The sequence below is a fragment of the Polaribacter sp. PL03 genome (genome assembly GCF_033875165.1).
Taxonomy (GTDB): domain Bacteria; phylum Bacteroidota; class Bacteroidia; order Flavobacteriales; family Flavobacteriaceae; genus Polaribacter.
In genome coordinates this window covers 346,030-403,700 of the sequence record NZ_JAWZSV010000002.1, presented here as the reverse complement: position 1 = coordinate 403,700, position 57,671 = coordinate 346,030, and the positions used below count along the sequence as shown (strand labels likewise).

Sequence of the window (57,671 nt, the reverse complement as noted above, 5' to 3'; positions counted from 1 at the left end):
ATTCAACAGCTTTTACATCATGGTTTGTAATACTTTCGATGTCTTTAATTTTTTGAGCATCTTCAGCTGTAAAATCTATATAAATTTTACGCAAAGCATCAAATAAATTATTATCAAAATCTACTAATTGTGGTAAAGGAATTTCGCAAAGAGCAATAAAATACTCTATTTCTACTCTAACTCTGTATTTAATTAAAGCTTCTTCAGAAAAGTAATCTGCTAGTTTTTCAATCTTCCCTCTGTATCGTCCATCAATAGGAGAGATGGCATTTAGTTTTGTTAAGTTCATTTTTTGTTGTGTTGTAAGCAACAAAAATAAGGATTAAAAGACATTAATTAATGTGATTTTACATGTTTTTCTATCAAATTTATAATCTGTTTTCCACGTGCTTTTGTGCCTTTACTTTCATGAATAATTTTGGTTTCTATTAGGTGTTTTAATTCTGGGTGAATCCAATCTTTTTCTAAACCAAATAAATACAAAGTAGTCATTGTATAAGCTCTAACCGCTATTTTTTGAGGTGTTATTAACCAATCGAAACCAGTAGTTATAATGGTATTTATTTGTTGATTTGTTAAGTTTTTTTGAATATCATTTTCTTTTTTAGCATAATATGCAGTTGCTAAGTGTTCACAAATTTTTGCACAAGGTCTAATTGCGCTGTCGAATTTTACAGTAGAAATCTTTTCAGAAAACTCATCTAAATGAGGAATCATCCAATTTAAATGATGGTGTGTACAAATCCATTCTAAAACCCACGCAGCTTTTATTGATACTTTATTTTCAACATTAAAAGTAATAGAAATTAAATATTTAAATAATTTTTCGTTTTCTAAGACAATATTCGCAACCCTTTGGCGGTTTTCTCTTTTAGGATTCGCCATATTATCGAGTTGTTCTGTTAAGTAAAGCAGCTTTGTTTTTGGCACTATTAATGTATATTTGTTTAAAATTTTATTTAAATGTTAAAGATAAAAAGACTTGTTTTTATTTTTGCCTTTTTTGCTTGTTATTTTGCAAGTGAAAATACCAATGCGCAAAGAATTAATAAATTCGATAGTAATAAGCAACGAACGGGTGTTTGGAAAAAATATTATCCGAATAAAAGAATACGTTATGTTGGGCAATTTGAAGAAGGTAAAGAAGTAGGTGTTTTTAAATTCTATGATATTACAACTTCAGAAAAACCTGTTATTATTAAAACTTTTTTTCAAGATTCAGATTCTTTATTCGTTCAGTTTTTTACTTTAAAAGGTAAAATTAAAACAGAAGGTATTTTAAACAAAAGAAAAAGGGTTGGTCTTTGGAAATATTTTTATGCTAATGGAAAATTAATGTCAGAAGAAAATTATAGTAATGGTAAACTTCACGGACAGCAGTTGGTGTATTATCCAGACGGGCAAGTTACCGAGTTTGCCGAATATAAAAACGGATTATTAGATGGTATTTCTAACAAGTTTTCTAGTAAAGGTATTTTAATAGAAGAAATTTCTTACAAAAATGGCAAACCTAATGGTTTGGCAAAATATTTTGAATTGAATGGTGATCTTAAAGAAACGGGTATTTATAAAGACGGTAGAAGAGATGGGCGATGGGAATATTATTTAGACGGCGAAATAACTACCAATAAAGAGAAAGAAAAGAAAAGTACTTATACTCGTAAAAAAGAGAATTAAACTTAGTTTTTAACTTTAATAATAGCATAAGACAAATCAATCTATCTATCAATTTTTTCAATCTACAAAACCATTTGTAATTTGTATCTTTACATCCTTAAAATTAGATAATGAAAAGAGTTGTTGTTGGTCTTTCTGGTGGTGTAGATTCTAGTGTTACTGCACATTTATTAAAAGAACAAGGGTATGAAGTTATTGGGCTTTTTATGAAAAATTGGCACGATGATTCTGTAACTATTTCTAATGAATGTCCTTGGTTAGAAGATAGTAACGATGCAATGATTGTTGCAGAAAAATTAGGAATTCCTTTTCAAGTTGTAGATTTAAGCGAGCAATATAAAGAACGCATTGTAGATTATATGTTTGATGAATATTCTAAAGGAAGAACGCCAAACCCAGATGTACTTTGTAACAGAGAAATTAAGTTTGATGTTTTTATGGACATTGCACTAAAATTAGGTGCAGATTATGTTGCTACAGGGCATTATTGTAGAAAAGGCGAAGAAATTATTGATGGAAAACCTGTTTATAAACTTTTAGCAGGAAAAGATAATAATAAAGATCAGTCGTATTTTTTATGTCAACTTTCTCAAGAACAATTAACAAAAGCATTGTTTCCTATTGGCGAATTAACAAAGCCAGAAGTTAGAGCAATTGCAAAAGAAGCAGATTTAATTACTGCAGAGAAAAAAGATTCGCAAGGCTTATGTTTTATAGGTAAAGTAAGATTGCCAGAGTTTTTACAACAAAAATTACAACCTAAAAAAGGTAATATTGTTACTATTGCTTCAGATTTTTCTCAATATACAAAATCGGCTCCAAAGTTTAAAAACAAAGAAGCAGAACTAAAATATTATGCAACAAAGTTTTCTTATAACGAAGAAGATGGTAAAATAGTAGGAAAACATCAAGGAGCTCATTATTTTACAAAAGGGCAACGAAAAGGTTTAAATGTAGGTGGTACAAAAGAAGCTTTATATGTTATAGAAACAGATGTAAACACAAATACTATTTATACAGGTGAAGGTAAAAATCACCAAGGTTTATATAGAAATGTGTTGTTTGTTTCAAATGAAGAAGTTCATTGGATTCGCAAAGACTTAACTTTAAAAGTAGGTGAAACATTGCAAGTTGAAGCTAGAATTAGATATAGACAAGGTTTAGAAATAGCAACTTTACATAAAGTAGAAACTGGTTTGTTTGTAGAGTTTGTAAATAAACAGTCTGCTATACAAGAAGGGCAATTTGTAGCTTGGTATATAAACGAAGAACTTTTAGGTTCTGGGGTAATTTCTTAAATAATAAATTAATGAATAAATTTTTTTTAATAGTTTTCTGTTTATTCATATACATATCTGGCTTTTCACAGAAAGATTCTATTATAAATTATTTAGACAGAAATTATAAAAAGGTAGAAAGAGAACAAGCAACCTATATACAAACTGTAGTTAAAAAAGACTCTTTATGGTTGGCTACATTATTTCATGGAAATGGAAAAATGAAATTTCGTGGCTTTTTTAATGATGAAAAGCTAAAAACAAGAGTTGGTGTTTTTAAGAGATTTAATGAGAAAGGAAAATTAATTTCTGTTCAAAAATACAATTTCGAAGGGCAAAAAGACGGAGTTTATCTTTACTTTAATGATGAAGGTAATAATGTAACTTCTGGCCTTTATTTAAAAGGAGAAAGAGAAGGCGTTTGGAAATACACTGATGCTGAAAAGAATAAAAGAGCGAGAATTGTATTTAAAAAAGGTAAGGTTGTAGATTATAAATTGTGGAATAAAGCAGGAGATATTCTTAATGAAGAGCTAATTTTACATAGAAAACCACAGTTTAAAAATGGCGTAAAAAGATTTAATGCAAAGCTTAAAAGAGATTTGGTTAAGGGTTTAATAAAAAGCGGTCTTAAAACTAATTTTTTATTAAAATTTAATATTGATGAAAATGGTAAAGTTCAAGATATTGTTTTAAGTCATAAATTAAATCCAGTTTTTGAAGAAAAAATAATAAATTATTTTAAAAACTTAGATGGTTTAGAACCTGCAATTGTTGCAAACACTAAGGTTAAATACCCTATGGAAATTCCTTTTATTTTTAACTAACTATAATTACTTAAAAAACTTTTTTTAAGTATTATTAATTGGTATTTTTATGGTTCAAGATAAAACCATGAAAAAAATATTCCTAATTTTTTCTTTTTTACTTTCACTTTCTCTGTTTTCTCAGCAACAAGAAGATGCTTGGTTCTTTTTAAAAGACAAACCAGATACAGCTTCATATATTTCTAATCCTATTTTAATGCTTTCTCAAAGAGCTATTAATAGAAGAAATAATTTACAAATTACAATAAACGCAACAGATGTTCCTATTCATAAATCTTATTTAGATGCCATAAAGAATAGCACAGGAGTTACTGTTTTAGGAAAATCTAAATGGTTAAATGCAATTCATATTCAGGCAACAAAAACGATAATAGATGCCACTTTTACAAATTTTTCTTTTATAGAAAGAGTAGAGTTTGCTAATAAAAGCTTTAATAGTTCATCACAAAAAAGTATTAAAAAGATGGTTTCTAATCATCAAAATAAATTCAATAATTCTCAAACCGAATTTAATTATGGTAGTACAAGTGATCAAATAAAAATGCTGAAAGGAGATTATTTGCACGCACAAGACCTAACCGGTAAAGGACAGGTAATTGCAGTAATAGACGCAGGTTTTCCTAATGTAAATACTTTAGAAGCATTTAAAAGATTAAGAGATAATAATCAGATTCTTGGAGGTTATGATTTTGTAGAAAGAAGTAATAGTTTTTATACAGGAAATAATCATGGTACCAATGTTTTGTCTACAATTGGTGGATATTTAGAAAACGAATTTGTTGGTGCTGCGCCAGATGCTTCTTTTTATTTATTTAGAACAGAAAATGCCGCAGTAGAAGTTCCGTTAGAAGAAACTTTATGGGTAGAAGCAGCAGAAAGAGCAGATAGTTTGGGTGTAGATGTAATTAATACGTCTTTAGGCTATTCTACTTTCGATAATGCTAATTACAATTATTCTTATGCAGATATGAATGGAAAAACAACATTTATTTCTAGAGGAGCAGAAATTGCAGCTAATAAAGGAATTTTAGTAGTTAATTCTGCTGGGAATTCTGGAAACGATGCATGGAAATACATAACAGCTCCTGCAGATGCATCCTCTGTAATTACAGTTGGCGCAGTTGATAAAGATAGTAACATCGCTTCATTTAGTTCTTTCGGACCAAGTTTTGATGGACGTGTAAAACCAGAAATTTTAGCACAAGGTGTAAGTGCAAGTGTAATTAATCATACTACAGGAGCAATATCTAGTTCTAACGGAACGTCTTTTTCTTCGCCAATTATGGCAGGTTTAATTGCTTGTTTAAATGGTAATGAAGGTTTCTTGTTAAAATCTTTTAAAAGAGGCAAAACAGAAAAAGCAAAGAACTTTAATGACTTTTTAAAGGAAGCAGTATATAAGTCTGCAGATAGATATACAAACCCTACAGAACAACATGGTTTTGGTATTCCTAATTTTAAAGTAGCTTTAAATAGTTACATTGGTTCTACGGCTTCTTTAGAAGAAGAATATTTTGCAACTTTAAAAGTTTCTCCAAATCCTATTGTTACTAACTTTAGAATTGAAGGCTTAGAAGGAGAAGTAAAAGAATATAAAGTTAAAGTTTTTGATGTTTTAGGAAAAGAAGTTTTTAAACAAAAAGGAACAATTTTTAATAATTTCGATATTTCTTCTTTAGAGAAAGGAGTTTACTTTATTAGAATTTCTAAAAACAATCAATACAAAACAATTAAGATTATAAAAAATTAATGAAAAATAGAATTACAGAATTATTCAATATAAAATACCCAATTATACAAGGAGGAATGATTTGGGTTTCTGGTTATAAATTAGCTTCTGCAGTTTCAAATGCAGGTGGTTTAGGTTTAATAGGAGCAGGTTCTATGTATCCAGAAGTTTTAAGAGAACATATTCAGAAATGTAAAAAAGCAACAAATAAACCATTCGGTGTAAATGTACCAATGTTATATCCTGATATTGAGAAAATTATGGATATTATAATTGATGAAGGAGTGAAAATTGTTTTTACTTCTGCAGGAAACCCCAAAACTTGGACTACCTTTTTAAAAGAAAAAGGAATTACAGTGGTGCATGTTGTTAGCTCTGTTAAGTTTGCTTTAAAAGCAGAATTAGCAGGTGTAGACGCAGTAGTTTGCGAAGGTTTTGAAGCAGGAGGACATAATGGAAGGGAAGAAACTACTACTTTTACTTTAATACCAATGGTAAAAGAACAAGTTAAAATACCAGTTATTGCTGCAGGTGGTATTGGTTCTGGACGAGGAATGTTGGCTGCAATAGTTTTAGGAGCAGATGCAGTTCAAATAGGAAGTAGGTTTGCAGCTACAGAAGAATCTTCTGCACATCAGAATTTTAAAAATACAATTATAGGTGTTAAAGATGGCGACACACAAGTTACTTTAAAAGAGTTAGCACCTGTTCGTTTAGTAAAGAATAAGTTTTATAATGAAGTACAAGAGTTATATAAAACAAAACCTACAATAGAAGAATTAAAAGAATTATTAGGAAGAGCGAGAGCTAAAAAGGGAATGTTTGAAGGTGATTTAGAAGAAGGTGAGTTAGAAATTGGTCAAATTGCTGGTTTAATTCATAAAATAAAACCTGCAAAAGAAGTTTTAGAAGAAATAATTAAGGATTTTGAAAGTGTTAAATCCTCTATACATAGTCTTTAACAAAGGTTTTAAGTGATTTTAGGTGTTATTTTTGGATTTTATTTTTTTTGGCATTATCTTTGCAATTCAATAAACGTTGCTAGTAATTAAACAAGCAACACATTAATATTATTACAATGAATAAAGGTACCGTAAAATTTTTCAATGAATCTAAAGGATTCGGATTTATCACTGAAGAAGGAAACAACAAAGAACATTTTGTACATGTGTCAGGTTTAGTTGACGAGATTCGTGAGAACGATGAAGTTGAGTTTGACTTACAAGATGGAAGAAAAGGATTAAACGCAGTAAACGTAAGAGTTATATAATTATATATTATTACTAGTTAATTTTTTATCTAAAAGCCTATCAATTATTGATAGGCTTTTTTTATTGAAAAAAATAAAGTATTGTTATTATTGATGAAAGAGAAAAAATATTCATTATTTTATTACATACCTCAATTAATGGCATTATATTTGCAATTCAATAAACGTTGTTAGTAATTAAACAAGCAACATATTTAATATTATTATAATGAATAAAGGTACCGTAAAATTTTTCAATGAATCTAAAGGATTCGGATTTATTACTGAAGAAGGAAACAACAAAGAACATTTTGTACATGTGTCAGGATTAGTTGACGAGATTCGTGAGAACGATGAAGTTGAGTTTGACTTACAAGATGGTAAAAAAGGATTAAACGCAGTAAACGTAAGAGTTATATAATTATATATTATTACTAGTTAATTTTTTATCTAAAAGCCTATCAATAATTGATAGGCTTTTTTTATTTTTGTTTTTTAAATTTTTTTATGATAGACGCAAGACAAAGAAAGAATATAGAAATAGGTTTGTTTGTAGAAATAGTGCAAAAGAACCACCAAAGAACAGGTGAGTTAACACAAGGGCAAGTAAGTAAGATTCTAACTAAGTCTTCAAATCATCCATACGGAATTAAAGTTCAGTTAGAATCTGGTTTGGTGGGTAGAGTAAAAAATGTTATTGAGTAAACTAGTTTACAGGAACTTTAATTTTGTATAATTTTCTACTTTTATTGTTTAGGTTATTTTCTCTTAACCAAGGGTTATGAATTTTAAGTTCTTTATAATTCATACCATATTTCTTAGCAAATAGAGTTAGATTAGAAATAGCAGAATCTACTTTTATTGTTCTTGTAGCTTCTACAGTATATAAATCTTCTTGATCAAATACAAAACCATATTTTTTAGGATTCGAAATAATTTCTTTTAAAGCCAATATTCTAAAGACATATCTTTCTGTTTCGTCTGGTAACAAAGCATCGTAATAGTTATTAACTCCTTGTGCCTCTAATCTCTTAGAAACGCCATAATTACCCGCATTATAAGCAGCAGCAGCAAGCGTCCAAGAACCTAAGCGAGCTTTCGATTTTTTTAAATACTCTGCAGCAACTTTCGTTGCTTTTTCAATATTATAACGCTCATCTACGTTTTTATTAATTTCTAAACCATATTCTTTACCTGTTGTTCTCATAAAATGCCACATTCCTGCTGCACCAACAGAAGACGTTTCATCTGTAAAACCACTTTCTGCTAGGGCTAAAAATTTAAAATCGTCTGGTAAATTGTGTTTTTTTAATAAAGGTTCTAGAATAGGAAAATATTTATTTGCTCTTTTAATAAGTAATATTCCGTTAGATTGCCAGTATGTATTAACTAACAATTCTCTTTCCATTCTTTCTTTTACATCGTTAATTTCTAGAGGAACTCTTTCTCCAGCTAAATTAAGTCCGTTAGGAAGTTTTAATGCTTTTATTTTATAGGTTTTGTGTGTAAGTGTTTCTGGGTCTGTGTCAGACTTATGAATACCATTATAAAAAAGTAAGGTTACAATAGTTACACTTAATAAAGATAGAATACGTTGAGAAGATTTCATGTTTAGCAATTTTATAGTATAAATGTATGAAAAGAGGCTTGTATTAACAAGTTAAAACATCATCAATAATTTGAGATATTTTTTTAGCTTTTGTTAAAATCATTATATGTGTACCACCTTTTATTTCAATAGAGTTTTTAATATTCTTAATAGGAAAAACATTGTCTTTTGTACCATGAATATGAACAATATTTTCAACAGGTTTTAATTGTTTCCATTTTAAGACGTTATAGATAGACCATTTTAAATATTTTTTACTTCTAACAGAAAGATATTTTTTATAAAGGGCTGCTTTTTTCTTTAGAGATTTTCCTAAAAAGTATCTTGCATAATCTTCAAAATTTTCTACAACTTTGGTTGGAAAAAATTTATAAACCTTTGTGAATTTAGCAAATTTGAATTTCTTTGGCAGTTCATCTTGATTTTTAACGCTAGAAATAATAATAACTTTTCTAGGCTTTACAAATTTAGCGAGCTCTTGTACCATAATTCCGCCAAATGAAACCCCAACCAAAACAGGATTTTTTTCTTTTATTTCATCACTTAATCTACAAGCGTAATTATCGATATCCTCTTCTAAAGCAAGAGGTTTTATCCATTTTAAATAATGAAAAGTATATTTTTCTGAATCTAACTCTAAGTTTTCGAAAATTTTAGGACCAGCAGCTAAACCAGGCATAAAATAAATAGGAATTTTTGTCATTTCTTATAATATATTTAAGACAATGATAACATCAAAAGAGATGCCATTATTGTTTTACACAAGTTCTTTAACAAAATTTAAACGCACTACGCCATCTTCATCTATTTCTGTTAATTTTATTGTGTGTAAAGTATTTACTAATTCAGGATTCCAAGGGGTTTTTACTTTTACATAATTTTCTGTAAAACCATTAATATATCCTTCTTTATTCTCGCTTTCAAATAGAACTGTTAAAGTATTTCCTAATTGAGATTCATAAAAAGCACGTCTTTTTTTAGCAGACAAACCACGTAACATTTTGCTGCGTTTTGCTCTTACTTTTTTCGGAATAACGCCGTCCATTTCTACAGCTTCGGTATTTGGTCTTTCAGAATATGTAAAAACATGTAGATAAGAAATATCTAAGTCGTTTAAATAATTATAGGTTTCTAAAAAAAGTTCATCAGTTTCACCAGGAAAACCAACTATAACATCTACACCAATACAAGCGTTTGGCATTACTTCTTTAATTCTAGAAACTCTATTTGTATAGGTGTTTTTTAAATACCTACGTTTCATTTTCTTAAGCAATTCATCTGAACCAGATTGTAATGGAATATGAAAATGAGGTACAAAAGAGGTAGATTTCGACACAAAATCTATTGTTTCATCCTTTAATAAATTAGGTTCTATAGATGAAATTCGTAAACGATGAATGCCATCTACTTTATCTAATTTTTTTACAAGGTCTAAAAAAGTATGTTCATGTTTTTTATTACCAAATTCACCTTTACCATAATCTCCAATATTTACACCAGTTAAGACAATTTCTTTAATTCCTTTTGAAGAAATTTCTATAGCATTATCAATAACGTTTTGTAAAGTATCTGATCTAGAGATTCCTCTTGCCAAAGGAATTGTACAATATGTACATTTATAATCGCAACCGTCTTGCACTTTTAAAAAGGCACGAGTTCTGTCTCCAATGGAATAAGAACCCACGTAAAAATCTGCATCAGAAATTTCACAAGAATGTACTTCTCCAATATCATTTTTAGTTAAATCATTAATATAAGAGGTTACATTAAATTTTTCTGTTGCACCTAAAACCAAATCTACACCATCTACAGCAGCTAATTCTTCTGGTTTTAATTGTGCATAACAACCTACAGCAATTAAGTATGCTTCGTCATTTTGCTTTAAAGCATTTTTAACAATAGATTTAAAACGTTTATCTGCATTATCTGTAACAGAACAAGTGTTTATTACATAGACGTCTGCTTTTTCTTCAAACTCTACACGTTCAAAACCTTCACTAACAAAGTTTCTAGCAATGGTAGATGTTTCAGAGAAGTTTAGTTTACACCCTAAAGTATAAAAAGCAACCTTTTTTTCTGCATTCATTTTGGTATATTTAGCATTGGCGAAAGTACGATATTATTCATGATTTTTAAACAGAATAACTACTTATTAGAATTAAGATTTCACAAAATTTATAACAGTTTCATACTCTTATAAATATCTTTAAAGATTTAGAAAATGTTTCTTTTAATTAAAAAATACATAGTAAGAAATTTAACTATTTACCAATTAATTTTTGCTTGAATAGGGAAGTGGTCTGAATGCTTTTCAGAAAGGGTTAAAAACTGATTTATAATTGCATTTTCATCTGTTAAAATAAAGTCTATTCTTAACGGAAACCAATAATTAAAAGACCTACCAAAACCTTTACCAGCTTCTATAAAAGCATCTTTTTTCTGTTTAGATATTTCATGATACATCCAAGAATATGCGGTATTATTAAAATCTCCGCAAACAATTTTTTTTCCTTTCCATTTTTTTTCATGTTCTAAAAATAAAGCAGTTTGTTCTGCTTGCTTTTTAAAAGATGTAGAGACTCTATTTATTAGTTTTTCTGAATTTTCTTGTCCGAAATTTTCTTCGTTAGGTTTTATTCTTAAAGACTCGAAATGTGCATTGTAAATTCTAATTGTATCTTTTCCTTTAAGTATATCTGCAAAAATAATGTTATTACCAGTGCTGTTTAAATCTAAAGAACCAGAGTTTATAATTTTAAATCTCGAATAAATAGCCATTCCGTACTTTCCTCTTTTAGACTTAAACTTCACATATTTATAAGGAAAAGAAATTTTCACTTTTTTTGATTGATAGTATTCTTGAATTACGAGAACATCTAGATTTTTAGACGCTATAAAATCGAATCCATTTTTAGCGTCTGTACTGTCTTTTTTTGTAAAGAGATCAAATGCCTTAACATTATAACTCATTACTTTTAAATCTGAGTTTAAAGATGAATTATTACTAGACATTTTATAAAATGGAGTAGTAAAAAGCCAACCAACAATTAAGATAACAAAAGATAATAAAAACTGTTTTTTTAATTTGATTAACCAATATATAGCAAAGGCAAGATTTATAATTAATAAAATAGGAACAAAAAGACTAAGTATTGCAAATGCAGGAATCGTTTTTGGAGAAACAAAAGGCAACAGAAAAGACAACAATAGTACTGTTGCCATTAATGAATTTACTAAATAAAGTATTTTGTCTAAAAACGATAGGTTCTTCATTTACCTTTTTCCTTGTTTAAATAAAAATTCTTTTTCTGTTTTGGTTAATGTGTCATAACCAGATTTACTAATTTTATCTAATATAGCATCTATTTGTGCCTGATTAGGAGCTGTGTTTTTTACTGTACTCTGTTTTTTATTAGTAGTTCTGTGAACTGTTTTTAAAGGCTTTTCCTTTTTCTTAAAGAATGAAGAGAAAGAACCAAAAATATCGATGTTTTTATTACTTGCTTGTGATACATATAAAAAACCAAATAAACTTCCACCTAAATGAGAAAAACTTCCACCAGCATTTGTTCCTATAAGTCCAATAATATCAAAAGCTAACCAAACAACAGCCAAGTGCCAAAACTTAATAAAACCAATAAAACGAATCTTAATTTGATAATTAGGCATGTAGGTAGCAATACCAATAAATATTGCAGAAATTCCTGCAGACGCACCAACTAATGTTGTATTCATTCCTTCAAACAAAGGAAAATAATTTTGACTAACTACATATAATATTCCGCCAAATAAAGTGCCTAAAATATAAAATGTTAAGGCTTGTTTTTGTGTGAAATATTGAATAAAAAGATTTCCAATAAAATACAAAGTAATCATATTAAATAATAAGTGAATAAAATCTGCGTGTAAAAAACCGTAAGAAATTATAGACCAAGGTTTAGATAGTAAAGCGTTTAAATTATTATCTAAAGAAAACCACTCTATTAAAAAGTTCTGTTGGCCTTTGTATAAACCTTGAAATACTGTTACTAAAAGTGTACAAAGAAAAACACCAACATTTAAATAAATTAATTTATCTATTATAGTACCTGTTTTATATTTGTGTTTAAGTGTGTCTATTAAACTCATTATTTGGTTTTAAATTGATTTCTTTTCCAATAATAAGCAATAATAAATCCTATTAAGGCACCACCAATATGGGCAAAATGTGCAATACTACCCACAGAGTACTTAGTCATTCCAAAGAAAAGATCTCCTAAAATCATAATAGGAATAAAGTACTTTGCTGCGATTGGAATAGGTAAAAAGATCAAAGCTAATTTTGCATCTTTAAAATACAATCCAAATGCCACCAAAACGCCATAAACAGCACCAGAAGCTCCTAAAGCAGGAGTGTTATACAAACCATAAATTTTATCAAACTGAGTTTGTGTAATTGCATCTTTTAAATTAAAACCAGCAGTAGTTCCTTTTTCTAGAATAGAAATTACATCAGCATTATTTAAGCCTGCACCTATAAAAAGATCATAAATACCATTAAATTGATAATAGTTTACAAGCGTATAAATTAAACCAGCTCCAATTCCTGAAGAAAAATAAAAGAATAAGAATTTTTTTCTTCCCCACATTTGCTCTAAAGGTGTACCAAATGCCCATAAACCATACATGTTAAATAAGATGTGAGGTAAACTACCATGCATAAACATGTGCGTTACATATTGCCAAATTCCAAAATGTTCATTTTTAGGAAAATGCAATGCTAATATATTTGTAAAATCTAATTGTAACAACTGTGGTGCTACAAATAAAATTACATTTATTATAATTAGGTGTTTTATACCGTCTGTAAGTTTCCCCATAATTAACTATTAAATAGGTTGTCTATTTGGTTTAGTGTTAATGTTTTAAATGTTGCTTTTCCAAAAGGAGAAACTGTTGGTTCTTTACAAGAAAATAAATTGTTTACTAAGCTTTCTTGTTCTCTTTCAGATAATAATGTACCTGTTTTTATAGACAATGTTTTTGCAAATGACTTTGCCATAACATCAAAATGACTAAAACTTGCATCTGGTACTTCTAAATCTATGTCATTAAGTAATTCCTCTAAAATGATAGTTATTTTGCTTTCTGTAACAGAAACCGGAATTCCTTTTATAGTAACACTGTCTTTTGTAAATTCATCAAAAGAAAAACCTGCATTTTCTAATTCTGTCTTTATGGTATAGATCATTTCTATTTCTGCGGAAGAAAAAGAAATCTTTACAGGAAATAATAATTGCTGACTGTTTGCTTCTTTAACGGTAATACTTTCTAAAAATTGCTCGTAAAGTACTCTTTGATGTGCTAAAGATTGGTTTATTAAAACAACACCAGACTTAATCAAACTCATTACGTATTTACGTTGAATTTGAAATGTTTTTTGTGTTTTCTCTTCTTCTTGATGCTCAAATAAACTAGCATTTATCTGTTCGTTAGAACTTTCTACAGAAGTATATAATGATTCCCAACTTTCTGTTGGTTTTTCTCTTTTAAAGGTAAAATTACTTTCTTTTTGATATTGTTCTTCTTTAAAAGGATTAAAATCTGGGTCTACAGATATTTTAGGAACCGAAGCTGGTTTTGCATCTGCTTTAAAAGCATAAGGAGTATCTAAACCTGCATCTCTATTAAAATCTAAAACAGGTGCAACATTATATTGCCCTAAACTATGCTTTACTGTTGCACGCAACATTGCATACAAAGCCTTTTCATTATCGAACTTAATTTCTGTTTTTGTTGGATGAATGTTAATATCTATTGTATTTGCAGGAACTCTTAAATATAAGAAGTAAGAAGGATGTGCTCCTTGTTCTAACAAACCATCAAAAGCACTTACAACGGCATGGTTTAAATAAGAACTTTTTATAAATCGATCATTCACAAAAAAGAATTGTTCACCACGTTTTCTTTTAGAAAACTCTGGTTTTGCAACAAAACCTTCTATTGCAACAATATCTGTTTTTTCGTCAATAGGAACTAATTTTTCATTCATTTTAGTTCCAAAAACTGCTACAATACGCTGGCGAAGGTTACCACTTTTAAGATGGTAAACTTCGTTATTATTGTGATGTAGTAAAAATGAAATATCTGAATGTGCCAATGCAACACGTTGAAATTCATCTATTATATGGCGTGTTTCTACAGTGTCTGACTTTAAAAAGTTTCTTCTTGCAGGTATGTTGTAGAATAAGTTTTTTACAGCCAAACTAGTTCCTTTACCAGTAGAAATAAATTCTTGAGAGAAAATTTTACTTCCTTCAATTTTTATACAAGTACCAAGCTCTTCATCTGTTGGTTTTGTTTTTAATTCTACATGCGCAATTGCGGCAATAGAAGCCAAAGCTTCACCACGAAAACCCTTTGTATTTAAATTAAATAAATCTTCTGCTTTCTGTATTTTAGATGTTGCATGACGCTCGAAACTCATTCTTGCGTCTGTTGGGCTCATTCCTTTACCGTCATCAATTACTTGAATAAGCGTTTTACCAGCATCTTTTATTAATAATTTTATATTGGTAGCACCAGCATCAATTGCATTCTCTAATAACTCTTTAACTACAGAGGCAGGACGTTGTACTACCTCTCCTGCAGCAATTTGGTTTGCAACATGATCTGGTAAAAGTTGAATAATATCAGACATTAATTATTTTATGAATATAGATAGGTCAAAATCTATGATGTAAAGAAAAATAAAAACTAAAGCACCAATTATTATTAAAAGTGTTTTGTTGGTTTTTATATCAGGATTTTTTAAATCATCAATAGCATCGCCAAATTTACCTTTAATTCCTTTGTTTTTTCCTGCTGTAGTTCTAAATTGATCTAATTTGTGCTCAATTTTAAAAGGGTTTCCTTCTCCTTTATAATAACGAGGTTGATAGTCAAATTTTTTGTTTGTTCGTTTTAAAAATCCCATAATTTTAGAAATAATTGGTGAATAGATTTTAGAATAAATCAATTTTCATACCAATTGTATAAGCATTTCAAATTTAAAGAATTTAAAGGAAACCTACTAAAATTGATGTTAAAAGTATTCTTAAAAAAAAAATGAATGTTTAAACTTTAAAAACCGATGTTATCGTTTTTTCTGTCTATGTTTTTTAAAGCAGCCATTTTTACAGCAGCAACAGCACATTCTATTCCTTTATTACCCAAACTACCACCAGATCTATCTAAAGATTGTTGTTTAGTATTATCTGTTAAGACACAGAAAATTACAGGTACATCATATTTAATATTTAAATCTACAATACCTTGTGTAACACCTTCGCAAACAAAATCGAAATGTTTTGTTTCTCCTTGTATTACGTTTCCTATTGCAATAATAGCATCTACTTGCTGAGATTCTATCATTTTTTTACATCCATAAACCAATTCGAAACTACCAGGAACATCCCAAGAAATAATGTTTTCTTTAGATGTACCACAATCTATTAAAGTTTCAATTGCTCCTTTTTGAAGGTTTTTTGTAATTTCTGGATTCCATTCAGAAACAACAATCCCAAATCGAAAAGACTTCGCATTTGGGATAGTTGCTTTATCGTAATAAGATAAATTTGTTGTTGCCATGTTTTAGTTTTTAGTCATTAGTTTCTAGTAGTTAGGTTTTACTAATTCCTAAAACCTAATTTCTAAATACTAGTTTGCGTATTTAGCAGCATTTATAAATTTCTCAACATCTCTACCTTGGTCAGACGTTGGGTAGTTTTCTTTAATTTCAGTAAATAAAGAAGCTGCTTTATCAAATTTCTTCAACTCCATAGCCGTCATTCCTGCTTTGTACAAAAATAAAGGAGATGTATAGTCGTTTTGTTTTTTACTAGCTGCTTTTTGGTAGTATTCTAAAGCTTGTTCTGGTTGGTTAATATCTGCAAAAGCATCACCAACAGCACCTAAAGTAATAGGACCTAACATTTCATCATCAGAATTAAATTTTTCTAAATGATCTATTGCTTTGTCATATTGTTTCATTTCTAAGTAAGAAACACCAGCATAATAGTTTGCTAAATTTCCTGCATTAGTACCGCTGTAAGATTTTGCGATGTCTAAGAAACCGTATTTACCATCTGCGCCTTCTAAACCTAAAGTTAACAAAGAATCGATACCAGAACCAGCTGTAGAAGCTTGGTCGTAATATTTTCTTGGGAATGCTAATTCATTAGAAGCTTCAATTTCATTTGGTTCAGATATGTATTTATTATATCCAAAATAGACTAAAAAGATTACAACTATACCTACTAAAGCATAGAATAAAGGTTTACTGTTTTTTTCAATCCATTGTTCAGATCTAGAAGCAGTCTCGTCTAAAGTGTTTAAAACACCAGCTGTTTCGAATTCAGATTCGTCAAACTGTTGTTGTTCTTTTTTACCTTCTGCTTTATATTTCTTCTTGTAAGTTGCCATATTTCCTTAAAAATTAGTGGCGACAAAAATAGTTTTTTTAATTGGATTTTAAAAGGAGATAATTCGCAAAATTTTCAATAATTTGCAATTCCTTATAAAGACCCTTTTTAATTCATGTATTTACAGAAGCTTAATTTACTTAATTTTAAGAATTTAGAATCGCAAACGTTTGATTTTCAGCAGAAAATAAATTGTTTTGTAGGTAATAACGGTGTTGGTAAAACCAATGTTTTAGATGCGATCTATTATTTGTCTTTTGCAAAAAGTTATTTTAATTCTGTCGCAATTCAGAATATAAAACACGGTGAAGCTTTTTTTATGATAGAAGGAGACTATGTTATAAATGATAGAAATGAGAAAATTGTTTGCAGTTTAAAGAAAGGGCAAAAGAAAGTTTTAAAACGAAATGGCAAGAGTTATGAGAAATTTTCTGACCATATTGGGCAATTGCCATTGGTTATTATTTCTCCTGCAGATAGAGATTTAGTTACAGAAGGAAGTGATACCAGAAGAAAATTTATTGATGGTGTTATTTCTCAACAAAATAAAGGTTATTTAAAAGATTTATTAGCTTATAATAAAATTCTAAGCCAGAGAAATGCGTTGTTAAAATACTTTGCTGCAAATAGAACTTTCGATGCTTTAAATTTAAGTGTGTATGATGAACAATTATCAGATTATGGTACTAGAATTTATGAGGTTAGAAAGGCATTTTTAGAAGGATTTATTCCTATATTTAACGAAAAATATCAAATAATTTCTGATGATAATGAAAGTGTTAATCTATTGTATAAAAGTCAATTACATGATTTTTCTATAAAAGAATTATTGCAAAAATCTTTAGAAAAGGATAAGATGTTACAGTACACATCTTCAGGTATTCATAAAGATGATTTAAGTTTTGAAATAGGAGCGTATCCCATTAAAAAGTTTGGTTCTCAAGGACAGCAAAAATCATATTTAATTGCATTAAAATTTGCTCAGTTCGAGTTCATTAAACAACAAGCGGCTGTGGTTCCTATTTTATTATTAGATGATATTTTTGATAAACTTGATGAAAGTAGAGTTTCACAAATTATTAATTTGGTGAATAATGATGAATTTGGACAGATATTTATTACAGATACACATTCTGAAAGAACAGAAAACATAGTAAAACAAAGTAACAAACCATATCAAATTTTTAAACTTTAATTTAACCTATGTCTAAAAGAGAAAACGATTCTTTATCTATAGAAGATTTAATGCAGTTTTTTATCAAAGAAAATAATTTGACAAAAGGAATGCAGAAATTAAAGATTGAAGAAACTTGGAATAAGATGATGGGACCTGGTGTTGCTACACATACTACTTCTGTTAAATTACAAAACAAAACCTTAGTTATACAATTAACTTCTTCTGTTTTACGTGAAGAATTAAGTTACGGAAAAGAGAAAATTGTTAAAATGATGAATGAAGAAATTGGAGAGGAAGTAATTTCTAAATTAATGTTGGTTTAATTTTTTCTTTTTAGAAGCAAATTTAATTATTTCACTCCTTGTAATTTTAAATAAAAAAAACTCGTAACAATTAAGTTACGAGTTTTTATAAATATTTTTAGATTAAGAATTTCTAAAATCCTTAAAACTGCTCTCTTCCAGAAAAGTGAAAGTTTCCTTCGATTTGTGCATTTTCATCAGAATCAGAACCATGTACAGCATTTTCTCCCATAGAAGTTGCATATAATTTTCTAATAGTTCCTTCTGCAGCATCAGCAGGATTTGTAGCACCTATTAAAGTCCTAAAATCGTCTACAGCGTTATCTTTTTCTAATATTGCAGCTACAACTGGTCCACGTGTCATGAACTCAACTAATTCCCCAAAAAACGGACGCTCATTATGCACAGCATAAAAAGTTTCAGCATCTGCCTTTGTCATTTGTGTTTTCTTTAAAGCTACTATTCTAAATCCTGCAGCATTAATTTTGTCTAAAATTGCACCAGTATGTCCGTTTTCGACAGCATCTGGTTTAAGCATTGTAAATGTTCTATTTGTTGCCATTGTGTTTTTTAATTTTTTGCAAAAGTACACTTTTTTATATTAAAACCAATTTATGGGTATGTTTGTTGTAATTCTTGTAATAATATATTGTTTTTACCTCGCATTTCCATCTTAATCTTATGTGTGTCGAAATTAAATTTTAAAATACCAAAACTAATTTTAGACACTACATTCTGTACTCTGTGTTTATTTTTTTCTGAAGTAAAGCCATTGTAAGAATGTGTAAGTCCGCTAGAAGTAAAATCTATAAGTGGGTAAGAAAGGTTTGGTACTTGTGTTTTAGAAAATTCTGATATATGTCTATCTCCAGAAAGTAATAAAACTCCTTTTGCATTACTTTTTATAATGGTGTTTTTTAGTTTATCTACTTCGTGAGGAAAATTTCCCCAAGTTTCAAAACCATGTTCTGCAGATAAAACTTGAATACTACTTACTATAATATTAAAATCTGCTTTAGATGAATTTAACTCATTGGTTAACCATTTCCATTGTGTTTCGCCTAAAACAGTTCCTTTACCGTAAGTATTTGGTGTAAATCTTCTTTTATTTTTTGTAGATTTTGTTAAAGCAGTTCTAAAGTATCTAGTGTCTAAAACAATTACTTTAACACTTCCTTTTTGTGTTGTAAAAATTTCTGAATGATAAACTCCTTCTTGTTTTCTTCGAGGGCTATTTTTATCAACATTAAAAAAATCTAAAAACTCTTTTTGTGCTTCTACTTTTTTAGGAGATTCAACTCCACTATCATTTTTACCATAATCATGATCGTCCCAGGTAGCCAAAACAGGTATATTGTTTATTAGATCTGAATATCCTTTTTGATTTTTTAACGTCTTGTAATCATTTCTTAATTTATTCATGTCATGAGTATCAGAATAAATATTATCGCCACCCCAAACCCATAAATTTGGTTGGTTCTTTTTAATTTCTTTCCACAAAATATTTTTAACATTTTGCTTATTGCATGATCCAAAAGCAATTGTAAAATCATTACTATTACTTTCATCAATATTTTTAGGTGTTGCACATGAAACTAGCACAATAGATGCCATTAAGCAGGTGTTTTTTATTAAATTTTTCAAGACTAAATAGTTTAAGTTTTAGCAAATGTAAAGGAAAATTTATTTTGAACAATGTTATTAAATTGTATCTTCGCTGCTTATGATTTTAAAAGGATTTGAAGAATTAAAGAGCTATCTCGATACACCGAGAAACATTGTACTAATAGGGCATAGAAACCCTGATGGTGATGCAATGGGATCTACTTTAGGGTTGCGACATTACTTGTCTAAAAAAGGTCATAAAGCTACTGTTGTTGTGCCAAATGAGTATCCAGATTTTTTACACTGGTTACCTGGTTCAGACGCTACGTATCGTTTCGATTGGCAAAATAGTCAGGCTCAAAAGGCTATAAAAGCCTCAGAAATTATTTTTCTATTAGACTTTAATGCATTACATAGAGTTGGTTATGACATGCAAAAAACGTTAGAAAAATACCAAAACGATTTTGCTATGATAGATCATCATCAACAACCAGATGATGTAAAATATATGTATTCTGATGTAGAAATTTGTTCTACTTGCCAAATGGTGTATCAGTTTATAGAAATGAATAATGATTTAGATTTAATTGATGCTGACATTGCAACTTGTCTATACACAGGTATTATGACAGATACGGGGTCTTTTAGGTTTAGATCTACAACAAGCACAACGCATAGAATTATTGCTAATTTAATTGATAAAGGAGCAGAGAATAATAAGATTCATAACAATGTGTATGATTCAAATTCTTATGGAAGATTATTGTTGTTAGGACAAGCACTTAGTAACTTACAGATATTACCAGAATATAAAACAGCTTTTATAACATTAACAGAGGTAGAGAAAAAGAAGTTCGATTTTCAGAAAGGAGATACAGAAGGAGTTGTAAATTATGCACTTTCTTTAAAAGGAATTATTTTTGCAGCTATATTTATTGAAGATGTAGAACAAAAAATAATTAAAATATCTTTTAGATCTAAAGGCGAATTTTCTGTAAACCAATTCTCTAGAAATCATTTTAATGGTGGTGGTCATGACAATGCAGCAGGAGGTAAGTTTAATGGTTCTTTAGAAGATGCTGTGCATTCTTTTAATGAGCTTTTACCTAAGTATAAAAACGAATTAAATGTGTCTAATGAAGAATAATTTATTTTATATTATTGGATTTTTATTTTTAGTGAGTTGTACTACTTCTAAACCAAGAAGACCAATAAACCCAAAGCCATCAACAACTATCTTTCAAGATAATATTGAAACAGCAAAAAAAATATTTCAACTAGAAGAAGAAGAAATTCTTAATTTTATTAAAAAAGATTCTCTTAATGTATACAAAACATCTTCTAGTGGTTTTTGGTACACATATAATACTAAAATAGAAAAAGATCTAGCAATGCCTAAAGCAGGTGATATTGTTGAATTAACATATGATATTAGAGATTTAAATGATTCTATCATATATAATAAAGCAGATTTAGGTACAAAAACTTACAAAGTAGATAAAGAAGATTTTATTTCTGGAATTCAAAAAGGAATAAAGTTGATGAAAATAGGAGAAACTATTACATTTGTGATTCCGTCTTACAATGCATTTGGTATTTCTGGTGACGGTAATAAAATAGGAATTAGTAAAACAATAAAGAGTACAGTAACATTATTAAATATAAAATAAATTAAACAAAAATGAGAATTGTAAAAAATTTAGCAGCAGTAGCAATAACAGTAACTATGTTTTCATGTGGAAACCAAGTTAAAGAAGTAACATCTTTAAAAACAGAATTAGACTCTGTAAGTTATGCAGTTGGTATAAGTATGTCTGGGCAATTAAAGTCTACCTTTAGTGAGGTAGATAAAGCTCTTTTAAACCAAGGTATTAGAAATGGATTAGATTCTACGAACTTATTAATAGAAACTAAAGATATTCAGAAAGTATTAAGTGCATATTTTCAAAAGAAACAACAAGCTCAAATGAAAGAGCAACAAGAAAAAGCAGCTAAATTGGCAGAAGCTAAATTTGCAGAAAATAAAAAAGCAGGTGAAGATTTTTTAGCAGTAAACAAAACTAAAGCAGGTGTAAAAACTACAGAAAGTGGTATACAATATATCGTATTAAAAGAAGGTTCTGGAGACAAGCCAGCAGGACCAAGTACTAGAGTAAAAGTACACTACCATGGTACAAATTTAGAAGGTAAAGTTTTTGATAGCTCTGTAGATAGAGGAACACCAGCAGAATTTGGTTTAAATGAAGTAATTAAAGGTTGGACAGAAGGTGTACAATTAATGAATGAAGGTGGGAAATACAAGTTTTTTATTCCTCAAGAATTAGCTTATGGAGCACAACAAAGAGGAGAAAACATTAAACCTTTTTCTACTTTGGTATTTGAAATTGAATTGTTAGAAGTTTTAAAATAAAATTATGAAGAAATTTTTCTTTATTTCTATAGTATTTGCACTATTTATTTCTTGTACACCAAAAAAGTATAAAGATTTAGATGAAGGTTTATATGCAGAAATTGAAACTAATAAAGGAAATATCTTATTAGAATTATATGCTGATGATGTACCTAAAACTGTTGCAAATTTTGTTGCTTTAGTTGAAGGTACAAACAGTAGGTTATTAGATTCTTTAAAAGGTAAAAACTTTTATGAAGGTGTTATCTTTCATAGAGTAGTTCCTAATTTTGTAATTCAAGGTGGTGGTTTTACACCAGAAGGTAGAAAAAGTACAGGTTATCTTTTTGGTGATGAGTTTCCAAGAAATGAAAATGGAGATTTTATCTATAAACACGATGATGAAGGTGTGCTTTCTATGGCAAACGGAGGACCAACAACCAATAACAGTCAGTTTTTTATTACACACAGAGCAATTCCACATTTAAACGGAAAGCATAGTGTTTTTGGTAAAACAGTTGTAAACCCTTTTGAGTTAAAAAAGTTACAACAAAAGTATTCCGATTCTTTACAATTAAGAAAAGCAATTGATTCTACTAGAATGGCAGTTGTATTTAAAATATCACAAAATGATACAATTAATACAGTAAACATAATTAGAATAGGATCTAAAGCAGAAGATTTTAATGCTGCAGAAGTTTTCGATGCTGAAGTTACAAACTTTAATAAATCTCAAGAAGACAAGATTAAAGAAGAAAACAAAGTTGAAGAAAAAAGATATTCTAAATATTTAGAAGATAAACGTGCTTTCTTAATAGAAAAAAACGAAGCTAAAGCAATAAAAACAGGTACAGGTTTACGTATTTTAAAGTTAAAAGAAACAAATGGTAAAAAAGTAGTACCTACAAAAACGGTTACTGCAAATTATACCTTGTACATTGCAGATGGTAAAAGAATGCAATCTTCAGATGATGTTGGTAAGCCAATTGTTTTCGATTTAAACGATGAAGCTAGACCAATGATTACTGGTTTAAAAGAAGGTGTTCTAACTATGAAAGTAGGTGAGAAGTCAAGATTTTTTATACCTTATACAATTGGGTTTGGAGATGTTAAATTTGGCCCTTTTCCTGCAAAATCAGATTTAGTTTTTGAAGTAGAAATATTAAAAATTGGCAAATAATTTGTTAGACATTATTCAGAAAGACAAAGAATTACTTATTTTTTTAAATAACTTAGGAAGTGAACAGTGGGATTCTTTTTGGTTGGCAATTACGCATCAACTAAATTGGGCACCTTTGTTTCTTCTTATTATTTTTTTAGTTGTAAGATCCTTCGGCTGGAAGCGCGGTGGTGTTATGATTCTTTCTATGATTATATTGGTTGCTTTCTCAGATCAATTTACCAATTTAATTAAGAATTCAGTAGAAAGAATAAGACCAAATAACGATATTGAAATTAAGCATTTATTAAGAACATTAATAAGTCCACAAAGTTTTAGTTTTATGTCTGGTCATGCAACAACATCAACATTTTTCTCTGTTTTTGTTGTACTTTTATTAAAAGACACCTATAAATATATTTATCTAATTTTATTTTTCCCTTTAATATTTGCTTATAGTAGATTGTATTTAGGGGTTCATTTTCCAATAGATATTTCTGTAGGAATTATTATAGGAATAACTTTTGCAAACTTGTATTATTACCTATTTAAAAAAATTGACAAAAAGTTATTTAGTTGATTTTTTATTGTTGAAGTATAAATACTTTGTAGCATGATAATATCCTTCAAGTAAGCTATCCATTTCTTTCGCTTTTGAAGGATATTTTTGTTTTAAATCAATCACTCCTTCTTCTTTTAAATTAAATAAGCCAATTGTATGTGTAACATTAGTCTTATAGTAATATAAACTATCTTTTAAAAGCCCTACAGCAGGTTCTCCTTTAATACCTAAATAAACAAAAGAAGTTGCATCTACATAGTTAGCATCTAGTAGGTTGTTACCTAATGTATAGTTCGTGTGATTTATCTTTGCTAAATTTATTACAGTAGGAAAAAGGTCAATTAATTTTCCGTTTTTTTCAATTGTTTGTGGTTTTACAAACTTAGGAGCATGAATTAAAAAAGGAACATGTTGAGATTGAATATTTAAATCTGATTCTTTTGTATACAAATTAGTTCTAGTCATAGCTGTATTATGATCTCCAAAAAAGGCAAATATGGTATTTTCATAATAACCAGCTACTTTTGCTCTTTCTAAAAAACGACCAATATTAAAATCTAAATAACGTAAAGCATTTAATTGTGCAACAGATTTAAATCCACTTTTCTTAAGTAAGTCATTAGAAATAACACTATCAGCTAATGGTTTAAAACCCTCTTTTTCATCTGGTACGGTAAAAGGCATGTGATTCGATGCTGTTTGAATGTAGGCTATAAAAGGTTTCTTCTTTTTGGCTAATTTTTCTAATTCTTTATTAGATTCTTTAAAAAGCTCGTAATCATCAATTCCCCAAACATCAGCTCTTTTCTCTGTTTCATAACTTCCTTCTTCAAATATTTTTAATCCTTTTATATTCGATTGAAAAATGCTTCTTATGTTAGCCCAATTTGCACTTCCGCCTAAAAAGTATAATTTTTCATAATCTGTAAACTGATCAAACAAGATACGTTGGTCTTGTAATAGTGGGTTTCTAGATGCTGTTCTAACGTTTTCTATATCTGGTAAACCTGTAACACTCGCAAAAACACTTGCTGCAGTACCAGATTTATGAACATAAAAGTTAGGGAAACTAACACTTTTATTAATTAATGAATCTAAAATTGGTGTGCTATTTATAGGGTTTCCGTAAAAACTCATAGGTTTAACGCCTACAGATTCCATCATAACAATTACAACATTTGGTTTCTTTGTATAAGTAGAATCGAATGTTACTTTTCTTTCAAAAGAGATGTTATCTTTTGGTAAATTTAAATGATCTGCAATTACAGGATAGTATTTATTAAACTCATCTATATTAACACCTTCACTTCTGTAAGCAAAACTATCGAAAAAGTATAAAACAGGGTTTAATGTAAATTGATTTACTGCATTATTTTTAGAAAAGAAAGCTTCACTCCAACGCAAAGGATAATGAGTAAAACTATTATAGATTCCAAAAGAAAGTAATAAAAAAGTACCAATAAAATAAAACGCCTTTATTTTATTCGATATTAATGTTTTCTGATTTTTATAAAAAGTATATACAAACTTAGATAATTTATAAATGAAAAAGCACAAAAGAAGTAAACCTAAAATTCCTTTATAGATTGGGTAACTTTCAACTAAAACCTGGCTAGATATTTTTAAATTACTTAAGAAACGAAGAGATGAAGCATCTAAACGAATGCTTAAATAATCGTAATAACCAAAATCAAATAAGAAGAAAAGTGTAAGAATTAAGTAGGCTAGAATTATATAAATACGTGAAATATTTTGATATATTTTTCGATTTAAAAACTTATAATTTGTAACTAAAATTAATATAGCCAAAGGAAAAAAGCTAATAACAGCTAATTTCAAATCAAAACGTGCACCTAATAAAAATCCTTTTTGTATTTCTAATGCAGAAACATTTTCTAGTTGTGCAAATAAGTAATAGAAAAGTACTCTAAAAGAGAATATATAGATAAAGAGTAACGCTACATTTGTAAAAATGTATTTAATATATTTAGGAATCTTTTGAAACATTATTTGTATTTATCTTGCAAAGATATTTATTTTTCATTGATTAAAAGATTGATGTACTCATCGAATTCTTTTTTAAATGTTAAATATTTTTCACCTGTTGCAGGTCCATTAAAGCCTGTGTGTATTTTTCTTACTGTTCCTTTCTTATCTATAAAAACAGTTGTAGGGTAAGAGAGAATATGGTTTAACATTGGTAATTTTTCTTGTGCCATTTTCTTATTAGCAATATTACCAAAGTCTGCTAGTAAAACAGGATATTTAATTCCTATTCTATTTTTTAATCTTTCTATTCTTAGAAATGCAGCTTCTTTTGTTTTTGCAACTTCAAAAGCCAAACCAATAACTTTAATATCTTTTTTAGAATTTTCTTTTAAATAGTTAACATAAAACTTACTTTCATCTAAACAATTAGGGCACCAAGTTCCCATAATTTGAACCAAAACTATTTTATTTTGAAACTGTTTATCTGTTAAGGAAACAATTTTACCTGTTTCATCTGAAAAAGAAAAAGCCAAGGTCTTATAACCTTCTTTTAAGTATGTTAATTCCTCTTCGTTTGGTAATTGATAAGTGTTGTTAAGTTTTGCTGTAAAAGGTTCTTTCCAGTGGTTTCCAGAATAGAAAAATCCGTTTATTATAGAATCAGACACTTTAGCAGTAAAAAGAAATGCATGCGCACCATCGAAAGTAGACATTTTTAAAGAATCTCCATCAATACGTCCTTCTAAATATCTATAATCTCCAGTTGTAGTTCTAAAAGTACCGGTAACCTTATCCTCTTTTTGTTTAAATATTCCTTTGGCAATATAACTATCTTCTTTCGTCTCTTTACTAAAAACGGTTTCCCAATTCCCTGTAATATTAATACTTGTTTGTTTACTGTTTATAGGAAATCTATTGGTACCTTTTTTAGTATAAAAAGGGACAACTCTATCTAAACTTTCTTTTATAAAAGAGCCTTCTAAATTGCCGTCTTTTTTTATTTTTGCAACAATATAACCTTCGTAAACAGGTGTTTGAATATAAATAGAGTCATTTTTATAACTAATTTCATCAACAATAATTCTTTCATCAGCATTAAAGATAGTTAGTAAGGTCTTGTTTTTAACTTCAAAAATAAAAGGCAATTCTTGGTTGTCTTGTACTTTTAATATCGCTCTGTAAGTTCCTTTTTTAAGTGTGCTTATTTTTTCTTTATTGCATGAAATACAGCTAATTACAAAAAATGAAAAGAGTAGAAATGTTTTCTTCATATTTATAGGAATAGTTTTCTTATAATTTTGTGAATAAACTTACGTCTTTTAAGTTAAAAAGGGACTTAAAAAACCATAAAAATCAGTAAATTTGTCACTGAAAACATCAAAAAAAGTATATGAAAATTTCATACAATTGGTTAAAGCAGTTTTTACAAACAGATTGGGACGCAGTAAAAACAGGTGAATTGTTAACTGATTTAGGTTTAGAAGTAGAAGGTATCGAAACCAAAGAATCTATTAAAGGTAGCTTAAAAGGTATTGTAGTTGGTAAAGTTTTAACTTGCATACAACACCCAAATGCAGATAGATTAAAGGTTACAACTGTAGATTTAGGATCTGGTGAACCTGTACAAATTGTTTGTGGAGCGCCAAACGTAGCTGCAGGACAGAAAGTACCTGTTGCAACTATTGGTACAACTTTATATGATGATAAAGGTGAAGGCTTTAAAATTAAGAAAGGGAAAATTAGAGGAGAAGAAAGCCATGGAATGATTTGTGCTGAAGACGAACTTGGTTTAGGTTCTGGTCATGACGGTATTATGGTTCTAGATGATGAACTAATAATAGGTACATCAGCTGCAGAAGTTTTTAATATAGAAATAGATGAAATCTTTGAAATAGGATTAACACCTAACAGATCTGATGCAATGAGCCACTTTGGTGTTGCTAGAGATTTACGTGCAGGTTTAATGCAGCAAGAAATTAATTTAGAATTAATTTCTCCTTCTGTAAGCGATTTTCATGTAGATGAAAGAACATTACGCTTTGATGTTGAAGTTGAAAATAAAGAACAAGCTCCAAGATATTGTGGTATTACTATTACAGATGTAACTGTAAAAGACTCGCCAGAATGGATTCAAAATAGATTAAAAGCAATTGGTTTAACTCCCAAAAATAACATTGTAGACATTACAAATTATGTTTTACATGAACTTGGGCAGCCTTTACATGCTTTTGATGCTCAAAAAATTAAAGGAAATAAAGTTCTAGTAAAAACATTAGAAGAAGGTACTAAGTTTACAACTTTAGATGATGTTGAACGAAAACTATCTTCTGAAGATATTATGATTTGTGATGCAGAATCAAATCCACTTTGTATTGCAGGTGTTTTTGGAGGAAGTAAATCTGGAGTTACAGAACACACAACATCAATATTTTTAGAAAGTGCCTATTTTAACCCTGTTTCTGTTAGAAAAACAGCTAAGAGACATGCATTAAATACAGATGCTTCTTTTCGTTTTGAACGTGGTATAGATATTAATATGACAGAATACGCTTTAAAACGTGCTGCTCTATTAATTGAAGAATATGCTGGTGGAAAAATGGGATCTGATGTTTCTGATTTCTATCCTGAAAAAATTGAAGATTTTCAAGTTTTTCTATCTTATGAAAATTCATATAGATTAATTGGTCAAGAAATACCAAAAGAAACAATAAAGAAAATTTTAGCTTCTTTAGAAATTAAAATTAATAGTGAAACAGAAGGAGGTTTAGGTTTAACGATTCCTTCTTATAGAACAGATGTACAAAGAGAAGCAGATATTATAGAAGAGATTTTAAGAGTTTATGGATATAATAATATCGAGTTTTCTCATAAATTAAACACATCAATTTCTTTTGATTCTAATAAAGATACTAAGGTAGAAAACGTTGTTGCAAATCAATTAACGGCATTAGGTTTTAACGAAACGATGGCAAATTCTTTAACAAAGCCAGAATATGTAACTTTATCTGAGAATATTAATGAAGAGGCTAATGTAGAGATGCTAAATCCGTTAAGTAACGATTTAAAAGTGATGCGTCAATCTTTATTATTTAGTGGTTTAGAGTCTGTTTCTTACAATATTAATAGAAAAAATAATTCATTAAAATTTTATGAGTTTGGTAAAACATATCATAAATACAATGAAAAATACCAAGAAGATAAGCACCTTACTTTATTTGTTACTGGTAATAGAACAAGTGATAGCTGGAAAAATGAAAACAAAACTTCAGATTTCTTTTATTTAAAAGGAATTATAACGAATGTTTTAAGTAGGTTAGGAATTGATAAATTAAAAACGACACCAACAAAACAAGATGTTTTTTCTGAAGGAATTACATTAAGTTTAGGAAAAATGAAATTGGTAGAGTTTGGAGTAGTTAAAAGAAGTTTATTAAAAGAGTTTGGTATAAAACAAGAAGTATTATTTGCAGATTTTAATTGGGATACTATTTTAAAATTAACGGGTAATAAAAATGTTAAAGTAACAGATTTACCTAAATTTCCTGCTGTAAAAAGAGATTTAGCTTTATTGTTAGATACAAAAGTAGCGTTTAAAGAGATTTATAATTTGGCTTTTCAATCTGAGAAAAACTTGTTAAAAGAAGTAGATTTATTTGATGTTTATGAAGGAGACAAATTACCAGAAGGTAAAAAGTCTTATGCAGTTAGTTTTTTAATTCAAGATGAAACTAAAACATTAGCAGACAAACAAATCGATAAAATAATGCAAAAATTACAGCAAACATTCGAGAAGAATTTAGAAGCTGTTTTAAGATAATTTAAAAGCCCCATTTAATTGGGGCTTTTTTTATATTCAATACCTATGTACAAAGTTATAGTTCGTCCTATTTTATTTTTATTCGATCCAGAAAAGGTTCATTACTTTACATTTTCTTTAATTAGAATATTATGTAAAATTCCATTTGTAGCCTCTATATTTAGAAGCTTATATCAAGTGAATGATAAGAAATTAGAGCGTAATTTATTCGGATTAACTTTTGCAAATCCTGTAGGTTTAGCAGCCGGTTTTGATAAAAACGCAGTTTTGTATAACGAGTTAGCTAATTTTGGTTTTGGTTTTATAGAGATAGGAACTGTTACACCAAAAGGACAAGTTGGTAATCCTAAGAAAAGATTATTCCGTTTAAAAGATGATAAGGGTATTATAAACCGAATGGGTTTTAATAACGATGGAGTAGAAGAGGCAATTAAAAATTTAAAGAAGAATAGACATAAAGTAATTATTGGTGGTAATATTGGTAAAAATACAGATACTCAACCAGCAGATTATACACAAGATTATTTAGAGGTTTTTAAAGAATTACACCCGTTTGTAGATTATTTTGTTTTAAATGTTAGTTGTCCTAATGTTGGTAGTCATGCAAAATTAAACGATAAAGATTATTTAATAGAACTTATTACAGAGTGCCAAAAACAAAATGATCTTTTTAAAATAAAGAAACCAATTCTATTAAAAATAGCACCAGATTTAAATAATGTTCAATTAGATGAGATTATAGAATTGGTTGCAGAAACTAAAATAGATGGTGTTATTGCTTCCAATACTTCTACTAAAAGAGATAATTTAAGCGCTTCAAAAGAACGATTAGAAGAAATAGGTAATGGTGGTGTTAGTGGACAACCAATTTTAGAACAAAGTACACAAGTAATAAAATATTTAGCAGATGTATCTAATAAATCTTTTCCAATTATTGGAGTAGGTGGTATTCATTCTGCAGAAGATGCTTTAGCTAAAATTAATGCAGGCGCAGATTTAGTACAAATTTATACAGGTTTTATATACGAAGGACCAAGCTTAGTTAAAAAGATAAATAAGGCAATACTTAATAAATAATTTTAGCCGTCTTAAATAAGTTCTTGTTTTCACAAGAAAAGTAAAAAGTGTATTTTTACTTTAATGATAGAAACACTTTTGTCCTTTGCAATAGCAACAGTAATTTTAGCATTGTCTCCAGGGCCAGATAATATTTTTGTTTTAACACAGAGTATAGTTAATGGTAGAAAATATGGTTTAGCTACTGTTTTAGGCCTTATTTCTGGTTGTTTAGTGCATACAACATTATTAGCTTTTGGTGTTTCTGCTATTATAAAAGAATCTGAAACTTTATTTACAGCAATTAAATTTTTTGGTGCTATTTATCTTTTGTATTTAGCTTTTAAGGTGTATAAATCTGATGCGACTATTTCTTTATCTGAAGAAAGTATACCAAAAAAAACTACAAAGCAACTCTTTAAACAAGGGTTTATAATGAATGTCTTAAATCCGAAAGTTTCTATATTTTTTCTAGCATTTTTTCCAGGGTTTTTGTTTAGTAAAACCTTAAATACTGTAATTCAATTTTATGTTTTAGGCCTTTTATTTATGTTTATATCTGGTATTATTTTTTCAATGATAGCAATGCTTGCTGGTTCAATATCCGAGAATATAAAAAGTAACAATAAAATTGGTTATTATTTAAAATGGACACAAGTTATTGTGTTTATTTTAATAGCTATATTCATTTTAATATAAAATAGGCTTTTATTATTTTCTATTTAAACATAAAAAAAAACCTCATAAACTATATTAGCTTATGAGGTTTTTTATATTTTATAGAATTTAAATTCTAACTATCTCTACGTTTTCTTCCAAAACCGCCAGAAGATTTTCTTTCTCCTCCACCAGAACTTCTATCAGGTCTGTCAGATGAACGTCTATCAGATGAACCACCTCTGCTTCCAGAATCACTTCTTCTTGCCGAAGATGAACCACCACCTTCTCTACGTCTTCCAAAGCCACCACCTTCTTTTTTACCAAAAGGTTTCTTACCGCCTCTTCTTCCACCACCAGAACGTTCTTTCTTAGTAATTTCGATATTAACAGATCTTCCGTCAAAATCTGGTTGGTTTGCAGAAAATGCTTCTAATGTTTTGTCTTCGAAGTTTTTATCAATTTCAAAGAAAGAGAAAGTATCTAAAATATCTATAGATCCTATTTCTACTTTATCACCAATATTTTGTTCGTTAATTAAACCAATTAATTTACCTGGGTTTAAATTATCTTTTCTACCAATGTTTATGAAGAAACGAGTCATATTTTCGTTTTCTGTTCTAGCTCTAGAATTATCTCTTGAAGATAAATCATTTAAATCTTTCGAGTTTTCATAATACTTTAACATTGTATTAAATTCTAAAGAAACAAACTTTTTAATTAACTCTTCTCTATCTAAAGATTCTAGTTTTTCATAAATACTTGGTAAAAATTCTTCCATTTCAGATTCATTTACTTCCGTATTTTGAACCTTATCAATTAAATTCATTAATTGATTCTGTACAATTTCTTTACCAGAAGGAACTTTACCTTCAATAAATTTCTTTTTAATGATTCTTTCGATCTGTCTTAGTTTCCCTTTTTCTTTACCATTTACTAAAACAATAGAAATACCTTTATTACCAGCTCTACCAGTTCTACCACTTCTGTGTGTATAGTTTTCTATCTGATCTGGTAATTTATGGTTTAATACATGTGTTAATTCTGTAACATCTAATCCACGAGCTGCAACATCTGTAGCTACTAGTATTTTAATTGTCTTCTTACGGAATTTACCCATTACAGAATCTCTTTGCCCTTGAGATAAATCTCCATGTAAAGAATCTGCACTATAACCATCTCTAATTAAATTATCTGCAATTTCTTGAGTCTCTCTACGAGTTCTACAAAAAATAATAGCATAAATATCAGGATTTAAATCTGCAATTCTTTTTAAAGCAGGGTAACGTGTTCTTTCTGTAACAGAATAATATTCATGCGTTACATTTTCTGAACCAGAATTTTTCTCACCAGAAGTAATTTCAACTGGTTTAGTCATATAGTTTCTAGCAATTGCTTCAACTTCTCTAGGAAAAGTTGCAGAAAACAATAATGTTTGTTTTGTTTCTGGTGTTGCTTCTAAAACTTTATCTAATTCGTCTTTAAAACCCATGTTAAGCATTTCATCGGCTTCATCTAAGACTAACCATTGAACGCTTCCTAATTTTAAAGCTCTTCTTTTTATTAAATCTACTGTTCTACCAGGAGTTCCTACAACAATTTGAGAACCTCTTTTTAAAGATCTAATTTGATCTTCCATACTAGAACCACCATATACTGTAGTTACTTTAACATCTGGTAAATATTTACAAAAGTCTTTAATATTATTACCAATTTGAACTGCAAGTTCTCTAGTTGGTGATAAAATAATAGCTTGTACATTACCACTGTTAGTATCTAAAAGCTCTAATATTGGCAAACTAAAAGCAGCAGTTTTACCTGTACCTGTTTGTGCAAATGCTTTTAAATCATCTGTTGAAGAAATAATTTGTGGAATTGCTTTTTCTTGAATAACAGTTGGTTTTTCATAACCTAAATCTGTTAATGCTCTGTTGATAGGTTCTTTTAAACCTAATTCTAAAAATGTTGACATCACTGTGTTTTTGGAGATTCACAGAACGCCCACCTGCAAATCAATTTATAAATTTCGACTTGATTTTCTATGAGTTCCCTCAAAATTAAAATCGCGCAAAGGTACAAGAAAAGAACTATAAAACAACCTTTAAGGCAATTAATTTATTTTACTTAATTCTTTAAGCTGTTTTTCTATATTATAAGAGGAAATAGCGGCATATCCATTTACTACAATTCCGTTTTTATCTACAAGAATTGTTCGATGCATATTACTTGTAAGAAAATTGTTGTCTAATTGTTTAGAGTTAATGTAATATTGGTTCTTAATATCAATATTTTTAATTCTATTTGTATTATTACCATCAATCTCTATAATAGCAAAGTTTAATAACGGATATTTCTTTTGCAAATAAGGTATTCTCGAACTAATATATGGTTTAGAAATATTTTCTTTGTTCCAAAATAGTAAAACGGTGTTTTTATTAATTGTAAAGTCTTCTATATGTATCGCTTGATTTGTGAAATCTGAAATTGAAAAATCTTTTATTTCATCTCCTTTAAGAATTACTTTATTATCTTCTAAAATGCTTTTAATAAGTGATTTATCTTTGTCATTTGAAGATAGGTTGAAATAAACATCAAAAGCCTCTTGATTAACATTACAACTAGACTTTCTGTAAAAATGATCTAAAACAGTTCTTTTTAAAAATGCGTTTTTAGATTCTTTAGCGTTTATTTCTGAACTAATAGTGTTTAATAAATCTACCGTAAAATCTGAAGAAAATTCATCTTTCATGGGTTTATGTCCCTTTGCATAGGTTAAATTATAAAGATAATTTGTAGTATACCTAGCATAAGGCGTATAGTACATTAAAACTTCATTATTATAATCTAATTCCTTTCTATATGCATAGAAGCTCTCATCTGTTTTAGGAAAATCCTTTTTCTTGTTAGTATAAACATGGTTTATAGGATACCTTTCTACTCTAGAGTATATAGGATATGTTAAAGCTGTTTTTAGAATTTTAAAATACTCATCTGTTTCATTTGGATGTGTTTCTAAATAAGTATTATACGTACCTAGTTTAAAATTAATAATAGAATCAATTTTGTTTTTGTATGCTTTTGGTTTTAACTTATTTAATTTATAAAAAAGTTTTCTCTCGTATTCGTCTTCTAAGAAAATATCAACTAAGATATTATTTCTTTCAGCTCCTTTACCAGCAAAAACTAAAGATTCATCAAAATCCCAAGTATTTAAACGTAACATTAAGCTGTCTTTTGGCTCTAAATAAATATATTGATTCTCGTTGCCATGTTTAAAATAATACATGCCTTCTTCTAGATTATCATAAGTACCTAGAAAATTATTTCTATCATTAAGTAATAATGTATCTATTACTTTATCCTTTGCATAAAGCACTAAGTACTTCGTTTTAGGATTTATAATTTTACCTCCAAAAAAAGTGTTAGAGTTTTCTTTACTAGTGTTACAACCTGTTATGGCTAGCAATAGATAAGATAAAGCGATATAATTAAATATTTTTCTTGTCATAAATAGAGGTACACAAAGTGTTTAACAAATGTAGAAATTTGAAACAGGTATGATTGTTAATTCACTGTTAAAATCGTGCTAAATAATAATAAAAACAGATAATTATTGCACGTAAAAGTATTAATGTTATTGGTTGTAAAGAAAAATGGAATTTGTACTTTTGCACAAAATTAAAAAAGTTTATATATATGTTATCAGTTTCTAATTTATCGGTTCAATTTGGAAAACGTATTTTGTTTGATGAAGTAAATACAAAATTTCTTCATGGAAATTGCTATGGTATTATTGGAGCAAACGGAGCGGGAAAATCTACTTTCTTAAAAATTATTTCTGGCGTTCAAGAACCTACATCAGGGCAAGTACACTTAGAAAAAGGGAAGCGTATGTCTGTTTTAACACAAGATCATTATGCTTTTGATGAGTTTCCTGTTTTAGAAACAGTTGTAAGAGGTAACAAAGATTTGTTTAAGATAAAAAAACAAATTGACGAGTTATACGCAGATTATACTGATGAAAATGCAGAGAAAATAGGTGAATTACAAATTGTATTTGAAGCAATGGATGGTTGGAATGCAGATTCTAACGCGGCTACAATGTTATCTAACTTAGGTATAAAGGAAGATTTACATTATACTTTAATGAAAGATTTAGATGGTAAACAAAAAGTACGTGTATTAATTGCACAAGCACTTTTTGGAAACCCAGATGTTTTAATTATGGATGAGCCAACCAATGATTTAGATTTTGAAACGATATCTTGGTTAGAAAATTTCTTAGCAAACTTCGAGAACACTGTAATTGTAGTTTCGCATGATAGACACTTTTTAGATGCTGTTTGTACACATATTTCAGATATAGATTTTAGTAAAATTAACCATTACTCTGGTAATTATACTTTTTGGTATGAGTCTAGTCAATTAGCAGCGAAACAAAGAGCACAACAAAATAAGAAAGCAGAAGATAAAAAGAAAGAATTAGAAGATTTTATTAGACGTTTTTCTGCCAATGTTGCAAAATCTAAACAAGCAACTTCTCGTAAGAAAATGATAGAGAAGTTAAATGTAGAAGATATTAAACCATCTAGTAGACGTTATCCTGCAATTATTTTCGATAGAGATCGAGAGGCTGGAGATCAGATTTTAAACGTAGAAGGTTTATCTAAGCAATTTGAAGATGAAAAATTATTTGATGATGTACACATCAATTTAAATAAAGGAGATAAAATTGCAATTATTTCTAAAAACTCTAGAGCAATTAGTGCTTTTTATGAAATTATAACAGAAAACGAAAAAGCAGATGCTGGTGAGTTTTCTTGGGGAGTTACAACTACACAATCTTACTTACCTTTAGATAATTCTACTTTCTTCCAAGACGGAGAATTAAATTTAGTAGATTGGTTAAGACAATACGCACAAACAGAAGAGGAAAGGGAAGAAGTTTTTATTCGTGGCTTTTTAGGAAAAATGATTTTTTCTGGAGAAGAAGCTTTAAAGAAAAGTAATGTGCTTTCTGGAGGAGAAAAAGTACGTTGTATGTTGTCTAGAATGATGATGAAAAGAGGAAATGTTTTAATCTTAGATGAACCTACAAATCACTTAGATTTAGAATCTATTCAATCTTTAAACAACGCTTTAATTAATTTTAAAGGTACTATTTTACTATCTACTCATGATCATGAGTTTGCCCAAACAGTAGCAAATAGAATTATAGAATTAACACCAAAAGGAGCAATAGATAGATATACAACTTTCGAAGAGTATTTATCAGACCCAAAAATAAAAGAATTAAGAGATAAGATGTATTCTTAATATATTTTTTATCAAACAAAAAAAAGGAAGCCTATGGCTTCCTTTTTTTGTTTGATAGTATTTTGTTTATTTTTTAATAGGACTAATAATTTTAACATCAGAAAAAGAAATAGCACCTCTAACAACACCATCTATAGTCTTTTTTAAAGCTTCAATTAATTGCATTTTTAATTGAGATTTATGGTAAATTAAACTCACTTCTCTTGCTGGAGGAGGATTTGTAAATTCACGTAAATGAGATTTATCAACATCATTTAAATCTAAAGTATGCAAGTAAGGTAGCAAAGTCATTCCTAAACCTTCTTTAGAAAGTTTAATCAACGTATCAAAACTTCCACTTTGTAACTGAAATCTTTTTTTATTATCAATTTTATGATTTCTACATAAATTAAGGACACTGTCTTTAAAACAATGGCCATCTTCTAATAATAAAATGTCTTCCATTTCTAGCTCATCTGCAGAAATTTGTTTGTTATTAAAAAGTCTATGGCTCTTAGGTATTAATCCTACAAAAGGTTCATAGTATAAAGGTCTTTCTTTAATAGCTTCATTTTCTAAAGGTGTTGCAGCAATTGCAGCATCTATATGACCGTCTGTTAATTTTCTAACAATATCTTCTGTGGTTAATTCTTCAATAATTAACTTTACTTTCGGGTATTTCTTTGTGAAATTTTGAAGAAACATAGGTAATAAAGTAGGCATTATTGTTGGTATAATTCCTAATTTAAATTCACCACCAATATATCCTTTTTGTTGATGTACAATATCTAAGATTCTATTGCTTTCATCTACAATAACTTTTGCTTGTTCAACAATCTTCTTACCAACTTCTGTTAATTCAATTGGTTTTTTAGATCGATTAAATATTTTAACACCTAATTCATCTTCTAATTTCTGAATTTGCATGCTTAAAGTTGGTTGCGTAACAAAGCTGTGTTCTGCTGCTACAGTAAAATTCTGATATTCTGCAACAGATAAAACATATTTTAATTGGGTAATAGTCATTCGTATCAAATATTTTGATAAAGATATTAAAACTATCAATAATTATTATAGTTTATTGTAACTAATTTCTCTTAAATTTGATGTATAATAAAAACTACTATAAAATGAATAAATCAATATTAGGATTAGACAAAAAGGAAAGTGCAAACTTAGTTGATAATTTAAACGGATTATTATCTAATTTTCAAATTTATTATCAAAATTTAAGAGGACTGCACTGGAATATTAAGGGAAAGAATTTTTTTGATTTACATATTAAATTCGAAGAATTTTACACAGATTCTCAAGTAAAAATAGATGACATAGCAGAACGTATTTTAACGTTACAAGGAAAGCCTTTGCATACATTTGCAGATTATTTAGAAACTTCTACAGTTGCTGTTGGTAAAGATATTTCTAATGATGTGATGGCTGTAGAATTAGTGGTTAGTTCTTTATCTGAATTATTAAAAATAGAAAGAGAAATTTTAGATTTATCTGACAAAACAGATGATGAAGGAACAAACTCTATGATGAGTGATTTTATTTCAGAGCAAGAAAAAACAATATGGATGTTAAACTCTTGGTTAGGAAAATAAGATTTTTAGTTTTTAAAACTAAAAATAAAAAAAGGAACTCAATTCGAGTTCCTTTTTTTTATTTTAATTTATAAGAGATTCCTATTTCATACCCTAAAAACGAATAGCCATTGTTTGGTTTCTGTGTGTCGAAATTAGAAACATGCCCAATATTACTTCCTATATATAAATAGGTTTTAGCACTTGTCTTGTAAGATAAACCTAAAGAGCCATTTTCTATAAATGTAAAGCCTTTTGCTAAACGTTCTGTTCTTGTGTCTATAGTTGCTAAACCCAAGCCAATTGTAGTAACAAAATCTAAATTTTTAAACAGTTCTTTTCTTAGCACAAAACCTAGTTCTAAAGCATATAAATACATTGTTTTAGGAGTTGTAAATTCGGTTCTTTTTTCTCGATAATTTTCTTCAGATGGTAACACGAATTGCTCATTAATTAATTGATGTTTTAAAACCTGAATTTGAGGTTGTACAATTAAATCAAAATTTAAAGATTTCCAAGAACCTAAATTATAAAAAGCTTGTAATTTATACGTATTCGTTTCATAAGTATAGTCTATATCATCAAAAATAAAGTTTTTTTCATTTGCATTATTATACAAAAAACCTATTTTTTTTATATTCAAAATACCTTTTTCAGTTTCTTGTGCAGCACAAAGAAAAGTAACAAAAAATAAAAAAAATAGCGCGTTGTTTTTCATGAAATTAACTAAACATTTTAGCAACTTTTTCTGCTTTTCTGTTTTCTGAATAATCATAAAAACCTTCACCAGATTTTACACCTAATTTACCCGCCATAACCATATTTACTAATAATGGGCAAGGTGCATACTTAGGATTCTTAAAACCATCATGCAGAACATTTAGAATAGACAAACAAACATCTAAACCTATAAAATCTGCCAACTGTAAAGGTCCCATTGGATGTGCCATTCCTAGCTTCATAACAGTATCTATTTCAGCAACACCTGCAACACCATTATATAATGTCTCTATAGACTCGTTAATCATTGGCATTAAAATTCTGTTTGCAACAAAACCTGGGTAATCGTTAACCTCAACTGGCGATTTTCCAATTTTCTTAGACAAATCTACAATTGTTTGCATTACTTCGTCAGACGTATTGTAACCTCTAATAATCTCAACCAATTTCATAATTGGTACAGGATTCATAAAATGCATTCCAATAACCTTATCTGGTCTGTTAGTAACTGCAGCAATCTGAGTAATAGAAATAGAAGATGTATTTGTAGCTAAAATTGTTTTTTCGTTACAAGCAGCATCTAGTTCTTTAAATATTCTAGACTTTAAATCTACGTTCTCGGTAGCAGCTTCAACAACTAAATCAACATCTTTAACACCTTCTGCAATAGAAGTAAAGGTTGTTATATTTGCTAAAGTTTGCGTTTTATCTGCTTCAGATATTTTTTCTTTTACAACCATTCTATCTAAATTCTTAGAAACAGTTGCAACTCCTTTATCTAAAGCAGCTTGCGAAATATCTATTAAATGTACTTTATAATTAAATTGAGCAAATGTGTGTGCAATTCCATTTCCCATGGTTCCGGCACCAATTACAGCTATGTTTTTCATCAATAATTATTTTAATATTTATGTTTTGTGCGTTACCTAAAAAGGTCGGGCTTTACGTTGCAATCTTTTTTATGTATTCTCGGTACTAATTTATTCATACTTCATAAATTCACTCGAACTACATAAAAAAGGATTTTCACTTCAATCCCTAACGCGCTAATTTGTTAATTTTTAGAAAACTCTAAAAGTATTTTTTTAAAAACTTTAAAGAATGCTTAAAAACAATCTATAATCATTTGTGCAACTCTTAAAGCTTCTGCACCCTGACTTAAAGAAACCACAGGTTTTGTGCCATTATTAATAGCGTCTGCAAAAGATTCTAATTCGTCTAAAATTGCATTGTTGTTTTCAACCTCAGGATTATCAAAATAAATTTGTTTTTTAACACCTTCTGCATTTTGCAAAATCATCGCAAATTCATCCGGAGAATTAGGAACATCTTTCATTCTAACAATTTCAGATTTCTTTTCTAAAAAATCAACAGAAATATAAGCATCTTTCTGAAAAAAACGTGTTTTACGCATGTTTTTCATAGAGATTCTACTTGCAGTTAAATTAGCAACACAACCATTTTCAAACTCAATTCTAGCATTTGCAATATCTGGTGTTTCAGAAATAACAGAAATACCACTAGCATGTACATTCTTTACTTTAGAATTTATTACCGAAAGTATAATATCAATATCATGTATCATTAAATCTAAAACTACAGGAACATCTGTACCTCTAGGATTAAACTCTGCTAATCGATGCGTTTCAATAAACATTGGTGTATCTATTTTGTTTTTAACCGCAGTAAATGCTGGGTTAAAACGCTCTACATGACCAACTTGTCCTTGTACATGATATTGGCTAGCTAATGTTTTTATTGCTTCTGCTTCTAAAACCGTTTTAGTAATTGGTTTTTCTACAAAAATATGACGTCCTTTTTCGATAGCCATTTTAGCACACTCAAAATGAGATAATGTAGGTGTAACAATGTCTACAACTTCTACAGCTTCTATTAATTCTTCAATAGAACCAAATAATTTATAACCAAATTCCTTGGCTACTTTTTCTGCATTTTCTGTAAAAGGATCGAAAAAACCAACTAATTCGTATTTTTCAGATTGTTGTAGTAAACGTAAATGAATTTTTCCTAGATGACCAGCACCTAAAACTCCAGCTTTTAGCATATATGTATGTTTTTTGTCATTGCCAAAGTTCTCGAGAACTCGAGAGAAGAAATCTTCTAAAGAAGAAGTTACTTCGTTATTTACTGTTTATAACAGATAAATTACTCGTAATGACGTTATATAATTTGTTTTGAATTTTCTGAAGAAACATCAGAAATAATCAACGAAAACAAAGATACAATTTTATAAGAATGTATTTAGAATTATTACTATTTTTAGACTCTAGAAAAATTTTACAATTGAAAGACACTTCAAAACACCACGGACTTAGAAATCAACTAGCTACTGTATTAGAAGCAAAAGGTATTACAGACAATAATGTATTAAATGCGATACGTAGTATTCCTCGTCACTTGTTTATCGATTCTAGTTTTGAAGCGCATGCCTACCAAGACAAGGCTTTTCCTATTGCTGCAGAACAAACCATTTCGATGCCTTATACGGTTGCTTTTCAGTCGCAAACTTTAGAAATAAAAGCAGGAGATAAAGTTTTAGAAATTGGTACTGGCTCTGGATATCAAACAGCTGTTTTATTAGAGTTAAAAGCTGTAGTTTATACTATAGAAAGACAAAAAGAGTTATTTAAAAGAACCTCTTTGTTTTTACCTAAAATTGGTTATAAACCTAAAAGATTTATTTTTGGAGATGGTTATATAGGTTTAAAAGAGCAAGCTCCTTTCGATAAAATTATAGTAACTGCAGGTGCGCCATATGTGCCAAATCCTTTATTAGCACAATTAAAAATAGGAGGGATGTTGTTAATTCCTGTTGGTGATAAAACCCAAATAATGACACTTTTTATTAGAAAATCTGCCAAAGAATTTGAAAAACACGAATTAGGTGATTTTGCTTTTGTGCCAATGTTAGAAGAGAAAAATTAATCTATATTTTTACATTTCCTGAAGAACCGTTTTTACTAGGTGTAAGTTCATATATTAAATTAGGAGCTAAACCTGCAACATTTCTATGTGAAACAAAAAGCACCGTTGTTTCACTTTCTGAAACAATTTTATTTATAAGCGCTATAACAATTGCAGTACCTTGGTTGTCTAAATGAACTAAAGGTTCGTCTAAAATTAATAATGGAGGATGCTTAATCATTGCCCTTGCAATTAAAATTAGTCTTTGTGTTGTTGTAGATATATTCTCAAAAGAAGTGTTTTTTTTAGATTCTAAATCCAATAGTTTAATCCATTTTTCTGCAAGAGAAATTTGTAAATAAGTTGGAGTTTCATATAAACCAATACTATCAAAAAAACCAGAAAGAATCATTTGAATAACGGTTATTTTTCTAGTAAACAACTCTAATATTGCTGGACTAAAAAAACCTATTTTCTCTTTTATTTCCCAAACACTTTCTCCTGTACCTTTTTTCTTACCAAATAAATAAACTTCTTGTCTAAAGGCTTTTACATTATTACCATAAATCATAGATAAAATGGTTGTTTTTCCAGAACCATTAGGACCTATTAATTGCCAAAATTCATTTTTATTAATTTGCCAATTAATAGCATTTAAAACAGAATCACCATTATAATCTACATTTACATTTTGCAATAAAACGAGCTGCTCTGGTATGTTTTTATAAAAAGTGATAGGTTTAGGTACATCACCTTTAAAAGCAATTTCTGCCTCTTTAAAATTATATTTTTCTATTGCAATACTGCTAACAATTGCATCGTTTTCAATATTTAAAATAGTTGTAATTATAGGTAGAAGCTCATCTTTTCTATTATAGATCTGAATCAGTAATATTTCTGAAGATAAATTAATAAGCGTTTGTTCTAATTTAGAAACGGCTTTAATATCTAGGCTTTCAAATGGACTATCTAAAATTAAAAATGCTGGTTTTTGTTCTATTAAGTAGTTAAGTAGTGCTTTTTTTTGTTCTCCACTAGAAAAAGTACGAATGCTTCTATTCTCTTTTAATGTTAAAATTTGTGTATCGTATTTGGCTTCTTTTTCTATAAATTTCTGTAAAACAGTATTAGAAAATAGAAGTCCATTTTTATTTTTTAAAATAGATAAAGAGTGATTGCCTTTTAGAATACTTTCTACTAATGTGTTTTTAGTAGAAAGACTTTCATTTTTAATAGCATAATGTATCTTCTTCATATCATTCAATAATTTATTGAAGTTTTTTACTCTAAAAATTACTTAACTCTTTCCCAATAAGCAGTTTTTCCAAAAAGAGAAACACCAATGTAGCCTCTTAATTTTAGCTTATTAGGTTTTACAAGTTTAATATAACATTGATATGTTTTTCCATTTCTAGGATCTACTATTGTACCTCCAGACCATTCATCATCATCTTTTTCTAGACCAGATAATATATTTAAGCCTAAGATTGGCTTGTCTTTATATTCGCCTTCACAATCTACACAAAGTGCTTTTTTTCTAGCAGGATTCATAATCTCTACCACTTTTGCATAAGCTTTACCATCTTTTTTGTAGATTTCTAAAACGGAATCAACTTCACCTGCATCAGTTTTAGAGTTCCATTTTCCAAAAATTGTTTGAGAATTTATAGAGACTGTTACGGCTATAAATAAAAAGGTAAAAAGTGTTTTTTTCATATTTTAAAATATTTAGTTAATTAATCTAAAAATAATTTTTTAGAAAGGTACATTTAAAAAGATTATAAACTTGCGTCAAAATTATGATCCCATTTTTGTTGTACGCGTAAAACTTGTTCAATTACATCTCTTACACAACCTTCGCCTCCTTTTTTGTAAGAAATGTATTTAGAAACATTTTGTATTTCTTGTACCGCATCATTTGGGCAAGCTGCTAAACCTACTAATTTCATTACAGGATAATCTGGTACATCATCTCCCATATACAACACATTTTCTGGTTTTAAATTGTACTTCTTAACCAACTCTTCGTATTGCTTTATTTTATCATGTGCGCCTAAATAAATATCTTCTATACCTAAAGTAGCAAGTCTTTTTCTTACACCTTCATTGGTTCCTCCAGAAATAATACAAACTCTATACCCTTTATTTAAGGCGTTTTTCATGGCATAACCATCTTTTACATTCATGTGTCTTACCAATTCACCATCTGGCATTATGGTTAACATTCCGTTTGTTAAAACGCCATCGACATCAAAAATAAAAGTATTAATTTTAGGTAATAATTGTTTGTAACTAATTTCCATATGTATTATTTATAAACCTTTAAAACAGAGTTTAAAGTGTTGTTTGTTTTTAGTATTTATTGTACAGAATCTTTAATAGATTTTGTAAGCATATTGTATATTTCTTGTTGCTTATGATTTAGCAAATCTAAATGATTTTTAATGGTTTTATTGTCGTTTCTAATCGCAGGACCTGTTTGTGCCTTTTCAGGAGAAAGTGTTTTAATTTTTAGCGCAGTTTCATCTATTAAAGGTTCTAAGATTTCGAATGGTACTTTATTTTCCTTACAAATATCATTTCCTATCTTATAGAGATGATTTGTAAAATTATTTACAAAAACTGCAGCAACATGTAATGCTTTTCGTTGTTCAGAATTTATAGCATATATTTTTTTTCCTATTGCTTTTGCTAATTTTTCTAATAAAAAAGCATCTTCCTTATTTTCTGCTTCTAAACAAAAAGGGACTTTAGAAAAGTCTACTTCTTTGGCTTTAGAAAAAGTTTGTAACATATAAAAAACACCTTTTTTTGTGTTATTCTTTAAGTCTTCCATAGAAAAACTACCAGAAGTATGTACAACAAAAGAATTTTTAATTTTTGATGATACTTCTGCAATTGCATCATCTGAAACCGCAAGAATAGTAATGTCTGCTTCTGTAATTTCTGCTAATTTTCTAGAGCTAATTTTTATAACATCAATAGCTTCAGCCTTTAAAAAAGCTTTTTCTAAATGATGTGCTACATTTCCATTTCCTATAATTAGTACTGATATCATTATAGCGAAGATATTCAAAATTTATAGAAATTTAAAATTGCTTTTACTAAATTAGCTGATGAAAATTAAATTGAATGAAAGATAAAAATTTACCAGGAATAAATACTATCTGTGTACACACAGGAGAAGTAAAAGATGAACAATTTAAAGGAGCAGTCTCACCAATGTATATGTCTACATCATATGCTTTTGAAGGTGTAGATGTAAAAAGATACCCAAGATATTTTAACACACCAAACCAAGAAATGTTGTGTAAAAAAATTGCCGCTTTAGAAAAAACTGAAGATGGTTTAATTTTTGGTTCTGGTATGGCAGCAATATCTGCAGCAATGTTTGCTTTCTTAAAAACAGGAGATCATGTAATTATTCAGCAAGTAATTTATGGAGGAACCTATAATTTTATAGTTTCAGAGTTTGATAAATTCGGAATTGAATATTCATTTACAGAATCTGATAAAGCAGCCGATTTTAAATCATTAATAAAAGAAAACACAAAAATTCTTTATATTGAAACACCTTCGAATCCATTATTAGGTATTACAGATTTAAAAGCTATCGCTACTTTGGCTAAAGAAAACGGAATACTAACAATGATAGATAATACGTTTGCATCTCCAATAAACCAAAATCCTGTAGATTTTGGTATAGATATAATGTTACATTCTGCAACAAAATATATGGGAGGGCATTCAGATATTTCTGCCGGTGCAATTGCTGCGTCTAAAGAACATATTGCTCATATATGGAAAACAGCTATTAATTTTGGTGGTAATTTAAGTGATCATACAGTTTGGTTATTAGAAAGAAGTTTAAAAACGCTAAATATTCGTGTAAAAGAGCAAACACGAAATGCACAAGAAATGGCAGAATATTTAGAAGGAAATTCTAATGTAGACCGTGTTTATTATCCTGGTTTAAAAAGTCATAAACAACACGAATTAGCAAAAAAACAAATGAAAGGTTTTGGAGCAATGCTGTCTTTTGAGTTAAAAGAAGGCATCGATGCGATGGCTTTTCAAAATGCATTACAATTAATTAAACCTGCTATGAGTTTGGCTGGTTTAGAAAGTACAACAGTAAGTCCTGCACAAACTACACATGCTTTATTAACAGAAGAACAACGTTTAGAAAGAGGAATAAAAGACGGTTTAATTCGTTTTTCTGTAGGTATTGAAGAAGCAAAGGATTTAATTGAAGATATTGAACAAGCAATAAAAAGCTTACAATAAGATAGTTTTTCTGTTGAAAGTGTTTAATAACTTTTAGATTTGTAAATTAATTTATAATAAAACGTCAAACCAATTATTCAACAAATAAAATATTAAAATAATCTAAAAAATGAAACTAGATATATTAGCTTTTGGTGCTCACCCCGATGATGTAGAATTAGGTTGTGGCGCAACAATTACTAAAGAAGTCTCTTTAGGTAAAAAAGTAGGTGTTGTAGATTTAACACGTGGAGAATTAGGAACACGTGGTTCTGGAGAATTAAGAATTATTGAAGCAAACAATGCAGCAAAAATAATGGGTGTTTCCGTTCGTGAAAATTTAGGCTTTTCAGATGGTTTTTTTACAAATGATAAAGAGCATCAATTAGAAATTATTAAAATGATTCGTAAATATAAACCAGAAGTTGTGTTATGTAATGCAATTGATGATAGACATATTGATCATGGAAAAGGAAGTAAATTAGTTTCTGATGCTTGTTTTTTAAGTGGATTGTTAAAAATTGAAACAGAAGTAGAAGGGAAGCAGCAAGAAAAATGGCGACCAAAACAAGTGTATCATTATATTCAATGGAAAAACATTAAACCAGATTTTGTTGTTGATGTAACTGGTTTTATTGAAAACAAAGCAGCTGCTGTTTTAGCGTATTCGTCTCAGTTCTATGACCCTAAGAGTAATGAGCCAGAAACACCAATTACAAGTAAGAACTTTATAGACAGTATAAATTATAGAGCTAAAGACTTAGGAAGACTAATTGGAGTTGAATACGCAGAAGGTTTTACCTCAGAGCGTTACGTTGCTGTAGAAAATTTAAGTAAATTAATTTAAATTTTATTGGTTTAGATTGTAAAAAAGTTTTATATTTGCAGCCGCAATTATATGGTGGTTGTAGCTCAGTTGGTTAGAGTATCGGTTTGTGGTACCGAGGGTCGCGGGTTCGAATCCCGTCTTCCACCCAAAAATTAAAGCTTCTTAGAAATAAGAAGCTTTTTTTGTGCTTATATTTTAACAAAAAAAAGTCCTTCTTGTAAAAGAAGGACTTTTTTAATTTTTATTATATTTAAAAAGAGTTTAATACAGCCAATACTTCGTTTCTTTTTCTAACAGATACGGGTACATTAGCGTTGTCTGTTAAAACTAAATAACCGCCATCAGATTTTATAAATTCTTTAATATATTTTGTATTTACTAAATGACTTTGATGCACTCTTAAAAAACCAACTTCTTTTAATAAGTCTGCATAAAATTTTAAGGTTTTAGAAACTAATATCTTTTCGTTATTGTTAAAATAAAAAGTTGTGTAATTATTATCAGATTTACAACGAATAATATCAGCAATATTAGCAACAATTATTTTCTCTAAAGTATGAAGCGATATTTTCTCTAATTTTGTATTAGGCTTTGTAATTGCTTGTTTTAATACCTTTAATTGCTCGTTTTCTGGCTGTAGTTGTAGGTTTGCTTTTTCGATTGCTTTAGATAGGTCTTGGTCTGTATAAGGCTTTAAAATGTAATCTATTGCAGCAAATTTAAAAGCTTTAATTGCATAAGCATCACTTGCAGTAACAAAGATAATTTTTGAGTTTAGATTAGGGAAAATTTCTAAAATATCAAAACCAGTTCCATCACCTAACATAATATCTAAAAATAAAATATCTGGTTTTGTAGTTTGTAATAATTTTGCAGCTTCAACAACAGATGTTGCTGTTCCTATAATTTTAATTTCGTTGTGATTATTAGTAATATCATTAATTAACATTTCTAATGCTAAAGAATTGTCTTCTACTATAATTGCAGTGGATTTTGTCATAAATTTATGCTTGAGATAGCTTAAAAATAGTTATTTCTGGTCTTACATTTAATCGAACTTGGTATAAATTACCTAATGCTCTATTTATATACAAGGTTCTTCCGTCATTTAAATCGATTTCACCAGCACTGTACCTTTTATTTTTAACAGGTAAAATTGGTGGTTTTAAAAAAGGAGGTTTTACTTGCCCACCATGAGTATGCCCAGATAAAATCCATCCTTTATAATTATTCCAAACATCTAAGTCGCAAACATCTGGGTTGTGACATAAAACAAGATTTGCTTTATTTTTATGATAGTTGTTCATTATCTTTTTCGGATTAAAATTCATTCCCCAAAAATCATCTATTCCAATAATATTTAAACCATTTATTTCTTTTTGTTCGTTACTTAAAATAGAAATACCAGCATTTTCTAAAATATCTGTAATAGTATTTGCTACATTTTGTTCTAGCCAATCATTACCATAATCATGGTTTCCTAAAACGCCTGCAGTTCCTAACTTTCCATTTACGGCAAATTTCATTACCTTTTTTAGTTGCTCGAATTGTTCTTCATTTTCATAAGAAACAAAATCACCTGTATAAACAACAAAATCTGGCGCTAACAATTTAGCTTTTTCAAAAGAATCTATTATGTATTGATAATCAAATTTATTACCTATATGAATATCACTAATTTGCATTACTGTTTTTCCAACTAAATTATTAGGTAAATTTTTAATAGGCATTTTTATATTTACAAATTCTAACCAAAAAGGTTCTATTTGCCAACTATATAAACCTGTAATTAAACCAATACCAGCAGAACCTAAAACTGTGTTTTTTATAAATTTTCTTCTTTTCATAACTCTTTAATAATCGGTTTTTAAAGGGATTTTAAACCAAATTTTTGTTCCAGAAATATTGTTTTTTTCTTTTGTTTCTTCCATAGAAAAAGCACTAGATTTAGATAAATTTTCAATTCTTTCTTTGGTAATTTTTACAGCAACAGATTTATGGTTTTTACTTGTATTTTCTTTTTGAGATTGGAAAACTCCAATTCCGTTATCTATAACAGTAGACTCTAGGAAACGATGTTTTACATTAAATAGAATTCTAATTTTTCCTTCTGATGTTATTTTAGAAATACCGTGTTTTATAGCATTTTCTACAAAAGGTTGTAATAGCATTGGTGGAATTAAGATTTCTTCTGAATCGATATTATTTAGATTTGTTTCAATCGAAAAATGAAAGTTCTTAGAACTCATTTTTTGTTCTAAACTTAAATAATTTTCTAAAGTTTCAATTTCTTCTTTTAAGCTAATTTCTTCTACTCTAGAGTTGTTTAAAACACTTCTTAAAAGTATAGAGAATTGTGATATTGTTTTGTTTAATTCCTTTTTATTATCTGAGTTTCCTAAAGCCTTTATACCATTTAATACGTTAAAAATAAAGTGCGGATTCATTTGTAATTGCAATGCTTTTTGCTCTAAAGATAATAAATGATTTTCTAGCTTTAAAGCAGCTACTTTTTGTTGATTTTTTTTATTTATGTTACGAATATAAACTTCTATTATTCCTGCTAAAATCAAAAAGAAAATAGCAGTACATAAAATAAGAAACCATATTTTTTTATAAAGAGGAGTATCAATAAAAAAAGTAAATGATTTGGTATTTATTTCTTTACTATTTTTAAAACGAGACTCTGCAATAAAATTATATTTACCAGGTTCTAAACTGGCAAAATTTACTTGGTTATTAGTGCTCCAAGGAGAAAATTTACCTTTTAATTTAAACCTAAATTCTATGTTTTTACTGTTGTTTATAGAAACACTATGTAATAAAAAAGAGAGGTTATTCTCATTTGGTTTTAATTGTAAAATGGCATCGTATGCGTTAATATTTATAGAATCTATAGGAATATAATTTACAGTTAAACCAGAAATAAATAAGGTTGTACTTTCTAAATAATTATTACTTTGTTTAAGATATAACTTGTTTTTAGTTGCTACAAAAACATTCTTTTCTACGTCTTCGAATACAGTTTTTATTGTATTCGATTTTATATTGCTATTATATTTATTAAGTCTTTTTTCAAAAATAAAAGTACTTGCGTTTAAGATATCTATACCTTCATTTTTAGAAGTAACATAAAGTTTGTTGCTAATAGCATAAATGCTAGTTATTTCACTCTTAGAATATTTTTCTATAAGTTGATAATCTGTATTTAATTCTTGAATTTCAGTATTATTTTTTACAACAAATAATTTGTTTTTAACTTTAAGTAAAGCGTTATAATTACCTCTGCTAATATTCTCTATTTTTTTAGGATTAAATAAATCTGAGACAATCCAAAGACCACTATTAGAAGCTACTATAAAATTATTGTCATAAAAAATAATATCATTTATAATAGAAAAATCTAAATTATAAGTGGTTTTTAGAGGTTGTAAATAGTTTTTATTAAAATGAAAGATTCCTTGGTTAGAACCTATAAAATAATTGTTGTTGTGGTTAAATATTTTATTTACTCCTTTTGCTTCAAAAGTTAAAAGTTGGTTGTGAGTTTTTAAGTGTAAACTCTTATCTTTTCCTATAAAAATGGAATCATTCTTAGTTAAGAGGCTGTTTACTAATCTAGATGAATTACCAATATTAAAATCATAACTTTTTATAGAAACACCATTAAATTTTAACAGACCTTTGTTGGTTGCTAGCCAGATATTATTGTATTTATCTTGCGTTATTTCTTTAATTGTACAGTCTTTAAATTCGTTAAAAGCAGTTATTTCTTTAAAATTATTTTCTTGAGAATTCGCATAAAAAGAACTAAAAAATAGAAGCGTGAAAATTATAAAGCTCATTATAGTTCCTTTATTGGAAAGATCTGTTAATAAACTAATTTCTTTAACTATAAATTTCATATTAACAAACTTACTAATTAAAACGTCATTACACCATTTTTAATTAGGTGTAATGACGTTTGTTAAACTACAATTTCTAATTCAATTTATTTTAAAGCATATAAACGTTTGTTGCTTGTATCTGGTTCTACATGTTTTAAATCTCCATAAGGTTTAATTAATGGTTTTAATACACACAAACCGGTTGTTCTTCCTCTAATTACTAATTGGCTGCCTTTTACAGACCAATTCCATCTAAATTTTTCTACAGATACATTGTATTTCTTTAATTCAGAAAGTAATTCGTCTTGAGACTCAATCCAATCCATAACATCATCTACAGTTTTAAATTTTGGCATTTGATTGTCTGTATTAAAATAATCGAATTCCCATTTAACAGGTATTGTAAATTGAGTTGTATAAGCTTCACCAACATATCTTTCTTCTTCGTTGTTTAAAGCATCATACCAATCGATATCTTTTTCTTCTGGGTATTTCTTTGCAATTTCTTTAGATAAATCCATTTTTCCTGGAGAATATGCAGTTGGATAAAATACATAATAAGGTTGCGCTAAATAATGATTAGAAAACTTACCGCCAAATATTGTATGATAAGGAGAAGCAACAACTTTAGGGTTTTCTGCTGAATGAAAAGCATCTTTTAAAGTTTTTAAAAGTTCTTTATTCTCTACCAAACCAGAAGCATGAAATACAATTTTAGAATTGCTATTTACTACATCTTTTAATTTAGGTAATGTACCTTGTGTAATTGTTTTTCTTAAGGTTTCTGATGTTATTTTGTCTCCTCTAACAACAGTTTCTAAATTCATACCTTTATAAGGATTGCTTTTGTTTACAATATGAACTTCGCTAAAAGGTTGTTGATTTCCGTTTTTATTAAGCCAAACAATTATTTCTTCTAAAGAATATTTTCCGTCGATAACTTTTAAACCTTTTTCTTGAAAATAAGTTCTAGCATTCGAATAAAAAGTTTCATTTCCTTTATCGAAACCAGCGATAAAAACAATTGGTTTTTGATAAATTATTTCTTTATAATCTGTAGAAATAGGAATACTATTGTCTGCAATTATTGTTGTTTCATTTCCTGTTTTAGTTGCTGAAGTATTGCAGCTTATAAAAGCGCTTGTTGCTAAAAATACTGCTGATACTAATACGGTTTGTTTTAAGAATGTTGTCATAATTTCTACTTTTTTAAATGTTAATACACTGTAAAAGTAGATAGGAAGTAAGGTTAAATTTTAGCAGTTTTAGAATTCGTATATCTTGGTTTAGAATTCGTTAAATTAATTTAATATAAAGGTATAATCTATGTCTTGTGGCGCTAATATTGTTTTTTTTATGTTGCTTTTTATTTTTAAAAGCTCTTTAAGTTCTTCGAATTCATCAAAATTAAAGATTAAAATTAAATTTTGATGATATGTTTGTATTGGTATTTTTCTTTTCTGTGTTGTATTGGCATAATAAGTTAACCAATATTCTGCGTCTACTTTAGAAATGTATTTTTTAAATTGAATTAATTCTTCTAATTCAAATTGAAAAAAAATATTATTAAATGTTAAGCTATAAATTTTACAACCTTTGCAAACAGACAACTCACCACTTTTAACTCTAGATATTATTTTTGTTTTATTACACATTTTGTTCTTGTTAGTAACAATCACTTTTTATTTGATTGTTGTTTTCAAATTTTTCTAGCGGAGTTTTTAAATATGTTTTTGTCATTTCATTTAATACTTCTAAAACTCCTTTTTGCATTGCTATAGAACCACAAATCATAATGCAATTTCCTTCTAATAAAACATTTAAAAATAATTCTGAATGTTTATTAATTATATCTTGCACATATATTTTCTTCTTTTGTTCTTGTGAAAAAACAGTGTAATAGGAGGTAAGCCCTTTTTTATCGATAGCATCTTTAATTGTTTTTTTATAAATATTGAAAAATTGTTTTGTTTTTCCTCCCCAAAATAAATGGACTTTAGTTTTTGAGCTTGGTTTTTGTATCATTCCTAAAAAAGGTGCAATTCCTGTTCCGTTTGCAATAAGAATTACTTCTTTTGCTTTTTTTGGAAGATGAAATTTTTCGTTTTTTTGAATGCTAGCTATAATTTTATTACCTGTTTCTAAACTATTAAAATAGCCAGAACATAAACCAAATTCGTGTTTTTTAATACTTAAAAGAAGTGTGTTTTCTATTTTACCTATAGAATATAAACGACTTCTAGATTCATTTTCTGGAGTTATAGAAAGTAAATCTCCAGAAACAAAAGTTGTTTTTTTATCAGGTTTTAATTGAATTAAAAAGGTATTGTCATTATTTATTTCCGTTTTATTTACTACTGTAAAAATTGCTTCATTTTTATCTGAAGCAATAGGATCTTCTAGTTCTAGTGCTATTTTATAAAACGAGCTCCATGCGGTTGCCCATTCTTTAAAATCTAAATAAGATTGATTATTTATTTTACAAATGGGTAAAATAGGAGTAAATTTTTCTTGTAACTGTAATTTAGCTTGTATTAAAATTGCAAATTTACAGTACAGCGCATATTCTTTAGAACCAAAACCAACTACAGAAAATTTTATAGCATTGTTTAATGGTATTTTATTAATTTTTTGTAGAAATTTATTTGCATTTATAGGTGCGTCACCTTCACCATAAGTAGCAGTAAAGATAATTATGTTTTCTGCATTTTTGTAAGTTGTATAATCGTTTAATTCTGATAAAAAAACAGTTTTACCCGCATGTATTAATGCATTATAAAAACTTGACGCGAAGTTAAATGTACTTCCTGTTTCAGAACCAACAAGAATAATATAATCAGCTTCATCTTTAGTAAACTTATTTTTAATTAATGTGGTTTTTTTCCTTCTCTTTAAAGTCATAGAAAAACCAGAGAAAATAAAGAATAAAATAGCAAAACAAGTTAATAGTAAAATTACAGACCATAAAATAGATCCTTTTCCTGTGTGCAATAGCAAACTGTAATATGAACCTGCTGTAACTAAATTTTGTTTCTTTTTACTAATAATTTGCCCTGTAAATTGATGAATTGCAAGCTCTTTATTGGTATATTTTACATAGAAATAATCTTCTTCATCTTTAGAAAACGGAAATTCTATTTTTTGAATTTTACTTAATTTAGTTTCTTTAAATATATTAAAATCTACAACCTTAATAGTAGTGCTATTTTTTTTCTGTTTACTATTTACGTGAGTTGCTGTATCTTTTGGTAGTAAAGAGAATTTTTCTAAAGATAAATATATACCTGTTATTGTAATAATTAGAATTGGTATTAATGTGTATCTACCTATAATAATATGGTAATATTGATTAAAATTTTCTTTAACAATTTTAGAGAAAAATTTAGTAAAACCACCTTGTCTTTTAGCTATTAATAACATTCCTGTAATAGAAATTAAAAAGAGTAAAAACGAAACAAAACCCAAAATAAACCTACCAGTAGATTTTAAGAATAAAGAACGATGCAAGTTTGTGGTAAATTCAAAAATGGGGGATTTTGAATTTAACTCGCCAATCTTTTCTCCTGTTTTTGGGTTTATATAAAATGTTTCGCTTTTACCATTTTCGGCAATAATATTTGTAGATACGAAGTTGTTTTCGTCAATTTCTATTGTTATTACTTCATCATACTTTTGTTGTAGTACAGCAACTGTTTCAGAAATTGAAACAGTATTAAGGTTTACAACATCGTAAGAGTTTAGTTTCTCTGTAATTGGTTCAAAAGCTAAAATAACACCTGTAATAGAAGCTATTATAATAAATAAAGCAGAAGATATAGCTAGAGTTAAATGGCTGTATCTCCAAATAGAAATTGTCATTTGGTTATTTTTTATTTGGTAACATTCTTACGTAACGGATAAATCCTTTTCCTTCAATCTTAGAATTCAAATTAGCAGTTGTCAAATCAAACTCTACATCATCTTTATTATATTTTTGATCTTCTACGGCTGTTTCAAATCTAATTTTATATCCTTTATCTAATTTATCATCAGCAATTCTAATAACACTAATTGTACGCTGTCCACCACTAATTGTTGCACCAGTAATTGCATCGATATTAGCTCTCTTTTTACCTTGAAAATTCCACCATTCTCTAATATCAAAATACCATTCGTCATCATCTCCTTGCACATACAAAGTCTCTTCATATTCGCCTTTTGGGTTTAATAATGAAACCACTACATAAGCGCCTTCACCTGTATAGTTTTTCATTTGAATCATACATTTGTATGCAGAACTTTCGTTGTATTTTTTAAAACTGAACAAAGCAGTTAGCGTCAATAAAAAAACAGGAATTATTAATAATATTTTTTTAGTTTTCATTATTTTTATTTTAAAAAGTTAATATTTTGTTTTTTCAACAATTCGTTTTCAGAAGCTAGATCAAAAATAGATTCATTAAAGGTTGTTTTTACATTTTTATCTGCGCCAATACTTAATAGGTATTTAATAATTTTAGAATCTTTCGCTTTCATTACAGCAATTTGTAAAGCAGATAAATCTTCTTTATTTAAAGCGTTTACATCAATTTTAAAAGAAGCTAATTTTTTAAGTAATGGTAAATTTTGTCTTTGAGTAGCAATATGTAATAACGTGTTTTCAGAGTTTTGAAGCTTATTTATAACAAGTCCGTTTTTTGTTAAAACTTTTAATTTAGTATTAAAAATACTAGCGTTATTTGCTTTAAAAGTATTAATTAAATAGAAAGAAAGTGTATTGCCTTCTTTGTCTATTATATTAATGTCTGCGTTATTTTCTAATAAAAAGTTAACAACATCAATAGAGTTTCTATTTACAGCATTGGTTAAAGCAGAACGTCCGTCATTATTTTTTAAATTGATGTTTTTTATATCTTTAGAAAGTAATTTAATAACTTCTAATGTGTTTCTACTTGCAGCGTTTATAAAAGGAGAGTTGCCGTTATGGTCTTGTAAATTTACATTTACTCCTTTTTTAATAAAGTATTTATAAATTGAAAGATCTTTACTATTTCTTGCAATAAAGTGAAGCGGATTCCTATTTTTACTATCAACAGTATTTGGGTTAATGCCGTTTTTTTCTAAAAACTGAAACGTATCTAGTGTGTTTTTTTTATTTCTAGAACCTTGACTAGCAAAAATCATAGCATTGTTACCTTTGTCTATGTCTTTTTCTAAAAGTATGGTTAAGAATTTAGTGTTTCCTCCTCTAGCAGCATATTCAAAAAGTCCGTTGCCGTCTGTATCTTTATCATTTACAGAAGCTCCTTTTGTAATAAAATATTCTACGAGTTTGTAATTTTTTAAATGAGGAGCTATTAATAATAGCGCATTTGCACCATCATGATTTTTCTCTTTGGTTATATCTGCGCCAATCTTAAAACTATATTTGTACAATTCTAAGTTTAATTGACCAGCCGAAGCAGCAAAGTTCATAAATGTGTTTCCATGAGTATCTATAATATTAGTTTTTGCGCCTTTAGAAAATACATGTTTCATTATTTCTAGATTGTTAGTGTAAGCTGCCCAAAAAATATATGTTCGTCCGTCATGCGTTTTTTTATTAACGTCATTTCCTTTTTTCGATAAGATATATTTAATTGTTTTATTATCTACTTTACCTAAAATAGCATAGACAGCTCCGTCAAAAGCATTGCTATTTAAAGCTGTAATATCATTTCCTTCTGTAATTTTTTTATCTATTATGGTAATGCTTGGGTTTGTTTGCCAAAATGCTTTGTCATGAAAAACATTTACTTTCTGTGCTGTTATTGTTATACTAATTAATAGAAATAGTATAGATATTTTAGATGCTTTTTTCATTATTTTATTTTTTTACAAATGATTCTATAATCTGGTTTAACTCTTCTTCTTCAATATTATTATCTGTAAATAAATGTTTGTATAAAGGCTTATTATCTACTTTTGCTTCTAATGATAAATTTTTATTTCTACTAAAAATAGTATCCCATTTATTTCTAACTAGCTGCCATTTTTCATTTTTAGTAGTCCACCAATCAGATGCAGCTTTACACTTACTATCAGCAACTTTATTATACGTATTATATCCTTTTTCTTTAGCTAATAAGACATCCTTTTTACCAGCTTCTCTAATAATTTTACTATTGTTTTGGTCATGAACCCAACCATAACTAGTAATTTCATGTCTGTTACCTCTTAAAGTAATATTATAGTCGCTTCTTTTAGTGTATTCTCTTCTTGGTAAAGGTGCGGTTGTTTCACTTTCCCAATAACTTTTTCCATCTACATGAACCCAAGTTCCAGAGCCTTCGTAACGTGGACTATCATCTACTTGATATACTTTTTGTGTCCACTGTTTTTTTACATCTCTATTATTTTTCTGTATAAAAGTCCAATTGTTATCTCCATTAAACATGTAAAAATCTTTATTTTCATATTCCCAGTCTTGTCTCCAGTGTTTAATAATCATAGGATCGTTAGGATTTCCTACTTGTAATAAATGCTGAATAACTATCTTATTATTTTCATCTTTAACCAAAGTAGCCCATTCCAAGCCTCTATCCATTTTTGTTTTAGAAGGTTTGTAGTTTTCATCTTTACTATAGTTAAATGTTTCTGCAAAATTGAAGGTTACCTCAAAACAA

58 protein-coding genes and 1 tRNA gene (2 of these 59 only partly in view) are annotated in these 57,671 nt (G+C 28.4%); 24 read left to right on the top strand and 35 right to left on the bottom strand.

Annotated elements, in window-relative coordinates; translation table 11 throughout:
- Nucleotides 1-289, bottom strand: partial view of an adenylosuccinate lyase gene (gene purB, locus SHK09_RS05095; protein ID WP_319809696.1) — the beginning only. It extends 1,055 nt beyond the left edge of the window; 289 of the gene's 1,344 nt are visible here — the first part of the coding sequence; its start codon is at nucleotides 287-289; the stop codon falls past the left edge of the window.
- 47 nt (nucleotides 290-336) lie between these two features.
- The gene (locus SHK09_RS05090; RefSeq protein ID WP_319809695.1) at nucleotides 337-885 is read right to left on the bottom strand and encodes an adenylosuccinate lyase; all 549 of its coding nucleotides are present in this window, start codon (nucleotides 883-885) and stop codon (nucleotides 337-339) included.
- Nucleotides 886-963: 78 nt separating this feature from the next.
- Here SHK09_RS05090 and SHK09_RS05085 point away from each other — a divergent pair, with 78 nt between their 5' ends.
- The 8 genes from SHK09_RS05085 to SHK09_RS05050 all read left to right on the top strand — a co-directional run bounded on the left by SHK09_RS05085 (nucleotide 964) and on the right by SHK09_RS05050 (nucleotide 7,464).
- On the top strand, nucleotides 964-1,677 hold the full coding sequence (locus SHK09_RS05085; protein WP_319809694.1) for a toxin-antitoxin system YwqK family antitoxin: 714 nt from the start codon (nucleotides 964-966) through the stop codon (nucleotides 1,675-1,677).
- Between the two features lie 110 nt (nucleotides 1,678-1,787).
- On the top strand, nucleotides 1,788-2,975 hold the full coding sequence (gene mnmA / locus SHK09_RS05080) for a tRNA 2-thiouridine(34) synthase MnmA (RefSeq protein ID WP_319809693.1): 1,188 nt from the start codon (nucleotides 1,788-1,790) through the stop codon (nucleotides 2,973-2,975).
- A gap of 11 nt (nucleotides 2,976-2,986) precedes the next feature.
- A complete protein-coding gene (locus SHK09_RS05075) occupies nucleotides 2,987-3,781 on the top strand; it encodes a hypothetical protein (protein ID WP_319809692.1) in 795 nt (264 codons plus the stop codon).
- 67 nt (nucleotides 3,782-3,848) lie between these two features.
- Complete coding sequence (locus SHK09_RS05070; RefSeq protein ID WP_319809691.1) at nucleotides 3,849-5,531, top strand: S8 family serine peptidase; 1,683 nt, start codon at nucleotides 3,849-3,851, stop codon at nucleotides 5,529-5,531.
- Nucleotides 5,531-6,472, top strand: coding sequence for an NAD(P)H-dependent flavin oxidoreductase (locus tag SHK09_RS05065; protein ID WP_319809690.1), 942 nt, complete (start codon nucleotides 5,531-5,533; stop codon nucleotides 6,470-6,472). Before SHK09_RS05070 ends, SHK09_RS05065 begins: the two co-directional genes overlap by 1 nt.
- Before the next feature lie 116 nt (nucleotides 6,473-6,588).
- The gene (locus SHK09_RS05060) at nucleotides 6,589-6,780 is read left to right on the top strand and encodes a cold-shock protein (RefSeq protein WP_036821181.1); all 192 of its coding nucleotides are present in this window, start codon (nucleotides 6,589-6,591) and stop codon (nucleotides 6,778-6,780) included.
- Between the two features lie 208 nt (nucleotides 6,781-6,988).
- A complete protein-coding gene (locus SHK09_RS05055) occupies nucleotides 6,989-7,180 on the top strand; it encodes a cold-shock protein (RefSeq protein ID WP_100945515.1) in 192 nt (63 codons plus the stop codon).
- Between the two features lie 86 nt (nucleotides 7,181-7,266).
- Nucleotides 7,267-7,464 carry a YwbE family protein gene (locus SHK09_RS05050; protein ID WP_319809689.1) on the top strand — a complete coding sequence of 66 codons (198 nt, stop codon included), beginning with the start codon at nucleotides 7,267-7,269 and terminating at the stop codon, nucleotides 7,462-7,464.
- A gap of 1 nt (nucleotide 7,465) precedes the next feature.
- Here the strand turns inward: SHK09_RS05050 and SHK09_RS05045 are convergent, their stop codons facing one another.
- The 10 genes from SHK09_RS05045 to SHK09_RS05000 all read right to left on the bottom strand — a co-directional run bounded on the left by SHK09_RS05045 (nucleotide 7,466) and on the right by SHK09_RS05000 (nucleotide 16,810).
- Entirely contained in the window at nucleotides 7,466-8,368 is a 903-nt protein-coding gene (locus tag SHK09_RS05045; RefSeq protein ID WP_319809688.1) for a lytic transglycosylase domain-containing protein, read from the bottom strand.
- A gap of 43 nt (nucleotides 8,369-8,411) precedes the next feature.
- On the bottom strand, nucleotides 8,412-9,071 hold the full coding sequence (locus SHK09_RS05040) for an alpha/beta hydrolase (protein ID WP_319809687.1): 660 nt from the start codon (nucleotides 9,069-9,071) through the stop codon (nucleotides 8,412-8,414).
- Nucleotides 9,072-9,125: 54 nt separating this feature from the next.
- On the bottom strand, nucleotides 9,126-10,454 hold the full coding sequence (mtaB, locus tag SHK09_RS05035) for a tRNA (N(6)-L-threonylcarbamoyladenosine(37)-C(2))-methylthiotransferase MtaB (protein WP_319809686.1): 1,329 nt from the start codon (nucleotides 10,452-10,454) through the stop codon (nucleotides 9,126-9,128).
- Nucleotides 10,455-10,633: 179 nt separating this feature from the next.
- A complete protein-coding gene (locus SHK09_RS05030) occupies nucleotides 10,634-11,641 on the bottom strand; it encodes an endonuclease/exonuclease/phosphatase family protein (protein ID WP_319809685.1) in 1,008 nt (335 codons plus the stop codon).
- Complete coding sequence (locus SHK09_RS05025) at nucleotides 11,642-12,496, bottom strand: rhomboid family intramembrane serine protease (protein WP_319809684.1); 855 nt, start codon at nucleotides 12,494-12,496, stop codon at nucleotides 11,642-11,644.
- Nucleotides 12,496-13,227, bottom strand: coding sequence for a rhomboid family intramembrane serine protease (locus SHK09_RS05020; protein WP_319809683.1), 732 nt, complete (start codon nucleotides 13,225-13,227; stop codon nucleotides 12,496-12,498). Before SHK09_RS05020 ends, SHK09_RS05025 begins: the two co-directional genes overlap by 1 nt.
- 2 nt (nucleotides 13,228-13,229) lie before the next feature.
- The gene (gene mutL / locus SHK09_RS05015) at nucleotides 13,230-15,047 is read right to left on the bottom strand and encodes a DNA mismatch repair endonuclease MutL (RefSeq protein WP_319809682.1); all 1,818 of its coding nucleotides are present in this window, start codon (nucleotides 15,045-15,047) and stop codon (nucleotides 13,230-13,232) included.
- Nucleotides 15,048-15,050: 3 nt separating this feature from the next.
- Complete coding sequence (locus tag SHK09_RS05010) at nucleotides 15,051-15,323, bottom strand: riboflavin synthase subunit beta (protein WP_319809681.1); 273 nt, start codon at nucleotides 15,321-15,323, stop codon at nucleotides 15,051-15,053.
- A gap of 146 nt (nucleotides 15,324-15,469) precedes the next feature.
- The gene (ribH, locus tag SHK09_RS05005) at nucleotides 15,470-15,976 is read right to left on the bottom strand and encodes a 6,7-dimethyl-8-ribityllumazine synthase (RefSeq protein WP_319809680.1); all 507 of its coding nucleotides are present in this window, start codon (nucleotides 15,974-15,976) and stop codon (nucleotides 15,470-15,472) included.
- Nucleotides 15,977-16,045: 69 nt separating this feature from the next.
- Nucleotides 16,046-16,810 (bottom strand): tetratricopeptide repeat protein, encoded by a 765-nt coding sequence (locus SHK09_RS05000; RefSeq protein WP_319809679.1) that lies wholly within the window; start codon nucleotides 16,808-16,810, stop codon nucleotides 16,046-16,048.
- Between the two features lie 114 nt (nucleotides 16,811-16,924).
- On the opposite strand from SHK09_RS05000, the gene recF reads away from it, so the two are divergent.
- Nucleotides 16,925-18,004, top strand: a complete 1,080-nt coding sequence (gene recF / locus SHK09_RS04995) for a DNA replication/repair protein RecF (protein ID WP_319809678.1) — start codon at nucleotides 16,925-16,927, stop codon at nucleotides 18,002-18,004.
- 8 nt (nucleotides 18,005-18,012) lie between these two features.
- A complete protein-coding gene (locus SHK09_RS04990; protein ID WP_100945499.1) occupies nucleotides 18,013-18,309 on the top strand; it encodes a DUF721 domain-containing protein in 297 nt (98 codons plus the stop codon).
- Between the two features lie 121 nt (nucleotides 18,310-18,430).
- Here the strand turns inward: SHK09_RS04990 and SHK09_RS04985 are convergent, their stop codons facing one another.
- Both SHK09_RS04985 and SHK09_RS04980 read right to left on the bottom strand, forming a co-directional pair.
- Nucleotides 18,431-18,850, bottom strand: coding sequence for a nucleoside-diphosphate kinase (locus SHK09_RS04985; RefSeq protein ID WP_100945494.1), 420 nt, complete (start codon nucleotides 18,848-18,850; stop codon nucleotides 18,431-18,433).
- A 50-nt stretch (nucleotides 18,851-18,900) separates the two neighbouring features.
- Nucleotides 18,901-19,902 (bottom strand): alkaline phosphatase D family protein, encoded by a 1,002-nt coding sequence (locus tag SHK09_RS04980; protein ID WP_319809677.1) that lies wholly within the window; start codon nucleotides 19,900-19,902, stop codon nucleotides 18,901-18,903.
- Between the two features lie 109 nt (nucleotides 19,903-20,011).
- Between SHK09_RS04980 and SHK09_RS04975 the strand changes: the two genes are divergently transcribed.
- From SHK09_RS04975 to SHK09_RS04955, 5 genes are read left to right on the top strand one after another with little or no spacing between them, the layout of a single operon-like run.
- Complete coding sequence (locus tag SHK09_RS04975) at nucleotides 20,012-21,040, top strand: bifunctional oligoribonuclease/PAP phosphatase NrnA (RefSeq protein WP_319809676.1); 1,029 nt, start codon at nucleotides 20,012-20,014, stop codon at nucleotides 21,038-21,040.
- Nucleotides 21,030-21,563, top strand: coding sequence for a gliding motility-associated peptidyl-prolyl isomerase GldI (gene gldI, locus SHK09_RS04970; protein ID WP_319809675.1), 534 nt, complete (start codon nucleotides 21,030-21,032; stop codon nucleotides 21,561-21,563). The genes SHK09_RS04975 and gldI overlap by 11 nt, the downstream gene beginning before the upstream one ends.
- Nucleotides 21,564-21,574: 11 nt before the next feature.
- Nucleotides 21,575-22,303, top strand: a complete 729-nt coding sequence (locus tag SHK09_RS04965; RefSeq protein ID WP_319809674.1) for an FKBP-type peptidyl-prolyl cis-trans isomerase — start codon at nucleotides 21,575-21,577, stop codon at nucleotides 22,301-22,303.
- A 4-nt stretch (nucleotides 22,304-22,307) separates the two neighbouring features.
- Nucleotides 22,308-23,462, top strand: a complete 1,155-nt coding sequence (locus SHK09_RS04960; RefSeq protein WP_319809673.1) for a peptidylprolyl isomerase — start codon at nucleotides 22,308-22,310, stop codon at nucleotides 23,460-23,462.
- Entirely contained in the window at nucleotides 23,452-24,021 is a 570-nt protein-coding gene (locus SHK09_RS04955) for a phosphatase PAP2 family protein (protein WP_319809672.1), read from the top strand. Before SHK09_RS04960 ends, SHK09_RS04955 begins: the two co-directional genes overlap by 11 nt.
- On the opposite strand, the gene SHK09_RS04950 is transcribed toward SHK09_RS04955, so the two are convergent.
- Complete coding sequence (locus SHK09_RS04950; RefSeq protein WP_319809671.1) at nucleotides 24,010-26,010, bottom strand: LTA synthase family protein; 2,001 nt, start codon at nucleotides 26,008-26,010, stop codon at nucleotides 24,010-24,012. The genes SHK09_RS04955 and SHK09_RS04950 overlap by 12 nt on opposite strands.
- Before the next feature lie 26 nt (nucleotides 26,011-26,036).
- Nucleotides 26,037-27,263, bottom strand: a complete 1,227-nt coding sequence (locus tag SHK09_RS04945) for a TlpA disulfide reductase family protein (protein ID WP_319809670.1) — start codon at nucleotides 27,261-27,263, stop codon at nucleotides 26,037-26,039.
- A gap of 119 nt (nucleotides 27,264-27,382) precedes the next feature.
- On the opposite strand from SHK09_RS04945, the gene pheT reads away from it, so the two are divergent.
- The 3 genes from pheT (at nucleotide 27,383) to SHK09_RS04930 (ending at nucleotide 31,564) form a co-directional block, all read left to right on the top strand.
- Nucleotides 27,383-29,809, top strand: coding sequence for a phenylalanine--tRNA ligase subunit beta (pheT, locus tag SHK09_RS04940; protein ID WP_319809669.1), 2,427 nt, complete (start codon nucleotides 27,383-27,385; stop codon nucleotides 29,807-29,809).
- 45 nt (nucleotides 29,810-29,854) lie between these two features.
- Nucleotides 29,855-30,886 carry a quinone-dependent dihydroorotate dehydrogenase gene (locus SHK09_RS04935; RefSeq protein ID WP_319809668.1) on the top strand — a complete coding sequence of 344 codons (1,032 nt, stop codon included), beginning with the start codon at nucleotides 29,855-29,857 and terminating at the stop codon, nucleotides 30,884-30,886.
- Nucleotides 30,887-30,949: 63 nt separating this feature from the next.
- Entirely contained in the window at nucleotides 30,950-31,564 is a 615-nt protein-coding gene (locus tag SHK09_RS04930) for a LysE family translocator (protein ID WP_319809667.1), read from the top strand.
- Between the two features lie 94 nt (nucleotides 31,565-31,658).
- Here SHK09_RS04930 and SHK09_RS04925 read toward each other — a convergent pair whose 3' ends face one another.
- Both SHK09_RS04925 and SHK09_RS04920 read right to left on the bottom strand, forming a co-directional pair.
- Nucleotides 31,659-33,494 (bottom strand): DEAD/DEAH box helicase, encoded by a 1,836-nt coding sequence (locus SHK09_RS04925; protein WP_319809666.1) that lies wholly within the window; start codon nucleotides 33,492-33,494, stop codon nucleotides 31,659-31,661.
- Between the two features lie 138 nt (nucleotides 33,495-33,632).
- On the bottom strand, nucleotides 33,633-35,030 hold the full coding sequence (locus tag SHK09_RS04920) for a hypothetical protein (protein ID WP_319809665.1): 1,398 nt from the start codon (nucleotides 35,028-35,030) through the stop codon (nucleotides 33,633-33,635).
- Nucleotides 35,031-35,218: 188 nt separating this feature from the next.
- On the opposite strand from SHK09_RS04920, the gene SHK09_RS04915 reads away from it, so the two are divergent.
- Nucleotides 35,219-36,838: an ABC-F family ATP-binding cassette domain-containing protein gene (locus SHK09_RS04915; protein WP_319809664.1), complete on the top strand. Its 1,620-nt coding sequence runs from the start codon at nucleotides 35,219-35,221 to the stop codon at nucleotides 36,836-36,838.
- Between the two features lie 66 nt (nucleotides 36,839-36,904).
- On the opposite strand, the gene SHK09_RS04910 is transcribed toward SHK09_RS04915, so the two are convergent.
- Nucleotides 36,905-37,843 (bottom strand): hydrogen peroxide-inducible genes activator, encoded by a 939-nt coding sequence (locus SHK09_RS04910; RefSeq protein WP_319809663.1) that lies wholly within the window; start codon nucleotides 37,841-37,843, stop codon nucleotides 36,905-36,907.
- Between the two features lie 104 nt (nucleotides 37,844-37,947).
- Between SHK09_RS04910 and SHK09_RS04905 the strand changes: the two genes are divergently transcribed.
- Nucleotides 37,948-38,421, top strand: coding sequence for a Dps family protein (locus SHK09_RS04905; protein ID WP_319809662.1), 474 nt, complete (start codon nucleotides 37,948-37,950; stop codon nucleotides 38,419-38,421).
- A gap of 58 nt (nucleotides 38,422-38,479) precedes the next feature.
- On the opposite strand, the gene SHK09_RS04900 is transcribed toward SHK09_RS04905, so the two are convergent.
- From SHK09_RS04900 to SHK09_RS04890, 3 genes are all read right to left on the bottom strand, one after another.
- Nucleotides 38,480-39,043, bottom strand: coding sequence for an acyloxyacyl hydrolase (locus SHK09_RS04900; RefSeq protein WP_319809661.1), 564 nt, complete (start codon nucleotides 39,041-39,043; stop codon nucleotides 38,480-38,482).
- Between the two features lie 79 nt (nucleotides 39,044-39,122).
- A complete protein-coding gene (locus SHK09_RS04895) occupies nucleotides 39,123-40,010 on the bottom strand; it encodes a 3-hydroxybutyryl-CoA dehydrogenase (RefSeq protein ID WP_319809660.1) in 888 nt (295 codons plus the stop codon).
- A gap of 215 nt (nucleotides 40,011-40,225) precedes the next feature.
- Nucleotides 40,226-41,185 carry a Gfo/Idh/MocA family oxidoreductase gene (locus SHK09_RS04890; RefSeq protein WP_319809659.1) on the bottom strand — a complete coding sequence of 320 codons (960 nt, stop codon included), beginning with the start codon at nucleotides 41,183-41,185 and terminating at the stop codon, nucleotides 40,226-40,228.
- 239 nt (nucleotides 41,186-41,424) lie between these two features.
- Between SHK09_RS04890 and SHK09_RS04885 the strand changes: the two genes are divergently transcribed.
- The gene (locus SHK09_RS04885) at nucleotides 41,425-42,066 is read left to right on the top strand and encodes a protein-L-isoaspartate(D-aspartate) O-methyltransferase (protein ID WP_319809902.1); all 642 of its coding nucleotides are present in this window, start codon (nucleotides 41,425-41,427) and stop codon (nucleotides 42,064-42,066) included.
- 1 nt (nucleotide 42,067) lies between these two features.
- Here SHK09_RS04885 and SHK09_RS04880 read toward each other — a convergent pair whose 3' ends face one another.
- The 4 genes from SHK09_RS04880 to SHK09_RS04865 form a co-directional block, all read right to left on the bottom strand.
- Entirely contained in the window at nucleotides 42,068-43,300 is a 1,233-nt protein-coding gene (locus tag SHK09_RS04880) for an ATP-binding cassette domain-containing protein (RefSeq protein ID WP_319809658.1), read from the bottom strand.
- A 38-nt stretch (nucleotides 43,301-43,338) separates the two neighbouring features.
- Nucleotides 43,339-43,761: a DUF2147 domain-containing protein gene (locus SHK09_RS04875; protein WP_319809657.1), complete on the bottom strand. Its 423-nt coding sequence runs from the start codon at nucleotides 43,759-43,761 to the stop codon at nucleotides 43,339-43,341.
- A 62-nt stretch (nucleotides 43,762-43,823) separates the two neighbouring features.
- Complete coding sequence (locus tag SHK09_RS04870; protein WP_319809656.1) at nucleotides 43,824-44,348, bottom strand: HAD-IIIA family hydrolase; 525 nt, start codon at nucleotides 44,346-44,348, stop codon at nucleotides 43,824-43,826.
- Nucleotides 44,349-44,404: 56 nt separating this feature from the next.
- Entirely contained in the window at nucleotides 44,405-45,103 is a 699-nt protein-coding gene (locus SHK09_RS04865) for a DUF2520 domain-containing protein (RefSeq protein ID WP_319809655.1), read from the bottom strand.
- Nucleotides 45,104-45,177: 74 nt separating this feature from the next.
- On the opposite strand from SHK09_RS04865, the gene SHK09_RS04860 reads away from it, so the two are divergent.
- The 3 genes from SHK09_RS04860 to SHK09_RS04850 all read left to right on the top strand — a co-directional run bounded on the left by SHK09_RS04860 (nucleotide 45,178) and on the right by SHK09_RS04850 (nucleotide 47,287).
- The gene (locus SHK09_RS04860) at nucleotides 45,178-46,332 is read left to right on the top strand and encodes a PLP-dependent aspartate aminotransferase family protein (protein WP_319809654.1); all 1,155 of its coding nucleotides are present in this window, start codon (nucleotides 45,178-45,180) and stop codon (nucleotides 46,330-46,332) included.
- A 109-nt stretch (nucleotides 46,333-46,441) separates the two neighbouring features.
- Nucleotides 46,442-47,158 carry a bacillithiol biosynthesis deacetylase BshB1 gene (gene bshB1, locus SHK09_RS04855; protein ID WP_319809653.1) on the top strand — a complete coding sequence of 239 codons (717 nt, stop codon included), beginning with the start codon at nucleotides 46,442-46,444 and terminating at the stop codon, nucleotides 47,156-47,158.
- A 53-nt stretch (nucleotides 47,159-47,211) separates the two neighbouring features.
- Nucleotides 47,212-47,287: transfer RNA gene (locus SHK09_RS04850), tRNA-His, on the top strand.
- Between the two features lie 103 nt (nucleotides 47,288-47,390).
- Here the strand turns inward: SHK09_RS04850 and SHK09_RS04845 are convergent.
- The 9 genes from SHK09_RS04845 to SHK09_RS04805 all read right to left on the bottom strand — a co-directional run.
- On the bottom strand, nucleotides 47,391-48,140 hold the full coding sequence (locus SHK09_RS04845; protein ID WP_319809652.1) for a LytTR family DNA-binding domain-containing protein: 750 nt from the start codon (nucleotides 48,138-48,140) through the stop codon (nucleotides 47,391-47,393).
- Nucleotides 48,141-48,144: 4 nt separating this feature from the next.
- Nucleotides 48,145-48,987 (bottom strand): metallophosphoesterase, encoded by an 843-nt coding sequence (locus SHK09_RS04840; protein WP_319809651.1) that lies wholly within the window; start codon nucleotides 48,985-48,987, stop codon nucleotides 48,145-48,147.
- 6 nt (nucleotides 48,988-48,993) lie between these two features.
- Nucleotides 48,994-51,045 (bottom strand): histidine kinase, encoded by a 2,052-nt coding sequence (locus SHK09_RS04835; protein ID WP_319809650.1) that lies wholly within the window; start codon nucleotides 51,043-51,045, stop codon nucleotides 48,994-48,996.
- 86 nt (nucleotides 51,046-51,131) lie between these two features.
- Nucleotides 51,132-52,223: a hypothetical protein gene (locus SHK09_RS04830; RefSeq protein WP_319809649.1), complete on the bottom strand. Its 1,092-nt coding sequence runs from the start codon at nucleotides 52,221-52,223 to the stop codon at nucleotides 51,132-51,134.
- 105 nt (nucleotides 52,224-52,328) lie between these two features.
- Nucleotides 52,329-52,682 carry a DUF6686 family protein gene (locus SHK09_RS04825; protein WP_319809648.1) on the bottom strand — a complete coding sequence of 118 codons (354 nt, stop codon included), beginning with the start codon at nucleotides 52,680-52,682 and terminating at the stop codon, nucleotides 52,329-52,331.
- 10 nt (nucleotides 52,683-52,692) lie between these two features.
- Nucleotides 52,693-54,885, bottom strand: a complete 2,193-nt coding sequence (locus SHK09_RS04820; protein WP_319809647.1) for a PepSY domain-containing protein — start codon at nucleotides 54,883-54,885, stop codon at nucleotides 52,693-52,695.
- 4 nt (nucleotides 54,886-54,889) lie between these two features.
- Complete coding sequence (locus SHK09_RS04815) at nucleotides 54,890-55,390, bottom strand: DUF2271 domain-containing protein (RefSeq protein ID WP_319809646.1); 501 nt, start codon at nucleotides 55,388-55,390, stop codon at nucleotides 54,890-54,892.
- A gap of 5 nt (nucleotides 55,391-55,395) precedes the next feature.
- Nucleotides 55,396-56,868: an ankyrin repeat domain-containing protein gene (locus SHK09_RS04810; protein ID WP_319809645.1), complete on the bottom strand. Its 1,473-nt coding sequence runs from the start codon at nucleotides 56,866-56,868 to the stop codon at nucleotides 55,396-55,398.
- A 4-nt stretch (nucleotides 56,869-56,872) separates the two neighbouring features.
- Nucleotides 56,873-57,671: the 3' portion of a DUF6607 family protein gene (locus tag SHK09_RS04805; RefSeq protein ID WP_319809644.1), read on the bottom strand. 104 nt of this gene lie beyond the right edge of the window; 799 of the gene's 903 nt are visible here — the last part of the coding sequence; its start codon lies off the right edge, out of view — the gene reads right to left on this strand; its stop codon occupies nucleotides 56,873-56,875.

Coding starts and splice junctions, on each gene's coding strand:
- SHK09_RS04865 (WP_319809655.1), bottom strand. CDS start 45,103: ATGATATCAGTACTAATTATAGGAAATGGAAATGTAGCACATCATTTA.
- SHK09_RS04910 (WP_319809663.1), bottom strand. CDS start 37,843: ATGACTATTACCCAATTAAAATATGTTTTATCTGTTGCAGAATATCAG.
- SHK09_RS05090 (WP_319809695.1), bottom strand. CDS start 885: ATGGCGAATCCTAAAAGAGAAAACCGCCAAAGGGTTGCGAATATTGTC.
- SHK09_RS04845 (WP_319809652.1), bottom strand. CDS start 48,140: ATGACAAAATCCACTGCAATTATAGTAGAAGACAATTCTTTAGCATTA.
- SHK09_RS04860 (WP_319809654.1), top strand. CDS start 45,178: ATGAAAGATAAAAATTTACCAGGAATAAATACTATCTGTGTACACACA.
- SHK09_RS04920 (WP_319809665.1), bottom strand. CDS start 35,030: ATGACAAGAAAAATATTTAATTATATCGCTTTATCTTATCTATTGCTA.
- SHK09_RS04875 (WP_319809657.1), bottom strand. CDS start 43,761: ATGAAAAAAACACTTTTTACCTTTTTATTTATAGCCGTAACAGTCTCT.
- SHK09_RS04830 (WP_319809649.1), bottom strand. CDS start 52,223: ATGACAACATTCTTAAAACAAACCGTATTAGTATCAGCAGTATTTTTA.
- pheT (WP_319809669.1), top strand. CDS start 27,383: ATGAAAATTTCATACAATTGGTTAAAGCAGTTTTTACAAACAGATTGG.
- SHK09_RS05050 (WP_319809689.1), top strand. CDS start 7,267: ATGATAGACGCAAGACAAAGAAAGAATATAGAAATAGGTTTGTTTGTA.
- SHK09_RS04870 (WP_319809656.1), bottom strand. CDS start 44,348: ATGGAAATTAGTTACAAACAATTATTACCTAAAATTAATACTTTTATT.
- SHK09_RS04810 (WP_319809645.1), bottom strand. CDS start 56,868: ATGAAAAAAGCATCTAAAATATCTATACTATTTCTATTAATTAGTATA.
- SHK09_RS05060 (WP_036821181.1), top strand. CDS start 6,589: ATGAATAAAGGTACCGTAAAATTTTTCAATGAATCTAAAGGATTCGGA.
- SHK09_RS04840 (WP_319809651.1), bottom strand. CDS start 48,987: ATGAAAAGAAGAAAATTTATAAAAAACACAGTTTTAGGTTCTGCTGGT.
- ribH (WP_319809680.1), bottom strand. CDS start 15,976: ATGGCAACAACAAATTTATCTTATTACGATAAAGCAACTATCCCAAAT.
- bshB1 (WP_319809653.1), top strand. CDS start 46,442: ATGAAACTAGATATATTAGCTTTTGGTGCTCACCCCGATGATGTAGAA.
- SHK09_RS05055 (WP_100945515.1), top strand. CDS start 6,989: ATGAATAAAGGTACCGTAAAATTTTTCAATGAATCTAAAGGATTCGGA.
- SHK09_RS04915 (WP_319809664.1), top strand. CDS start 35,219: ATGTTATCAGTTTCTAATTTATCGGTTCAATTTGGAAAACGTATTTTG.
- mutL (WP_319809682.1), bottom strand. CDS start 15,047: ATGTCTGATATTATTCAACTTTTACCAGATCATGTTGCAAACCAAATT.
- SHK09_RS04880 (WP_319809658.1), bottom strand. CDS start 43,300: ATGAAGAAGATACATTATGCTATTAAAAATGAAAGTCTTTCTACTAAA.
- SHK09_RS04935 (WP_319809668.1), top strand. CDS start 29,855: ATGTACAAAGTTATAGTTCGTCCTATTTTATTTTTATTCGATCCAGAA.
- SHK09_RS04990 (WP_100945499.1), top strand. CDS start 18,013: ATGTCTAAAAGAGAAAACGATTCTTTATCTATAGAAGATTTAATGCAG.
- SHK09_RS04980 (WP_319809677.1), bottom strand. CDS start 19,902: ATGGCATCTATTGTGCTAGTTTCATGTGCAACACCTAAAAATATTGAT.
- SHK09_RS05085 (WP_319809694.1), top strand. CDS start 964: ATGTTAAAGATAAAAAGACTTGTTTTTATTTTTGCCTTTTTTGCTTGT.
- SHK09_RS05070 (WP_319809691.1), top strand. CDS start 3,849: ATGAAAAAAATATTCCTAATTTTTTCTTTTTTACTTTCACTTTCTCTG.
- mnmA (WP_319809693.1), top strand. CDS start 1,788: ATGAAAAGAGTTGTTGTTGGTCTTTCTGGTGGTGTAGATTCTAGTGTT.
- SHK09_RS04960 (WP_319809673.1), top strand. CDS start 22,308: ATGAAGAAATTTTTCTTTATTTCTATAGTATTTGCACTATTTATTTCT.
- SHK09_RS05075 (WP_319809692.1), top strand. CDS start 2,987: ATGAATAAATTTTTTTTAATAGTTTTCTGTTTATTCATATACATATCT.
- SHK09_RS05030 (WP_319809685.1), bottom strand. CDS start 11,641: ATGAAGAACCTATCGTTTTTAGACAAAATACTTTATTTAGTAAATTCA.
- SHK09_RS04890 (WP_319809659.1), bottom strand. CDS start 41,185: ATGCTAAAAGCTGGAGTTTTAGGTGCTGGTCATCTAGGAAAAATTCAT.
- SHK09_RS05025 (WP_319809684.1), bottom strand. CDS start 12,496: ATGAGTTTAATAGACACACTTAAACACAAATATAAAACAGGTACTATA.
- SHK09_RS04985 (WP_100945494.1), bottom strand. CDS start 18,850: ATGGCAACAAATAGAACATTTACAATGCTTAAACCAGATGCTGTCGAA.
- SHK09_RS04945 (WP_319809670.1), bottom strand. CDS start 27,263: ATGAAGAAAACATTTCTACTCTTTTCATTTTTTGTAATTAGCTGTATT.
- SHK09_RS04835 (WP_319809650.1), bottom strand. CDS start 51,045: ATGAAATTTATAGTTAAAGAAATTAGTTTATTAACAGATCTTTCCAAT.
- SHK09_RS04930 (WP_319809667.1), top strand. CDS start 30,950: ATGATAGAAACACTTTTGTCCTTTGCAATAGCAACAGTAATTTTAGCA.
- SHK09_RS04965 (WP_319809674.1), top strand. CDS start 21,575: ATGAGAATTGTAAAAAATTTAGCAGCAGTAGCAATAACAGTAACTATG.
- SHK09_RS04825 (WP_319809648.1), bottom strand. CDS start 52,682: ATGTGTAATAAAACAAAAATAATATCTAGAGTTAAAAGTGGTGAGTTG.
- recF (WP_319809678.1), top strand. CDS start 16,925: ATGTATTTACAGAAGCTTAATTTACTTAATTTTAAGAATTTAGAATCG.
- SHK09_RS04815 (WP_319809646.1), bottom strand. CDS start 55,390: ATGAAAACTAAAAAAATATTATTAATAATTCCTGTTTTTTTATTGACG.
- SHK09_RS05010 (WP_319809681.1), bottom strand. CDS start 15,323: ATGGGATTTTTAAAACGAACAAACAAAAAATTTGACTATCAACCTCGT.
- SHK09_RS04820 (WP_319809647.1), bottom strand. CDS start 54,885: ATGACAATTTCTATTTGGAGATACAGCCATTTAACTCTAGCTATATCT.
- SHK09_RS04925 (WP_319809666.1), bottom strand. CDS start 33,494: ATGTCAACATTTTTAGAATTAGGTTTAAAAGAACCTATCAACAGAGCA.
- SHK09_RS05020 (WP_319809683.1), bottom strand. CDS start 13,227: ATGGGGAAACTTACAGACGGTATAAAACACCTAATTATAATAAATGTA.
- SHK09_RS04975 (WP_319809676.1), top strand. CDS start 20,012: ATGATTTTAAAAGGATTTGAAGAATTAAAGAGCTATCTCGATACACCG.
- SHK09_RS05045 (WP_319809688.1), bottom strand. CDS start 8,368: ATGAAATCTTCTCAACGTATTCTATCTTTATTAAGTGTAACTATTGTA.
- SHK09_RS04895 (WP_319809660.1), bottom strand. CDS start 40,010: ATGAAAAACATAGCTGTAATTGGTGCCGGAACCATGGGAAATGGAATT.
- SHK09_RS05065 (WP_319809690.1), top strand. CDS start 5,531: ATGAAAAATAGAATTACAGAATTATTCAATATAAAATACCCAATTATA.
- SHK09_RS04950 (WP_319809671.1), bottom strand. CDS start 26,010: ATGTTTCAAAAGATTCCTAAATATATTAAATACATTTTTACAAATGTA.
- SHK09_RS05040 (WP_319809687.1), bottom strand. CDS start 9,071: ATGACAAAAATTCCTATTTATTTTATGCCTGGTTTAGCTGCTGGTCCT.
- mtaB (WP_319809686.1), bottom strand. CDS start 10,454: ATGAATGCAGAAAAAAAGGTTGCTTTTTATACTTTAGGGTGTAAACTA.
- SHK09_RS05000 (WP_319809679.1), bottom strand. CDS start 16,810: ATGGCAACTTACAAGAAGAAATATAAAGCAGAAGGTAAAAAAGAACAA.
- SHK09_RS04905 (WP_319809662.1), top strand. CDS start 37,948: ATGAATAAATCAATATTAGGATTAGACAAAAAGGAAAGTGCAAACTTA.
- gldI (WP_319809675.1), top strand. CDS start 21,030: ATGAAGAATAATTTATTTTATATTATTGGATTTTTATTTTTAGTGAGT.